Origin of the sequence: Serratia sp. ASV30 (genome assembly GCF_016428815.1) — a bacterium.
Taxonomy (GTDB): Bacteria; Pseudomonadota; Gammaproteobacteria; order Enterobacterales; family Enterobacteriaceae; genus Chania; species Chania fonticola_C.
The window spans coordinates 1-57,100 of sequence record NZ_JAELTL010000036.1; the positions used below are offsets into that span (position 1 = coordinate 1).

Below are 57,100 nucleotides of genomic sequence, written 5' to 3' on the forward strand. Positions count from 1 at the left end.
CCCCCCCCCCCCCCCCCCCCCCCCCCCCCCCCCCCCCCCCCCCCCCCCCCCCTCTTTTAGATGTGTATAAGAGACAGGTTTATATATAGAAAGCATGACGGAGATATTAAAACCTTCGCACAACTGCACAGAACCAGTGTTTACAAAGTTAATGAGTGGATCCGCCGAGATGCCCACATTATTAACGGAAAGATCTGTATCCCTACCAGGCACTCAGCCTGACCCTGTACTTTATTGCGGGGCAGAATATTCTTAGATAAAACCCTAATCCTGCCCCTATATCATTACCCGCAAAAACCCCACTCAACGGCAGCTTTTATCCCGCCGTGGCTTTTTGGGGCTCAACAGATAATCCACTACTGCGCTATCCACACAACCGTCAACACCCGTCAACGCCAGCGTATGGCCATCCCCTTCGCGGGTAATCAGCGGGCTTTTAAAACTCGAAGCCATTTCACGGGCGTTACGATATGGCGTAACCGGGTCATAGCGCTGGGTAATGAACAGCAACGGCGGGAGAGCGGTAGAAAGTACTGGAACATGCGGTTCCACATGGCCAGGGTATGGCCAGAAATCACAGGTCTCTAGTGGATACTCATGCAACGGTAAGTAGTTGGGAAATGAGGCTGCGGTATTGATTTGCTGGCGCTGCCGACGTAACAGCTGCTGGTCAGCATCAGGCTTAGCCATATCTGCACAGGTGATCACCGTTCGCGCATCATCAGCGTCCGGGGTATAGCTTTCGTCGATAAGATCGGTCACTGCATCATCGGCTTTGCCCGCATCAATTTTACGCAAGGCCGTGGCCAACTCGGGCCAACGTTCCCTCCTTGGCAACAGGTTACGCGTAAGGGTGATCACGTCATCGGCAGAGATCTCATAACCCGAGGGGGTAACGAAAGGAGTATCATGCAACTTGTGCAGCATCCTGTGGTACAACTGGATCGCCCGGTTAGGCTCGCTGGTTAATGGGCATGAGCCGTTTTTCTCGCAATCATCGGCAAAACGCAGGAAGCTTTGCTGAAAACCCCGCTCCTGATTGATGCGTTGGGTAAAGTCATCATCCTTCAGGTTCACCACGCCATCCAGCACCAACGCACGGGTTTTCTTAGGGAATCGCTCCGCATACAATGCCGCGACCTTGGTACCGTAAGAATACGCCACGGCGGACAACGCGGGTTCACCCAACGCCCGGCGAATAGCGTCCAGATCGTTAACGGCTTCATGGGTGCCCATATGCTGCACCACGTCGGCCCCTGTCTGCTTGATGCAGGCCGCCACCATATCTCGTGCCTGTTGCTCTGCGCCAGGGATATCGTTTTCATCGGGTGACGGTGTTTCCTCGCTAGCTGTCAGTTGACAGGAAATCTTGGGTGTCGATTGCCCCACACCGCGGGGATCATAACCAATGATGTCGTAAGATTTTTGCAACCGCCAGGCGGGCCCCTGCTCGGCAATTTGTGGATTGATCCCTGGCGAGCCAGGTCCATCTGCGATAATCACCACGCTGCCTTTTTTTGGGCCTACCGCAGGTAACCGCGTGAGAGCCAGCCGAACGGTTTGTGCTGCATTCTGGCCACTCAGTGGCGCTTCAACATAGCCACATTGTAAACCGGCCGGAGGCGGCCCATCGCTGAACCAGTGCTGAAAGGCGGTACTGTTGCAGGGTTGCCATTGAATGGTACCTGGTGCAGTGCCGGATGTTTTGACCAAAGGCTTGGCATAGGCCGGCAGTTGGACCGCAACGGCGAGCAAAAACAGAACACGAAACGCAGACATGACGAGTCCTTTCAGCAAACGGTTACTCGGTATTTTAACGCCGCTACATTAAACCGCCTACCAACGGATTATGGAAGGGCTATTAAGCTGTTTGGCAGGATCTGTATACCAACCGGCAGAAAATATTCATTGAAAAGAACGCATGTGAAGGAGAGTAACACCGGAACCGCCGCGAGTAGCGGCGGCTCCGAGGTTTCGAGAAGGCCAAGCCATTTTTAGCGACAGTAATGGCGTAGAACAGCTCCCTCAAAACCTTTTAGGACATTTCTATCAGAAACGATAGCCAGCGCCAACGGTCCAGGTACCGACTTTAAAGTCACCCAACTTTGAATACTCGTAGTGAGCATCAAGAGCAATATTAGGGGTTACGTTAAACTGTAAGCCAGCACCGTAAGCGACGCTGGTCTTGCTTTCGTCGGTGTTAGAAGAGTAACCCCGCATAGAGACATTGGATGTCGCCTTGCCGTGGCCAAAACCGATTAAACCGTAGGCGCTGATATAGTCATTAAAGCGATAGGCTGGGCCTGCAGTCAGTGAGTAATATTTTAAATCACCATCACCCACTTTGTTACTGCCATAATAGAAATCATACGACTGCGTAGTGTAGGTGAATGAAGTAATAAATCCTAAATTGCTATCAATTTCATAGCGATACTTGAGATTGAAACCCTTAGGATTCTCATTCAGGTTGTTACCATCAACCTTCACATGGCTTTGAGCGTAACCTAAAGAAATGGTGCTTTCACCCGCAGCCTGAGCACCGAATGACAATGCCATTGCGCCAGCCAGAAGTACTGATAAATATGTTTTTTGCATGTTAATCTCTTAATCCATGAGTAAATAAAATTCGCTCTGCAATAAAATAATGTGCTATTTGAGCGAATTCTGAATTTAACCATGAAGTTTGTGGGATGTCTCGCTCTACTTCACATAAACATCAATTTCTCTGCAGAAAAATTTATAGCAATAGGCGAGCCAGCTTGTTTTCAGGCAACCTGAACATTATTTATCTTGGTTGCTGGAAATTTCTTGTACAGCCGTTCAGTTTGCCCCCCTTCACACCCTGGCAAGTGCCATCCGCAGAACAACCCCCGTGATCTGTAATGTTTAGTTTTTAAACGACCTATCACAGTCATAGGTTAATAAACTTAATACTATCAACTACGATTACTCTAAGGCCGTAGGACGTTGTTGTTCCAGGCCTGGCTGATAACCCATTGAGGGATATCATTTTACGTAAACTGTTAAAGCCGTACGCCACAAGGCTAAGAAAGGTTGATTATGGCACGCACTACCCCCATCGAACGCTACCGCAATATCGGCATCTCGGCGCACATTGATGCCGGAAAAACCACGACGACCGAGCGGATTCTGTTTTACACCGGGGTCAGTCACAAGCTGGGCGAAGTCCACGACGGCGCCGCTACCATGGACTGGATGGCGCAGGAACAGGAGCGTGGGATCACTATTACCTCCGCCGCCACCACCTGCTTCTGGAACGGCATGGAGCATAATTATCCTCAGCACCGGATCAATATCATCGATACCCCTGGGCACGTCGATTTCACCATTGAGGTGGAACGCTCAATGCGCGTGTTGGACGGTGCCATAATGGTGTATGACTCGGTTGGCGGCGTGCAACCGCAGTCTGAAACCGTGTGGCGTCAGGCTAATAAGTACAAGGTGCCGCGGTTGGCCTTCGTCAACAAAATGGACCGCACCGGGGCGGACTTTTTCCGCGTGCGCAATATGATGATCGAGCGCCTGAAAGCCAATCCGGTGCCGGTGGTGATCCCCATCGGCGCTGAAGACCATTTTGCCGGCGTAGTGGATTTGATCCGCATGCAGGCCATCTTCTGGGATGAAGCGACTCAGGGTATGACCTACCGCTTCGAGGCGATCCCAGTAGAAATGCTCGATCAGGCCCAAGAGTGGCGCGACAAGATGATTGAAGCGGCGGCGGAAGGCTCTGAAGCACTGATGGACAAGTACCTCAATCAGGTCGAATTAACCAATGAGGAGATCGTCCAGGGGTTGCGCGCCCGCACCGTTGCCGGTGAGATCCAGCCAATGCTGTGCGGTTCGGCATTCCGTAACAAAGGGATTCAGCGCATGTTGGACGCGGTGATCGAACTGATGCCCTCTCCGCTGGATGTACCGCCGATGGAAGGCCATGATGAACGCGATAACATTATCACCCGCAAGGCCGATGATAATGAAAAATTCTCGGCGCTGGCATTCAAGCTGATGACCGACCCGTTTGTTGGCCAATTGACTTTCGTGCGCGTCTATTCCGGCATTCTGGCCAAAGGCGATAGCGTCTATAACCCGGTAAAAGGCAAAAAAGAGCGTATTGGCCGTATCGTGCAGATGCACGCCAACGATCGTAAAGAAGTCGATGAGCTGCACGCCGGGGATATTGCCGCCTGCGTGGGCCTGAAGGATGTGACCACCGGCGATACGCTATGCGACCCCAATGCCATTATCACGCTGGAACGTATGGTGTTCCCGGAGCCGGTTATCGCGCAGGCCATCGAGCCAAAAACCAAGGCCGACCAGGAGAAAATGGGGATTGCGCTGCAACGCCTGACTTCGGAAGATCCTTCGCTGCGCGTACGTACCGATGAAGACTCGGGCCAGACCATCATTTACGGCATGGGTGAATTGCACCTGGAGATCATAGTTGACCGGATGCGGCGCGAGTTCGGCGTTGAAACCAATACCGGTAAACCGCAGGTCTCTTACCGCGAAACCATCCGTCAGAAAGTGACCGACGTAGAAGGCAAATTTGTACGTCAGTCCGGTGGTAAAGGCCAATACGGCCACGTGGTGTTGACGGTGGAGCCCAATGAACCCGGTAAAGGCTTTGAGTTTTTTGATGAAATCAAAGGTGGCGTGATCCCCGGTGAATATATTCCAGCAGTCAAAAAAGGCATTCTGGAGGCGCTCAATAATGGCGTGCTGGCGGGTTATCAGATGGTCGATGTCAAAGTGCATCTGACCTTCGGTTCCTACCACGATGTGGATTCCTCCGAGCAGGCTTTCCGTATGGCGGCTATCTTTGGGTTTAAAGAGGCCTGTCGCCTGGCCAGTCCGGTGATCCTGGAGCCAATCATGGCGGTAGAGGTGGAAACGCCGGAGGATTACGCCGGAAACGTGATGGGCGATCTGTCGTCACGACGCGGTATGGTGCAAGGGATGGAGGATATCCCCGGTGGCGGAGGCAAAGAGATCCATGCCAAGGTCCCGCTGTCTGAGATGTTCGGCTATTCCACCACCCTGCGCTCCATGTCGCAAGGCCGTGCCACCTACACCATGGAGTTCAGCCATTACGCAGAGGCTCCGCGCAATGTGGCCGAAGAGATTATCCACCACAGTAAACGTTAATCGATAACGGCTACGGGGAAACCCGTAGCCTCATCTTTTGACGAATGCAGCATACGCTTTAACGTGTCTCCTCTAACGCAACCACCTTCGGTTCCAACTTGATGCGCATGGCGTAAATCACCCCAACCGTCAGGCAGGCAATACCGCATAGCGTCAGCAGGGGTGGCCAGCTATGGCGCAGCATAAAGGTATAGGCCAATCCAGCCAGGATCTCGAATACGATCAGCGGCCCAAGCAGCACCGTCGGTAAACGCTGACTCGCCTCGTTCCAACACAACGTACCTAGCCAGGAACACAAGACGCCAATAGCAATCATCAACGGGATAAACACCTGCGGTCTCGGGCCAAACGGCAGCGCGAACTGCGGCTGTGTCAGCGCCAATTGGCCGCAAACCAGCACATAACCCACCAACGCCAAAGGTAAAGTCACAATCCCCTGCGCCGTGGCCCAGGTTGTGGGCCGTTTATCCGGGTTATCGCGTAGCCAACGCGCGTTACGCAGAGGGAACCAGGTCCAACACGCCACCGCTAAGAGTGCCAATCCCAGGCCGCTGGTATAACGCCAGACATCAATAGGCTCGCTATTGCCTTGCAGTTCCGCAACGTTGACCAGCACCAGCCCGAGGGCAATCACCAGCAAGGCCGGGGTTAATTTTCGCCAGGAGAGACGGCCGTCGTGATGGCCGTAAAACAGATTGGCAGCGACCGATATCACTACCGGTAGCGTGCCGATAATCATGGTCGATACAGGCGCTCCGGTACGTTGGATCGCACTGGCCAGGCACAGGTAATACAGCAGATTGCCAATCGCGGTCAGTTTTAACGCCTCTAGCCAATCTTTAGCCAGCAGCTGACGCAGGCGGCGGCGATCCAGCCAGGCCAGCGGCAGCACGACAAGCCCAAAAGCCAGATAGCGCCCGGTGGATTGCAACGCGGCTGGATAGTCCGGCACCAATACCGGGCCAATAAATATCAGCCCCCACATCAACCCGGCAATCAGGGCAAACATCACACCGACAAACATAGTGACTCCATCATCAACAGCCATTCTCAAGTGGCTTAAGGATAGAGGGACGTGGGGGCAGAATATTGTACCAGGTTGCTGTTTTTTGATTGATAGCAACGTTGGCCAATCTGAAGGGGCCGAGCAGTATCGACCCTGACCAAGTTAAATAGATAACCCCGCCGTAAACGGCGGGAAACGATCATATTGCTAACTCATCAACCACTTCAGCTACGCTTTTAACATCCCGAATGCTACCGATGCCGGTGCCAAGCGAGATATAGCCGTCATCCGTATTTCCTTCGAGCATGCCTATACGCAAACCGCGTAATCCACCCATCGTTTTTCCAAGTTCTTCGTTACTGGCTCCTGCCTTATCCATTTGCACCAGCTTTTGTGCCAGCTTGCCGGGCAATGAGCGATAGTAATCTGGCATGGTACGGAAAAGCAGCATATCCAGACCATCCGAATCAATGATTTTGTCTTTCACCGATTGTGGTACACGGCTTTCTTCCGTACTGATAAAAATAGAGCCGGCAAAAACTCCGCTTGCCCCAAGGGCGTGGGCTGCTCTGGCGGTGCGACTATCGGTGATCCCCCCTGCGGCCAGCACGGGTACATTTTGTACGGCATCGGCAATAAGCGGTACAATTGAAAATGTTCCCAGAGCCTTACCTGGCAAGGTTCCTCCTTCGTCAAAACCGGTGGCGACAATAATATCTGCCCCTGCAGCTTCGGCAAGACGGGTATTTTCAGGGGTTGGATTAATGTCGCGGTAGATAATACTGATGCCCGCGTTTTTCAGTTCGTCAAACAGAGCGGGGATCACCGCGCCTTCACCATAGCCTGTATAAACCACAACTTTCACCCCTTCTTCTTTTATCACCTGCATGATGGATGGAGTCCATACGTCGTTCTCAGGCGTCGGGATCAGATTGACGCCAAAAGGTTTTTCGGTAAGCATTTTGGTTTTACGGATTTCTTCTCGCATTTTCTCGGCAGTTTCTTCCGGCGTGGAAACTTCGGTTTCTGCCGTCAAGCCTGCATTTGGCCCCAGGACACCAAGGCCCCCGGCGTTGCTGACAGCAGCGACCAAACGGGCATCGGTTAACCAGGATAACGGTCCCTGGATGACAGGCTTTTCTATGCCCAGAATCTGACAAATACGGTTATTTTGCATGGCGGAATATCCTTAATAAATGGGTTCTGGCGACCTGATAAGGCTGCCTTAAAGCGTTCCTACGTTTCAAAATGGTGCTACGGAGCAGCTCAGCTTTCGAAGTGAGAAGAGTGTAGATCGCGATATTGTTTAGAAAAATACCAAAAACACTTCATCACTATTATTAAATAAGTAACAATAGGGCTATTCGGGTACTGCTTAACAACGTGTCCCCCTCGCCTAAAAATAAGTACGCTATGCAAATTAATCTTTTTGAATCTATTAAAATTTTCATTGAAATTGTCGAATCTGGCAGCTTTACTCAGGCGGCGGAAAATCTGCAAATCCATCGCCCCGCAGTCACCAAAGCCGTGCAGCAACTTGAGCAACACTGCGGCATTCGTTTAATGCAGCGAACGACGCGGCGGATTAATCTGACGCCTGATGGGGAGGAGTTTTATCGCCGCAGCAAACCCTTGCTGGCCCAAACGGATGAGTTGCTGGAGTCGTTTGGCCCCGATTGTGCTTTACGCGGACAACTGCGTGTGGATATGCCAATCGCTTTTGCGGTTTCACTGGTCGTGCCCAATCTGCCTGTTTTTTATCGTGAGCACCCTGATATCGAAATCATTCTGAGCAGCTCTGACCGTCGTCAGGATATGCTGCGCGACGGTCTGGACTGTGTATTGCGGATGGGGGAACTGGACGACGGCGACTACATCGCACGACCTATGGGCAACATTAAAATGACGACTTGCGCCAGTCCTGCTTATCTTGCAGTACATGGCACGCCAAAAAATCTTGATGAATTGCAGCAACATCAGGCCGTCAACTGGATTAACAGCAGCAGTAGGCAAATTATTCCGTGGACGTTCGAAACACCGTCGGGAGCAGTAGAAGTTAACCTTCCGGGTAAGCTTGTTCTGGATAACTCTGAAACCTATATTGCCGCGGGGCTTGCCGGGTTGGGGATGCTTCAGGGCATGAATCTTTTTTTACAACCTTATCTCGAAAGCGGCCTCCTGGTAGAAATAATGCCAGACTATCCCGCCCCATCTCGAAAGTTGTCTCTGCTTTATCCGCACCGTCATCTCTCCCGCAAAGTGCGGGTATTTGCCGAGTGGTTAGACAACTTACTGTAGGTGTCCTGGCACCTGTAGCGGAATGAAGAACAGCAATAACCTGACAGCTTGCCCGCCCATAATGTCTCCATTCTGAGCAGGCGATTGGAACAAAATCTCAGCTGAAGAAACGCTCAGAGGATTCAGTGATCCGATCGATTAAACGATGCTGGCGCAAGGCATCTTCAAACGTAGTTGCTTCACTGGAGCCCCTCGCTTTGTCCCGGGCATAGGCCGCGTAGAGATAGGCCACATCCTGTGAACTGGCATCAAGATGAGAAACGGGTAAAAACGCATATTCTGCGGGGACAGCCAGAGGTTCAAATGTCTCAACACCATTGCGCATTATCGCTATCGCGTTATCATCTTTATTCTCAAAACCACGCGCATTAGTAATACGCAGCACGCCTTCAGTGCCGGTGATATCAATCTGCAGGCCGGTACGATGTTTCTGGCCCCCCTCAAGCTGCACCGAGAACAGCCCACCGTTGGTAAGTGTCCCGATAACCATCACTTCATTCGGGCTGGTATAAGGCACTTTCTCACCGGTTTCCGCAATCGTGGTGACAGGAAACTGGTTTTCAGTAATTGCCGTCAGTTTTTGCGGGAAACCCACACCGTGGAACAACATATCGTGGAAGTGGCCGCCGTATATCGACAGTATTTCGGTGAAGTTAGCCGCATCCAGCGCCCATTTTGCAAACGCCGGCATGACCTCACCAAAAGCATCGACACCTACGGACATGCGTACCGCACGGATTTTACCGACGCAGTTTTGTTTTATCAGGTCGTGCCAGAAACGCGAGCTGGGAGAAAAGCGACGCTGAAGGCCAACAATATGTTTAACCCCCTTTTCACGCGCCAGCGCCAGAATCTCTTCTGATTCTGCTGTGGTGGTGGAAAGAGGCCATTCGCTGTAGACATCCTTTCCTGCCTCAATGACCGCTTTCGCCAGGCGGCCATGTTCAGGCGTCGGTGCCAACACCACAACCAGATCTACATCAGGATTGGCCAGCAGTTCTTCCGGGCTACCATAGGCCTGGCCGATGCCGAACTGAGCGGCATATTTCTCAACCTTTTCTTTATTACGCCCGGCCAGCGCCGTAATCTCAAAATCTTCCAGCGACTGAAGGGCCGGAATATGGCCATACCTTGCCCAACCGCCTGTGCCAATGATGCCTACGCGAATTTTGTTGCTCATGATGTTTCTCCTGTGTCTGTCTATCAGAACTCTGGGACGGTCTGAGTAAGCCGTCCGTTGGGTCGTGTTATGACGGTAATAATAAGCGGATATCCGCTTGCCATTGATGGGGCTGGCTGGCATAACACAAGTGACATATTTGTCAGCAATGATGGGCAGAAACAAATGATGGAAAAAATGACCGGGCTGGAGGTGTTCATACACGTGGCACAGACGAGAAGCTTCGTCGCCACCGGGCGGGTAAAAGGTATTTCATCATCCGCGGTCAGCAAGAGCATATCGAGGCTGGAAGAGCGCCTGGGCGTACGCCTTTTCCAGAGAAGTACACGCTCGGTGCGTCTGACATCTGAGGGCGAGGTTTTCCTGGAACGGTGTCACCGAATTTTCAGCGAAATTCAGGCCGCAGAAGATGAGATTTCAGCCATGACCGGGCAACCTCGCGGAAGGCTCCGTGTTGGACTGCCGCTAGCAGGGGGATTGATGTTGCCGATGATTGCGCAATTTATGGAGCGTCATCCGCAGATTGAGCTGGATCTCGATTTTTCAGACAGATTATCTGATGTCATTGAGGACGGGATGGACGTTGTGATACGAGGGGGAGAACTGAGCGATTCCAGGTTGATATCACGTCGTCTGGGTTCATTCAGACTCTGTATTGTGGGTTCTGCTGAGTACTTCGAGCGTAATGGAACTCCATCCAGTCCGGATGAACTGTCCGAGCATGCCTGCCTTCACTATCGCTTCCCCAGTTCAGGGAAAGTTGCACAGTGGCCGTTTCAGCATGTAGCGGCAAGAAGTAGCGGAAAGGTCGCTCCCTTGACACTTGTCTGCAGCAGCCTCGACGTTCTGTTGTTTATGGTAAAAGAGGGTCGTGGTGTCGCCTGCTTGCCGGATTATTCGGTAAAAGATGAGCTTGCCACCGGGGAACTGAAGACGGTGCTGGACAGCTTTATGGCTCCCGTAACGACCACTTTTCACATGCTCTGGCCCAGTACCCGCCAAATGACGCCAAAGGTACGCGTTTTTGTGGATTACATGGCGGATATTTTTGACAACTTCATGGTCCCCTCCAGGAGATAAGCCGCAGAACATAGTGTAAAAATACCGTTGGCAGCGTGCTGATATTCCGATTGCCAAGTGGACCCTTAACGCATCACCTGCTTTTGGTAGCGCGCAGGCGTGACACCGTAACGATTAACCAGCGCTTTGGTGAGATGTGCCTGATCGGTTAACCCCACAGCTACGGCCACCTGGGCCGCAGGTATTCCCCGCCCGAGCATCTGCTTGGCCTTTTCGAGCCGGATCGCCATCAGCATCTGATGTGGGGTGACATGGAATTGCGCTTTGAATTTACGTTGGAAATGATACGGGCTGAGTGAGACCAACGCTGCCAGATCGCTCAATGTGATCGGTGAAGCGAAGTTATCCCGCAGATACTCCTTCACTATCACCATACGATGAGCGGCTTCATTCTGCTGCGGCTGAGCAATACGCACGTGAGGACGGAAAACATCAACGATGGACAGCAGCAGGCTATCGAGCGCCAGCGTGTCCCGGGTTTGCCATAACGCCGCCAGCGTTTGCGAAAGCCGCTTGGCCGCCGCCGCATCATGGTGGATCACGTCGTGGAACCAGCAGCCCTTCTCACCGGAAATCCGCTCCAGCGCCGCAGGCTCCAGATAGATCATCCGATAGTTCCAACCGCCTGCCGTTTCCGCTTCACCGGTATGCAACTCGTCCGGATTCATCAGCACCAAGGCACCCGGCGCGGCTAAATGTTCTGCCCCGCGGTAGCGAAAACGCTCCGCACCGGCTTCCACCGTGCCGATGCCAAACGCATCATGGGCGTGTGGTTCAAACGCATAGCGATCGATATGGGCCTGATAAAGCTCCACGCCCGGCAACTGCGGCAAATGCCGGAACTGGGCGCGATCTTTCTCAAACGGAAACTGTTCTGGCACACCTTGCACTTCCCTGGCTCCTTTTATCTTTTAGGGCGGATTTAAACCGGTACGCGACGGCTGATTTCAACCACCTGATCGCTAGGCAGATAGTAATAATCGGTCACATGCATGCCGTTACGCACCATCAGGGCAAAGAGACTACGCTGCCACGCCGGCATCGCACCACGGCCTTCACGTTTGACAATGGTTTCGTGCCCCAGATAGTAGGTTACGTCGTTGAGATTGAAACCGCACTGCTGCGCTTCCAGATGACGTAACAGCTGAGGAATGTTTGGCCGCTCCATAAAACCATAATGAGCGACGCCACGCCAGAAGTCGGGGGCCAGTTCGGTCATGGTTAACCGCTCTTCGTCGGCCACTCGCGGTACGTTTTGCACCACGATATTCAACGCCAGCAGGTCGGTATGCAATGAACCATTGCGTTTCACGTGCCATTTCATTACCGGCGGCGTCCCTCCTTGGGAGCGCGTCAGGAAAATCGCCGTGCCCGGTACCCGAGGGATAGCCTTTTGTTCAATTTCCGTCATAAAGGTGGTCACCGGCACCACTTTTTCGTCCAGGGTTTGCGAGGCGGACACCACGCCGCGGTGCCAAATCAGCATCACGGCATACACCGCAGCCGCCAGTAACAGCGGCATATAACCACCTTCCAACACCTTACTCATGTTGGCAACCAGGAAACTGAGATCGACGACGAAAAAGCCTCCTGCCACCATCAGGCTGGTCACCAGGCTCCATTGCCACACTTCGCGCATGGCGACAAACAACAGCCCCGTAGTCATGATCATGGTCAGGGAAACGGCGATCCCGTAAGCCGCCGCCAGATTATCAGAGGATTTGAAAAACACCGCCAGGAACACCGTTACCGCCATCAATAGCCAGTTGATCGCGCCAATGTAGATCTGCCCGTAGCTCTCTTCGGTGGTTTGTTTAACCCGTAAACGCGGTAACCACCCTAGTTGGATAGCCTGACGCGTCATGGAAAACGCACCGCTGATAATGGCCTGGCTGGCGATAATGGTGGCTAGCGTGGCCAAAATCACCAGTGGGATTTGCAACACCGGTGGGCACAAACGGAAGAAGATGTTCTGTGTCACGTCGGCACCGGACAGGATCAAGGCTGCCTGCCCCGCATAGTTCAGTAGCAGGCTGGGAAACACGATGCCAAACCAGGCCAGCCAGATAGGCTTTTTACCAAAGTGCCCCATATCGGCATACAACGCTTCCGCGCCGGTCACACAGAGAAATACCCCGCCTAGCACCAGGAAGCTGACCATCCCGTTAGAAAACAGAAACTCAAAGCCATACACCGGGTTGATCGCCATCAACACCGCCGGGTATTGGATAATGCCCCAAATTCCCAGCGCCGCAATCACCGCGAACCACAGCGCCATAATCGGCCCGAACACTTTACCGATGCGGGCCGTGCCCAGCGCCTGAATGGCAAACAGACTCACCAGGATCGCCACGGTTGCGGGCAGGATATAAGGCTTGGACTGCGGCAGGACGATATTCAACCCTTCCAGCGCGGAAAGCACCGAAATCGCCGGGGTAATGGCCCCATCGCCGTAGATCAGTGCCGCGCCAAACAACCCGGCAAATATCACCACCGGACGAGTGCTCTTTTTGCTGACCAACAACGACATCAGCGCCAGAATACCGCCTTCACCGTTGTTATCGATGCGCATGGCAAAAGTGGCGTATTTAACCGAGGTTACGATCACCAAGGTCCAGAAAATGAGCGACAGCAACCCGAGGATCACCGCCGGTGTTGGTGCATCCCCAGACAGAAACAGCACGGTTTTCAAGGTATACAGCGGGCTGGTACCAATATCGCCAAATACTACGCCCAGTGCGCCACCTGCCATCAGCGTCAAGCTGCTCTTGTTACTACCTTCGGCGGACATTGCATCTTCCTTAACTATTTGATCGTACAAGGTGAGTCTTATGTAACAAGGATAGTGCAAAACCACATAAACAGGTCTATTGTCCCGCCTTCCCTGGCGGACTGCAAATTAAGACAAAGCCTCCAGCGCAGTAAATAGAGCCAGGGCCGCCGGGGTCAACCCAGTCATATGCATGCAAGCGTGCACCATCCCAGGCAAACGCTGGCAATTTACGTTAACGCCGGCATCTTGTAATCTCTGCGCATAGCGTTCACCTTCATCCCGCAGCGGATCGTATTCGCACACCAGGATCGTCGCTGGTGGTAAACCTGTCAGCGTTGGCGCATACCAAGGAGAAGCGTAAGGCTCCCGAGAGTCGGTATCCTGCCCAAGGTAGTTTGCCCAGCACCAACCCATGATCTCCTGCGTCAAGTAGTAACCTTCACCATAAGCGGCAAAGCTTGGCGTCGCCATCCCGCTATCCAATGCAGGGTAAAGCAGGTATTGATGTTCTACTGTTGGCCCTGACCGATCTCTAGCCATCAGAGCGGCCGCTGCCGCCAGGTTCCCTCCCGCACTATCCCCGCCAAGCGCAATTCGCAGAGGGTCAATGCCGATGTGCGCTGCTTGTTCCGAGGCCCAACATAGCACCTGATAAACGTCATGCAACGGCGTCGGGAAAGGATATTCCGGTGCCAGGCGATAGTCGACAGACAGGATCACTCGCCCAGTGGCATTGGCCAACGCGCGGCAAGGCCCATCGTAAACGTCAAGCGAGCCCAGACACCATCCGCCGCCGTGTGCGAACACCATCGCCGGAAGCGGCATATTCTCCAGTGCATTTAGGGGAACATAACCGCGCACGGGAATAGTTTGCCCACCGTCAACCAGGATATGGAACTCAATTATTTTCTGGACGGGCTGGGGTGCACCCTGCAAGCGCTGTAACTCAACTGCCGTCTGCGCACGTAGCTCCTCCAATGAGGATGATGCGGGCGCATCGTCCTGTTGCTGCAAAAATAGCGCGATTTGCTTATCCAACGGCATGGGCTTTACCCTCCTGTAAAAAAGGCAGGATCAGGGCGATAAATTCCTCATGGCACTCCTCGGTAATGAAATGCCCACAGCCAGGCACCACCTCCCCTTGGAGTTGACGAGCCTTGCCCTGCAAGGTAAGGAATGGCGCATCGCGGGTAGCATGCTCTGCGCCAATCGTCATTACTGGCATCGTTAGGGGCGTTTTAGCCCGTTGTTGGTTTTGTCGAATGGTCTCCGGTATGGCCCGATAATAATCAAAACCGGCCCGCAAGCTACCAGGCACCGAGTAAGCCGCGATATAGGTTTCTGCGGCAACTCGATCGCGTCGGTAAGACCAGCGGTGGAAAATGTACCCCAGATACTCAGCCTCTCGGCCGGTGGTCAAGGCTTCGGGCAGGTCGGTTAGCTGGTTAAACATAAAATGCCACAGGAAGATGTTGTCCTCGGCGGGAACAAAGATCGGCGGTGCCTCTGCCAAGCCGGGGATCACCGCTTCGGTCAGCACCAGTCTGCTAACCGCATGAGGGTAATCGCTTGCCAACGCATAACCCAACCACATGCCAATATCATGGCCGATCACCGCATAGCGCTGATGTCCCAGTTGCGCCATGACCTGATGGAGTTTTTCGGCAACGCTGCCGGTGTCATAACCGCCGAGGGGTTTGTCCGAGTCTCCTATACCAGGAGGATCTACAGCAATAGCCTGAAAGCCCGCATTAGCTAACGCCTGCATAACGTAACGCCAGGTGTACCAGGTTTGTGGCCAGCCAGGGATCAGCAGCACCGGTTGCCCACTTCCGGCCATGGCGCAGTGAATACGGTGGCCGTTGATTTTAATATAGATGTGTTCGGCCTCAAGCCCATTGGATAATGGCCCGTGAGTCAGCATAGTCATAAGGTGCTCCGGAGGTTAGCGAATGCCCAGCAAGGCGTTGATTTGTTGTTGGTTGACCGGCGCACCGGCAAAGTCATCGAACACTTTATCCGTGACAGGAATAATATGGTTGCGGATAAACGCAGCTCCCTCTTCCGCCCCGGTTTGCGGATGCTTCAGGCAGCATTCCCATTCGAGCGTGGCCCAACCGGCATAATCGTACTGCGTCAGCTTGGAGAAGATGCCTTTAAAGTCGACCTGCCCATCCCCTAATGAACGGAACCGCCCCGCCCGATCCGCCCAGGACTGATAGCCGCCATAAATCCCCTGCCGACCACTTGGATTGAACTCCGCGTCCTTAACGTGAAACATACGGATATGATCTTTATAGATATCAATAAATTCCAGATAGTTGAGCTGTTGCAGCACGAAATGGCTGGGATCGAACAGCATTTGGCAGCGTGGATGAGCCGCAACGCGTTGATGGAACATTTCAAAGGTAATGCCATCATGCAGATCTTCGCTGGGGTGGATCTCATAGCACAGGTTGATGCCCTGCTCATCACAGGCGTCGAGCACGGGTAACCACCGTTTGGCCAGCTCATCGAAGGCCGTTTCAATCAGCCCTGCTGGCCGTTGCGGAAATGGAAACAGATAGGGCCAAGCCAACGAACCGGAGAAGGTGCCCATTTCAGTCAGACCTAAGCGTGCAGAAGCTTTTGCCGCCAGCAGCAGGTTTTCTTTGGCCCAAAGCGTTCGCCCTTGCGGATCGCCACGCAGCCCCTCCGGTACAAAGCTATCGCATAGCGCATCGTAGGCTGGATGCACCGCCATCAGTTGCCCGAAAATATGCGTGGTCAATTCGCTGACCACCAGGCCGTGCTGCGCCAGCATGCCAGTGATGTCATCGCAATAACTTTGACTTTCCGCCGCCGTTTTCACATCAAACAAACGACTATCCCACGCGGGGATCTGCAAAGCTTTAAAGCCGGTCTCTTTTGCCCAGGCGGCAATCGTCGGCAGGCTGTTGAACGGAGGAGCTGCATCACTAAATTGGGCAAGGTGCAGGCTGGGGCCTTTGATCGTTTTCATCGTCTTTCCTATTGTTTGTCGATTGACAAACAATAGGCTTAAATCCAATTATCGGCAAGAGGATTTTGAAATTCGTTGGCGTTATCCGCCATTTAAGCGATCCTGTAGCCCGCAGCAAAATCACCGGAGAAGATGACAATGGCAGGCAGACCCAGAGAGTTCGACCGTGAACAGGCCCTATTGCAAGCACGGAACCTTTTTTGGAGACAGGGATTTGAAGGCACCTCGATGTCCGACCTGGTGGCCGAACTGGGCATTGCCTCGGCGCGGATCTACAAGGCCTTTGGTTCGAAAGAGCTATTGTTTCGTGAAGCAATAGCACACTACGAAGCCCACGAAGGCGGCTTTGCCGAGCGTGCGTTCGAAGAAAAAGCCAGTGTGCGTGAAGCCATCAAACAGATGCTGAACGACGCGGTTGCCCTCTACAGCCACGGTGAACTTCCCCAAGGATGCATGGTGGTTTCATCTGCGGTCAGCGTCAGTGAAGAAAATCAGGGCGTCAGGCGCTGGTTGATGGAACACCGCCAACAGCGCACCCAAGGCATTATCGACAGATTACAGGCTGCGATTCAGGCTGGTGAACTGCCCGCCAACACCGATGCAGAGAGCCTTGGCGATTATTTTGCGGCGTTCCTGCATGGCTTGTCCGTTCAGGCTCGGGATGGCGTGAGCCGTGCCCGGCTGGAAAAAGCGGTGAATGTCGCCCTTACTATGCTCGATCGGTCTCCGGCGTAAACGCCTTACCCACACTTTTATTGTGACAAGGTTAAAAAATATTCAACAAACCGGTTGAGTATTGACGTTGACGTTCTATATTTAACCATATGGTTAAATTATCTTCCTCACCGCTGGACGCCATTTTCCACGCACTGGCCGACCCGACAAGGCGCGCCATCTTGCGCACATTGGCCGAAGGCGAACACAGCATCGGTGAATTGGCTGCGCCGTTCGAGATGTCGTTTGCCGGAGCTTCCAAGCATATCAAAGCGCTGGAGCTTGCCGGGCTGGTGCAACGCACCGTGCAGGGAAGAAACCATATCTGCCGGCTCGCTCCCGAGCCGATGGTGCAGGCCATGCAGTGGCTGCAAACCTACGAACATTTCTGGAATGAGCGGCTGGACGCGCTAGAACAAGCGCTGTTGCAGGCCGACTCGCATCCTCCGACGGAGTGAACCCATGAACGACTACGGTATGATTATTGAAACCGGTACGCTGCGGATCCAGCGGCTGCTGCCCGGCCCGCTCAAACGCGTCTGGGCCTACCTGATCGAATCCGATAAACGTGCCAGCTGGCTGGCCGCCGGTGAGATGCCCATGCAGGTCGGGGCCAAGATCGAGCTACTGTTCTGCAATGCCGATTTGGCCGGCAAGGATGAAAAACCGCCGGCAAAATACAAATCCTGCGCCGGTAAAATCGCCCAAATGGGTCATATCACCTGCATTCTGCCACCGCGCCTGGTGAGCTTTACCTGGGCAGAAACAGGGGAAGCCCGCCCTTCTGAAGTCACTATTGAACTGACCGAGCAAGAGGATAAGGTGCTGTTGACTCTTACCCATCGCCGCCTGGCCAACCGCGATACCCTGCTCAGCGTTGCCAGCGGCTGGCATACTCATCTGGATCTGCTGGCCGATCGCCTGTTGGAGCGGACACCAAGCCCATTCTGGGCCTCAATGAGCCGGTTGGAAGACGAGTACCGGGCCAAACTGTAAGCCAGCGGGATGAGGATCGCGGTTCTCATCCCCGTTACCGCTTAAAACTGGAAGATGAGAATTTAAAACTCCGACCTGGTGACTGGCGTATAATGCGTTGCACCAATATGATGCCCTTGAAACATGGAGTTACGATGCGTCAACGTATTATTGTTTGCCCGTTAATTGAAAACGATAACGCCTATCTGCTGTGCAAAATGGCGGCCCATAAAGGGGTGTTCCCCGGTCAATGGGCGCTATCCGGCGGCGGGACCGAACCAGGGGAAACCATCGAGCAGGCGTTGCGTCGTGAAGTAAGTGAAGAACTGGGTAGTGATTTGGTGCTGGACCGCATTCAACCCTGGACGTTTCGCGATGACGTGCGGGTAAAGACCTACGAAGACGGCAGCAAAGAGCAAATCTATATGATTTACCTGATTTTTGATTGCCATGCCGCCAACCGCACCATCACGCTGAATGATGAGTTTGAAGACTATGCCTGGGTGCGGAAGGAAGAACTGGCCAGCTACGATCTGAACGAAGCGACCCGATTCACGTTGCGCCAGCGTGGGTTGTTGGAGTAGTGATGCCCCTCACCCTAACCCTCTCCCACAGGGAGAGGGAACCGATCGAGTTCGTTGAATGTCTTGAGTAAAACCTTGCCTTTCTTGTTTTTATTCCCTACTTTTCGAAGCAGCACAACCTCATCAAAAAAGCCGTGCAGCTCCCTCGCCCTACGGGAGAGGGTTGGGGTGAGGGGCAATCGAGGACGGATTAGCCTGCAATTGCCCCGGTTCTTCAAATCCCCCCTAACCCGATAAACAGCCCGGCAATGGTGGCGCTCATCAGGTTGGACAGCGTCGCCGCCAACAGCGCCCGGAACCCTAACTGGGCAATTTCCGAGGCCCTTTCCGGCACCACCGCACTGAATGCCCCCACTACCACGGCAATCGAGCCAAAATTGGCAAAACCGCACAGTGCGAACGAAATCACCGCGATGGTTTTCGGATCGAGTAACATCGCGCTTTCTTTCAGGTAAGGAGAGAAGCTGAGGTAGGCAACAAACTCGTTAATTGCCAGTTTCTGGCCAATCAGTCCCCCTGCCAGATCGGCATGTTCCCAGCTCACGCCCATGATGTAGGCTAACGGAGCAAACAGATAGCCCAGCAGGCTTTGCAGGCTGACGCTTTCAACACCAAACAGGCCACCCACGCCGCCGATAATGCCGTTGATCAACGCGATCAGCGCGACGAAGGCCATCACTACCGTGGCAACCCCCACCGCAATTTTCAGCCCCAACATCGCACCGTTAGCCGCCGCTTCGATAATGCTGGCGGGCCGTTTATCACTGAATGACATTTCGCTGAACTCAACGCGGGAAGGCTCCGTCGCCGGGCTGAGCAAACGGGCAAACAGGATCCCCCCTGGGATAGCCATCAGCGAGGCCGCCAGCAGATACTCAATGGGGATGCCCAAACCGGCATAACCGACCAGCATCGAACCGGCAATCGAGGCCATGCCGCTACAGATCACCGTGAACAGTTCATTGCGGTTCATGTTTTTAACAAACGGCTTCAACACCGCAGGTAACTCATTTTGCCCCAGGAAAATGGTGGTGACAGCGGCAAAGGACTCCACCTTGCTGATATTCATAAGCCGCTGGAAGACATAGCCAAGGATATTGATCACCCACTTCATTACCCCAAGATAATATAAAATAGAAATCAACGAGGTGATAAAGATGATGGCGGGTAGCACGTGAAAAGCGAACACAAAACCTGCACCATCGAAAAGCTCATTCATTTTCGGCCCTACCAGGCCGCCAAAAATAAATGCGCTCCCCGCATCGCTGTACGAAATCACGCGATTGACACCGCTGGCAATGGCGTTGATTAACCATTTACCTGCGGGGACATACAGCATAATAGCGCCAAGTAATACCTGAAGTAACAATGCCGCACCGACCGTGCGCACACTTATTTTTCTTTTATTGACGGAAAACACAAAGCCGATTAATAACAGGATCGACATACCTGCAAGACTGCGCAACAACTCCATAAGGCCCCCTTCTATTTTGTTTATTTCCTTCTTTACTCGGCAAACGGCAATAGCCTGCCGCCTGCCGAGGCAGAAGTGATTTATCAAGGACAAACGTAGAGTGCTAATTTAAGCGTTAAGCGCAATTTAGCTGATAATGACCCGCGATCTTGGCTGCCAACTCGGCATTATTAAACACCAGCTGAATATTGGCCTGCAGGCTATCGCCACCGGTCAATTCAGCGACTCTGGCCAGCAGGAATGGCGTACTCTCCTTGCCGGACACACCCTGCTCCACGGACTCCTGAACAGCCTGCTCAATGGCCTGGTTGATCTTCTCTTCAGACATGGCGTACTGCTCTGGAATAGGGTTGGCGATCACCATCCCGCCCTGCAAGCCAGCAGCCCATTTGGCGGCCATTGCCCGCGCGATTTCCTGCGGCGTATCCAGGCGCACGCTAACGGAATAAGGGCTGGTACGGCTGAAGAATGCGGGCAGACTATCGGTGCCATAACCCACCAGAGGCACGCCATGGGTTTCCAGGTATTCGGTGGTCAAACCGAGATCCAGGATCGATTTGGCACCGGCACAAATCACCGCCACGTTGGTTTGTGCCAATTCCTGTAAATCAGCCGAAATATCAAACGTCTGCTGTGCACCGCGGTGCACACCGCCAATCCCGCCGGTGGCGAATACGCTGATCCCGGCCAGTTCGGCAATGATCATGGTAGAAGCCACGGTGGTTGCGCCGTTTTTGCCACTGGCAATCACAAACGGCAAATCGCGACGACTCACTTTGGCGACCCGGTGCCCTTCGCGGCCCAACGTTTCTATCTCATCATGGGATAGCCCCGCCTTCATCCGCCCATTGATCACCGCAATGGTCGCTGGCACCGCCCCGTTGGCACGGATCTTTTCCTCTACCTGTAAGGCAGTTTCAACGTTCTGCGGGTAAGGCATGCCGTGGGAAATAATCGTCGACTCCAACGCCACCACCGGCCGATTTTCGGCCAGTGCAAGCGCCACTTCAGGCGCGATATCCAGATATTGATGAGTGATTAGGCTATTTTGCATGATTGTAATTCCAGAAGTTTTTGAACGCTGCCTTGCGACAGATTCGGGTTGTTGGTGAACTCAGAGGCCAGGGTCATTGCCGAACAGCCCTGGGCAAAACGGATACTGTGATCGAGTGGGAAATCCTCCAGCCAGCAACTCACCAGCCCCGCCATCATGGCATCCCCGGCTCCAGTGACATTGACGACCTGAGTCGGCAGCGGTGCCGACCAACCGTGCTGGCCATCCACTTCGCTGAAATACACGCCGTGGCTACCCATACTCAGCGCTAAACGCTGCACGCCTTGCTGGTGGAACCATTGGGCGACTGCCGGTGCATCGCTCGCCTGGGATATTTTCATCCCACTGAGAATTTCTGCCTCAATCCGATTTGGCTTCAACGTATGGATATGCGAGAGCCAGTTTTTGATTTTTGGCGCTTTAAAAGCGGAAACCGTATCGACAAATACCGGTACATTACCGGCATTGCTAAATAACCAGGCCAGCGCGTCTTCGGTCAGGTTGCAGTCCAGCACCAAGACACCACTGTGCTGAATTAAATCCTTGGAATGAGATAACAGCGCCGGGGTCAATTTTTCCAGGATGCGCATATCGTTGATGGCGACCAGCATTTCACCATTGCCATCCAGCAGCGAAACGTAGGTCGAAGTATTTTCACCATGCAACCGATGGCAATTATCCACGTTGACGCCCGCCAATTTCGCCTGTTCCAGCAGCGTAGTGCCGTAGAAATCGTCACCAACCACGGAAACCAGATGGCATTCGGCACCTAATAACGCAATATTCTGCGATATATTTCGGCCAACGCCTCCCGGGGTACACTTTATTTTCCCTGGGTTGGAATCTTCATAAACCAGCTGCGTATTGGCATAACCACAAACATCCATATTGACCGAACCAACGGTGACCACATAGCGGTGTTCGGAGAGAATATAGCCTTTACCTTTAATATAACCTTTATTCATCAAATTCATGATGTGGCCTGCCACACCAGAACGGCTAATACCTAGAATATCGGCGATTTCGTGTTGTTGAATCAACGGGTCCCGCCGAAGGAGTTGCAGTATCTGTTTTTCCCGGTTGGTCATAATTAACACTTGTTTGTTTTTGAACAGGTGTTTGTTTTAAATCGGAACCTGACAACAGTAAAGCAGCAACTATCGGAGTTGAGATTATGATCGTAACTTGTCGTCACGCCGTTTTCAGTGGTCAATCTGTGACATTAATCATATTAACCCAGACTGAAAACGGCATTTCTTATGGTTTTTATACGAGGGGAAAATTTTGTGCTGAAGATAAACTCATTAAAACAATGGGATGGATTTTTGGGATTATTTACACCAACACGTGTTGGTAACCCTGTTAATTACAAGGATTAATCTCACCACGGCTAATTTCGGTTACATAGAAAAACGATCGGCCTCACACAATTCTCTTTCTTGGCATTGTTATACCCCTCCGAGAGCAGGAACTGCTCTCGGAGGGTGCTAAACAATAGTTACTTATCCTTCAGCCCGCGGTTGATCAACATTGGTTCAATGCTCGGCTCCTGCCCACGCCATTTAACGTACAGCTTTTCCAGATCCTGGCTGTTGCCCTGTGACAACACCTGCTCGCGGAAACGCTGGCCATTCTCTGCCGTTAACCCGCCGTTATCGCTGAACCACTGGAAGGCGTCATCTGCCAACATCTCCGTCCACAGATAGGCGTAATAACCGGCGGCATAGCCGTTGCCCCAGATATGCTGGAAATAGCTGGAGCGATAGCGCGGTGGCACATAGCTGAGGTCGATCTTGTCCTGGCGCAGTGATGCGGCCTCAAACTTGTCCACGTCCTGCTGCGGCTGATCGGCACCGAGCATGTGCCAATGCATATCCAGCAGCGCGGCGGCCAACAATTCGGTCATGGCGTAGCCCTTGTTGAACTTGTCGGCCTTGTTGATTTTATCGACCAACACCTGCGGCATCGCCTCACCCGTTTGATAATGCTTGGCAAAGTGGGCAAATACCTGCGGATCGCTGACCCAGTGCTCGTTAAACTGCGACGGGAACTCGACAAAATCGCGGGCAGTGTTGGTGCCCGACAGGCTTGGGTATTGCTGATCGGCAAACATGCCGTGCAGCGCATGGCCAAACTCGTGGAACATGGTGATCACGTCGTCATAAGAGAGCAATGCAGGTTGGCCCGCTGCGGGTTTGGTGAAGTTGGAGACGTTGTAAATCACCGGTTTGGTGCCGTTGAGTTTGGACTGTTCAACGAAGTTGCTCATCCAAGCGCCACCGCCCTTGTTATCACGCTTAAAGAAATCGGTGTAGAACAGCGCCAGAGACTGGCCGTCTTTATCAAATACCTCGTATACCCGCACGTCCGGATGATAAACCGGGATATCTTTACGTTCTTTAAAGCTGATGCCGTACAGCAAATTGGCGGCGTAGAATACGCCATTATGCAGCACGTTGCTCATCTCAAAGTAAGGCTTAATCTGTGACTCATCCAGATCGTACTTCTCTTTACGCACCTGCTCGGCATAGAACTGCCAATCCCAGGCGGCCAGCTTGAAACCGCCGTTTTGCCGATCGATCACTGCCTGAATATCTTTGGCCTCGCGCTCTGCCCGGGCCGTGGCGGCAGGCACGATATCACGCATAAACGCCAACGCCGCATCCGGGGTTTTCGCCATCTGATTTTGCAACTTCCAGGCGGCATAGTTCGGGAAGCCCAGCAGTTTGGCCTGCTCGGCACGCACTTTAGCTAACCGCGCCAGAGTTTGGCGAGTATCGTTAGAGTCATTTTTTTCTGCACGATTGATCGACGCTTCGAACAACTTTTGGCGAGTATCGCGATCTTGCAGGTTTTGCAAATCAGGCTGTTGCGTGGTGTTTTGCAACACCAACAGCCATTGCTTATTCAGCTTACGTTCGCTAGCCGCCTGCGCTGCTGCCGCCAACTCGCCCTCTGAAAGCCCGACCAGCAGGGTTTTATCACCGATCGCCAACGCGCCATTTTTGCTGGCGGCCAATAATTTATTGGTGAACTGGGTGCTCAGCGTCGCCGCTTCCTGGTTCAACGCTTTCAGTTGGGTTTTATCCGCGTCAGAAAGATTGGCCCCGGCCAGCACATAGTTCTTGTAAGTAACCTCTACCAGCCGCAGGGACTCGGTGTCCAAGTTGAAGCTGTCACGCCGATCGTAAATCGCCTTGATGCGCGCAAACAGTTTGCTGTTCAGCATGATGGCATCATTTAACGCCGCCAGCTTCGGTGAGGTTTCTTCATCCAGCTTTTGCAGTGCGTCGCTGGTGTTGGCGGAGGTCATCGCGCCGAACACGTTCATGGTGCGCGTCAACAGTGCGCCACTTTTTTCCAGCGCCACGAAGGTATTGTCAAACGTAGGCTCAGCCGGGTTATTGGCGATTTTTTCGACTTCTGTCAGTTTCTGCTGGATACCGGCGGCAATGGCCGGGGCATAATCGCTTTCGCTGATGACATCAAAACGCGGGGCCTGGAATGGTAACTGACTGGCGGTAAAGAACGGGTTTTGTCCCTGCTTATCCTGTTTAACTTCTCCGGCCACTTTCGCCTCCTTTGTCTGGGTATTGGTTTCTGCCAGCGCGGGCGTGCTTAATGCAACGCCGATCGCCAGTACCAGGGTGGATAAACGCATCAAATCGAAACTCCTCCATGTCTTAATGTAGGGACGCTGCGTCCAATTGGATAGAAGCTGTAAATTCAGCAACATAGCCTAGCTTAGGCTCAGATGGTCGTTTGAGCAAAAATAACTGGAAATTTCTCAACAGGCTAGCGGCTGTATACTGCGGGGGAGAACAAAGAAAAAACGCGGCCAGAAGGCCGCGTTATCGTAAGCTGACTTATTTCTCTGTCATCAGAACTGATAAACCAGACCGACAGCAACCACGTCGTCAGTATTAATACCGGCCGATTTGGTGAAGTCGTTTTCATCCAACAGGTTGATTTTATAATCCACATAGGTGGACATGTTTTTGTTGAGGTAATAGGTCGCACCCAAGTCAACAAACTTGACCAGGTTTTCACTGCCGTAGGTATGACCGTTAGCAGCCTGCCCCAGGTTCTTGCCGTTGGTTTGGTTATAACCCACAAATGGGCGCAGACCGAAATCAAACAGATAATGTGCATAGGCCTCAAAGCTTTGCGCTTTATTAGCGTAGCCATACGCGTCGCTGTTTGAACTGCCGAAGCGCGCTGCATTATAGGACTGGGTAAACATGACGGCCACATAGGTATTGCTGTCGTCATATTTCAGGCCGCCTGAATAGCCTTCCGCATTGTCACCACGCCCCATGATACCACTATATGCACCACCGCCATTTTGCTCGCTGGTACGTTTGGAATTAAAGAAGGCTCCCGCTGCGCTAATACCGTAGCCAATATCATAGTTCACCGACATACCATAACCATCACCGTTCTGACCCAGAACGTTGCGACCATTGTTAGTCTCTTCAGGACTGCCGTTTTTACCCTGATACTGCAGAGCAAAATGCAGACCATCAACCAGGCCAAAGAAGTTATTGTTTCGATAGGTCGCCAAACCGTTTGAACGTTGGAACATGAACTGGTCGGCACCATAGGTGGAACCGTCAAATTCTGGCTGCATGTCGGTATAAGCCGCTACGTCATACAGGACACCGTTGTTACGGCCATAGTCGAATGAGCCATAATCAACGACTTTCAACCCTGCGAAACCATAACGTGTGAAGGCATTGTTTTCGCTTTCCGGAGTGTTAACGTTGACCTGGTATTCCCACGTACCATAGCCGGTAAGTTGGTCGTTAATCTGCGTTTCACCACGGAGCCCCATACGTATGTATGACTGGTCGCCATCAACGCTATTGTTATCAGAGAAATAGTGAAGACCATCGACTAAACCGTACAAATCCAGTTTATTACCGTCTTTGTTGTAGATTTCAGCGGCCCCTGCGGTGCCAGCCATCAGCAAAGCAGGAACCATCAGAGAGAGTACTCGAAGTTTCATCTTGATTGTCCTCTATTATTATGTCGTGCTATAGCCACTGCTGTTACGAGCATGATTAGCTCGTGGGTGTATTACCGTTTTAATGGCGGTAATGATATTAATTTATACCGGGATTACTTTAATGCAAGCTGGAGCGGTTGTTTTTTAATCGCGAGGGAGTGTTTCAAGCTGACATACGGGATAAAGTCCCCCTCATGCGGATTATGTCAGGATAAAAAACATAATTGATGCAATAGGTTGGGGTTATAGCAATTCATTACCCAAGCGCTCATGACAAATAATCAACCATTCACATTGATTTTCTATGAACCTATGCTACCCATTAAGTAGTCATAATGAAATAATTTCAAAATATTGCCAATCATTTCTTTTGTGAATATATAGAGCGAAGCCCAGTGGCTCCATACTGGCCTCAGCCCCGATACTTTATTTTCTTCTGAGGGATCGGCCATGATAAAAAGCATCATGTTGTTTCACTTTTTTCCACTGCCTGACCGTTTTCTTATCCAAACCTTAACCATTTATTTTAACCGCGCTCTGCGGCTTCATGCGGCCCATCAATATCGCATTTTTTACATTCCGGCTGTGATTTAAACAATCCATTGATTTCAGTCAACAATGCCTTGCCATCACTCTGTTGTTATTGGGAAACCGAAGCTTTAAATCAAAGGGACTTATGAACGCTATCGCTTGCAAGGCAGTGCTGTTTGACCTGGACGGTACCTTGGTGGACTCAGGAGCCTGTATAGAGAAATTGTGGTCTGAATGGGCAACCCGGCATCATCTGGATGTGGACTACGTTCTGGCAAATATTCACGGGCGTACTATCGAGGAAACGCTGCGGATCGTCTCTCCTTACTTTGACAACCCACAGTGCGTTGATGAAGTCAAAACGCTCGCCATCGAGGCTCTCAGTCAGGTTAGTGCCATTAGCGGTGCCGTTGAGCTGGTGCGCCAGTTGCCGCCACAATGCTGGGCAATTGTCACCTCCGGCGCCAAGAAAGTGTCGATGCAAAGCATGATCAGCGCAGGCATCCCACGGCCCCACATGATGATCACTTCGGAAGATATCGTGCACGGCAAACCCCATCCAGAACCCTATCTGATGGCGGCAGCCGGATTTGGCCTGCCGGTGCAGAAATGCGTGATTTTTGAAGATGCGATTTCTGGCGTGAACTCCGCCCTTGCCGCCGGTGGGCAAGTGATCGTCATCGGTAACGGCGTGCCGATTTCTTCCCCGCAAATCAAGGCCACCGTGGCCGACTTGAGTAGCTTTAAAGCCGAGTTGATCGACGACATCATCCATTTATCCTGGTGACTACAACACGCTGGCGGGCACGTTTGCTGTGCCCGCTAATAATCACTCCATTAACTTCTTTTTAACCTCCCCGTGATGCGTTATGCTCAAAAATCCGACGTAGTGATTTTTGAAACGGGATTTCTGTTATGTCTGCCTATTTACCGCACTCCAGCCGGAGCCGTCCATGAGTTGGTTCTCGCGCGCTAGCGCGCTTCCTCTGCTGGTTGCCGGGGCATTCTTTATGGAAAACCTGGACGCTACGGTGATCGTCACCGCGATGCCGCAAATGGCGACAGCCTTTGGCGTACAGCCGGTAGATATGAACATCGGGGTTTCGGCCTATATTCTTACCCTGACGGTGTTTATCCCCGCCAGCGGCTGGATCGCCAACCGCTTTGGTGCCCGCAATATTTTCACCGCCGCCATCGTTATCTTTACTCTGGCCTCGGTGCTATGCGCCCTCAGTACCACCTTGCCACAGTTTACTGCGGCTCGTATCCTGCAAGGCTTTGGCGGCGCTTTGATGGTGCCGGTGGGCCGCCTGGTGGTGCTGCGTAATACCGCCAAACCCGATCTGATCAACGCCATTGCCACTATCACCTGGCCAGGATTAGCCGCCCCGGTCCTGGGGCCACCGGTTGGCGGTTTTATCACCACCTACGCTTCCTGGCACTGGATTTTCATCCTCAACGTGCCGCTTGGCCTGTTGGCACTGTTCTTCGCTTGGCGCTTGATCCCTCATGAGCCCGCGCAGAAAGGCGTTGCCTTTGATGGATTGGGTTTTGTGCTCACCGGAGTCGCCTGCTTTGGGCTGATGTTTGGGCTGGATCTGATCAACAGTCCGCAACTCTCGTGGCTAGTGCCTCTGTCATGTCTGGCCGCTAGCCTGGCGCTGGGAAGCCTGGCGATACGTCACGCCAAACACCACGCCTATCCCTTGATAGATCTCTGGGCGATGCGGGTAAAAAGTTACGCTGTCACTATTAAGGGCGGCACTCTGTTCCGCATTGCTATCGGTGCCGTGCCGTTTCTGCTGCCCCTACTGTTTCAAATCGGCTTTGGGCTGAATGCCTTCGATGCGGGGTTGTTGGTGCTGGCGGTGTTTGCCGGTAATCTGGTAATGAAGCCGTTCACCTCAGCAATCCTCTACCGGTTCCGTTTTCGTACCACGCTGGTAGTCAACGGCTTACTTAATGCCGCTACCATTTTTGCCTGCGCGCTGCTAACCCCGCAGACCCCTACCTGGTTGATCCTGACGCTGCTGTTTGTCAGTGGCTTGACACGTTCGATGCAGTTCACCGCGCTGAATACGCTGGCGTTTTCCGAAGTGCCGCAACCACGCATGAGCGGAGCTAATACCCTGTTCAATATGGCCCAGCAGATGGGCAGCGGCCTGGGTATCGCCATCGGTGCGCTGGCGCTGCGGTTGGCGGAAATGCTGATGCCGCAGCAACAGGGCGCGGTGCCGCTGGCCGACTTCCAGTTGGCCTTTATCGTAATTGGCGTGATCGCCCTGGTGGCGGTGCTGGATAGCTTTACGCTGGGCGCAGAGGCGGGCAATGAAATCCGCCAGAGGAAAAGTGCCCCTACGTCTGAAAAATCTATGGCAACCAAAGTAAGGAGTTAAACGATGCAATACCGTCAACTTGGCCGGTCCGGCCTTAAAGTTTCGGCTCTAAGTTTAGGCACCATGACCTTTGGAGGACAAGGCAAGTTCGCCAAAACCGGCGCGACAGACGTTAACGAGGCGCGCAATCAAATCGCCATGTGTATTGATGCGGGGATCAACCTGTTCGATACCGCCGACGTCTATTCCGCAGGCCAATCGGAGGAGATCCTCGGCCAGGCATTGGGCAGTAAACGCCACGAAGTGCTGGTCGCCAGTAAGGCCCGTTTCCCTATGGGCAGTGGCCCGAACGATGCCGGGTTATCACGCCACCACCTGATCCGCGCCTGCGAAGCCAGCCTGAAACGCCTGAATACCGACTATCTCGATCTCTATCAGTTGCACGAGTGGGACGGCATCACCCCAGTGGACGAAACGCTGCGGGCGCTGGAGGATCTGGTGAGCAGCGGCAAGGTGCGTTACACCGGTTTGTCAAACTTCTCCGGTTGGCACCTGATGAAACACCTGGGCAGCGCGGAACGGTTGGGATTGGTGCGCCCGGTCAGCCAACAGATCCATTACAGCCTACAGGCGCGCGAAGCGGAATATGAACTGTTGCCTGTTGCTCAGGATCAGGGGCTTGGGGTGTTGGTCTGGAGCCCATTGGCCGGTGGCCTGCTCTCGGGTAAATACCGCCGTAATCAACCCACACCTGAAGGCACGCGCCATCTGGCCAACTGGGGTGAGCCACCGGTGCGTGATCAAGACGCGCTGTTTGATATTGTTGAGGTGCTGGTGGAAATCGCTCATTCCCGCGGTATCTCTGCGGCACAAATAGCGCTGGCCTGGCTGTTGGCTCGCCCAACGATCACTTCGGTGGTCATCGGTGCCCGTAACGCAGAGCAGCTCAAAGATAACCTGCACGCGGCCAACCTGATCCTCAACGAAGAAGAGCTGCAGCGCTTGGAAGAAGTAAGCCGTCCGCCGCTGATTTATCCGTACTGGCACCAAGCCTCAACCGCGCCGGATCGTCTCTCTGCGGCCGACCTTTTGCTCCTTGCCCCTCACCTGGTAAAAAAATAAGTCGCATCTGCCGCTAATCAACGTAATATCGATGATCCGCCCCGTTTTAACGGGAGCGGATTTTTGCCGTTTTAGGCCTGAAAAGCGAGGTAATAATAATGATGCACAGTGACCTTACTCAGTGCCGTGTGGATACCGATCGGTTGTTGATTGCCCCCTTTACCGCAGCAGACGCCGACGATGTTTACCAGGCGATCACCCCTACGCTAACGCGTTTTTTAACCTTTGAACCAGAAGAGTCTCCCGAGGCATTTGCCAACGTCTGGGAAGGCTGGTTACCGTTGATCCGTGAAGGTGAAGAAGTCATCTTTGTGGCACGACTGCGTGACAGCAAGCAGTTCGTTGGCATGGGTGGCGTGCATAATCTGCACCAGCAAAAACCGGAACTCGGGATCTGGGTGAAAGAGAGCCTGCACGGCAACGGCTATGGCCGCGAAATCGTCCATGCCATGGCAAAATGGGCTAGCGAACGCTACCACCCGCCGTACTTCATCTACCCCGTCGCCGAGCAGAACACGCCAAGCCGCCGCATTGCCGAATCACTGGGTGGCACCGTGCAAGGCCGCCGCGAGAATATCAAATACGACTGTGTGGTTTACCACGTGCCGGCCATCACCGGTTAAAATTGCAGGGTTAACGCAACCGCGTTAGAGTGGATGCAGGCTAAAAACAGTTAAGGAACAGCAGCATGATTATTTTTGTCACGGGCGCTACCTCCGGTTTTGGTGAAGCAATTGCCCGCAAGTTTATCGGTGAAGGCCATCAGGTGATTGCCACTGGCCGTCGTGTAGAGCGCCTGGAGGCGCTGCAGACAGAACTCGGTGAAGCACTGCATATCGTGCGTTTGGATGTCCGCAACCGTGCGGCGATCCAGCAGGCCATCGAAGAGTTACCCGCTGCGCTGCGCAACGTCGACGTACTGGTGAATAACGCCGGTCTGGCGTTGGGCCTGGAACCTGCGCACAAAGCCAATGCGGACGATTGGGAAACCATGATCGATACCAACACCAAAGGGTTGGTCAATATGACCCGCGCGCTACTGCCAGCCATGGTGGAACGTAACGTTGGCCATGTGATCAACATCGGCTCCACCGCCGCCAACTGGCCTTATGCCGGTGGTAACGTTTACGGCGCTACCAAGGCCTTCGTTAAACAGTTTAGCCTGGGTCTACGCGCCGATCTGCACGGCACTCATATTCGCGTTACCGATATTGAGCCTGGCATGGTTGGCGGCACCGAGTTCTCCAACGTGCGTTTCAAAGGGGATGACGGCAAGGTAGATAAAACCTATCAAGGGGTAGATGCCCTGACGCCGGATGATGTTGCCGAAGCGGTATTCTGGGTGGCAACGCTGCCTGCCCGCGTCAATATCAATACCTTGGAAATGATGCCGGTCAGCCAGTCCTTTGCCGGGCTGAGCATTCATCGCGGTTAACAGTTCTACTCTGTGGCAGGGCACCCGCCCTGCTATTTCAACTCACGCCGTGCGCCAACCGGAAACGATAATCAACATCCCCAGCAGTGCCACTCCGGCCCCCAACCAATCCATGGTCGACAACTTCACGCCATCTACTACTCGCAGCCAAAGCAGCGCCGTTGCCACATAGACTCCACCATAAGCGGCATAGACTCGCCCACTGGCAGCAGGATGCAGCGTCAACAACCAGACAAACAGCATCAGGCTGAGGGCCGCAGGCAGCAACAGCCAGGCGCTGGCGTTTTTCTTTAGCCACAGATAAGGCAAGAAACAGCCAATAATTTCGGCCAACGCTGTGGCAAAAAACAATAAAGTGGTTTTTAACATTACCGCTCTTTCTCTCAGTAAATTAAACGAACAAGGCGATGCGCTGGTGCAATATTACAGCACGGTGATATATTTAACCCATGCTATAGCCAGTGTTGCTGGTGGATGCAACACTCACTGATAAGGATGAAACGATGAAATTACTTTCCCTTCCGCGCCTGATGTTACCGGTTGCCATGTTGTTGCTGGCCGGTGCCTGGCAAGCTCCTGCCTTCGCTGCCTCTTGCACCCAGGGCAGCACCTGCGTCACGGTTGACGGCAGCGGCGGCGCAGCCATGAGCAACGAACAGGCTCGTCAAAGCAAAGAGCAGTGGAACGAAACCAAATCGCTGCGCAGCAAGGTTAACACCCGTGTCGAGAAGGAGTTTGACAAGGTTGACCGTGCTATAGATGACGAAGATCGTTGTGATAACAGCTACAACGTCAATGCCTATTGGGAATCGTCAACCCGTAAGTGTCTGGATCGCACCACTGGCCGTCCAGTCACGCAGTAATAGCGAGTAAGGGTAAACTATTCAACCTGATGCTGCTATCCTGACAAAGAACATTCGTCTCAAATAAGGATCCAATGATGAAAAAAGCGCTTGTAGTAGGTGTACTGCTGTTAGCCACCGCGCCGCTGGCCGCTTTTGCCTCATGTGAGAGCATAAAGGCGGATATTGCCCAGAAGATTGTCAATAACGGCGTACCGGAATCCGGCTTCAAGCTGGAGATCGTGCCTAACGATCAGGCGAACCTTGCCGGTGGACAGGTGGTCGGCCACTGTGGCCAAGACACGCAGAAAATCGTCTATACCCGCCTGATTAACGGCGACGAAAGCGGCGACGCGGCGCAAACTGGCACCAGCCAAGACACCCAAGCCCCGCAGTAACCGGCTCCAGGGCGCAGTTCGTTACTGCGCCCTTCTTCTTCGTTAGGCCTGTTTAACCTCTTCACCTTCGCCCTGTGGCCGATGACGCGCCGGGATCAGCATAGCCGCGCCCAAGGCAAACAGCGATATCAACGCCGAGACCAGGAATACCCAATGCATTGAGGCGGCAACATGCCCAATGAGATCCGCCAGCGCCTCTGGCCGCATGGTGTTGCGAACCTCTGGCTCCATCAGCTGCTGCACCGGATCAACCGTGTGTGGCAGCCGCAAATGCAGGTTGATATTCAACGTGGCCCCCAGAATGGCGGTGCCGATGGCCGAACCGACCATCCTGGTGAATACCGTGCAGGCGGTGGCGATACCGCGAATACTGTAATGTGCCGCATTCTGTACTGAGACCAGGAAGGTGGTGTTGCACAACCCCATACCGACCCCGATGATGAACGCCGCAACCCGCCCCCACAGTAAACCACCTGAAGGCTGTAACAACAGCAGGATAAAGCCCCCGGTCGCCAACAGCAGCGCACCAAGCAGTGCTGTGGTGCGATAAGACGTCAGCAGCATCAAACGCCCACTCAGCATACTGGCCAACGGCCAGCCAATCGACATCAAGGCCAACGTAGTACCGGCTTCCAGCGGAGTTCCGCCCTTCACGCCCTGAATGAAGGTCGGCAAGAAGGCGCTAATACCCATCATGGCAGCACCGATCACCACGCCGCCAATATTGCCCGCCACAATCACGCGGTTTTGCCACAGGGCCAGCGGGAACAGCGGTTCAGGAGTAAGGCGCTCCTGACGAATTAACAACTTCAGCGCCACTAACGCCAACGCCAGCAACGGTATTACCCACCATCCCAGCATTTCCGCCTGCAAGAGTGACAGCAGTAAGGCGGCGACAAAGATCGTCAGCCAAGCCGTTCCCGCCAGATCCAACGCATGTTTGCGCCCCTGTTTAAGGTCTGGCAGGTAACGCCCCAGGAAATACATCGCCAGCAGGCCAATGGGCAGGTTAACCCAAAATACCAGTGCCCAAGACGTGTGTTGCACGATAAACGCCCCCAGTAACGGACCAAGAATGGCCGAAACACCCCAGACGCTAGAGATATACCCCATCACTTTTGGCCGTTCGGTGGCGCTGTAAATATCACCGATCACGGTGGTGGCAATCGGCATGATCGCCCCGGCCCCCAGCCCTTGCAACAGGCGGAAGGCAATCAGCCAATACATATTCGATGAGAAACCGCACAGGATCGACCCCAACAGGAACAGCGTGGCGCCAAAGAAAAAGACCGGTTTCCGGCCGTATAAATCCGCCAACCGTCCGTAGATCGGGATAGTAATGGCCTGTGCCAGCAAATAGACCGAAAACACCCAGCCTAGCAACGAAAAACCACCCAGGTCGCCAATAATCGTCGGCATCGCGGTGGCGACAATGGTCGCTTCGATGGCAGACATGAACATCGCCAGCATGCAGGCAAACAGGATCAATGGCCGATGAGCTACTTGGACTGTGCTCGAAGAAGTGTTAGTGGTCATCAGTTTATCATGTGTCCCTATATCTTTTATTTTCCCGCAGTATAACAGCCGGGGGACGCTGTAGTTTGTCAGGGGGATGTTGTGCACCAAAAAACCGCAACAACGCACCAATTGAACACATTGTGACGGTATCATCCATAAATAAACACCCTATTGAATAATAAGGTATTTCTTAGAAGCAACCTGAAAGTCAAGCCACGCCTGCTTTATCGTTAAAACCTATCCGAACGATAGTGCAAACCAATGATAGTGATTGATTTTAATCAAGTTGCCAACCGCCCCAGGTCGTGACAATCTGACTTGCCCATTTTATTACCTCTTTATATGTAGGGCTATTTGGAAATCAACTCATTGGAGCGAGAACATGATTAAAAAAATCATTCTGGGATGTGCCGTTACCGCCGTCGTCGGCTATTTGGGGACCGTCGGTTATGTCTACCATTACGATCAACAGCGAAACCCCGTGGTTGCTGGCAATCAAATCGATACCCTGTTAACCCGCAACGGCTGCGACTATTGCCACTCCAACTCGGCTCAACTTCCCTTCTATGCTGAGTTGCCGATCGCCAAACAAATTATGGCGCAGGATATCCTCCGTGGAAATCAGCATTTCAACCTAGATGCGACCCGCTCCGCTCTGCAACAAAAAACCGCGGTGCCTGAGGTCGATCTGGCCAAGCTGGAAGCCGTGCTGCAAAACCAGGAGATGCCACCTCCACTGTATAAGATGGTCCACTGGGCCGGAAACGTCAGTGCCGGCGATCGCAATGAACTACTGAGCTGGGTCCGTCAACAGCGCGAGCAGTTCTACACTTTGCCGGATACGCCAGCTGAACTGCGTGGTGCCGCCTTACAGCCGGTGCCTGCCTCGCTACCTACCGATCCGCAGAAAGTGGCACTGGGCTTCCGCCTGTTCCACGATCCGCGCCTGTCGAAAGATAACAGCATCTCATGTGCCCACTGCCATAAGCTGGGCGAAGGTGGCGTGGATGGCCGCGTCTCATCTTTGGGGGTTGGCGATCAGGTGGGGCCAATCAACGCCCCGACGGTGTTTAATGCGGCCTTCAATATGGCGCAATTCTGGGATGGCCGAGCGGCAGATTTACAGGCTCAGGCCGGTGGCCCGCCAATGAACCCGATCGAGATGGCCTCTGAGTCCTGGGATGAAATCATCGCTAAACTGGATCAGGACGCCTTGCTGAAGGCCGATTTCCGGCGCGTCTATGCTAACGGCTTCACCGGCGAAAACATTACCGACGCCATTGCCGAGTTCGAAAAGACACTGATCACGCCAGATAGCCCGTTTGATCGCTATCTTAAGGGCGATAGCAATGCCCTGACGGCGCAACAAAAACACGGCTACCAGTTGTTCCAGCAAAACAAATGCGGCACCTGCCATACTGGGGTCAACCTTGGCGGCCAATCGTATGAGGTGATGGGGCTGAAAGCGGATTACTTTGCCGCTCGCGGTAACCTCACCGAGGCCGACCTTGGCCGTTACAACGTCACTAAAAATGATGGCGATCGTCACCGCTTCAAAACCCCGACGTTACGTAACATCGCCCAAACCGCCCCTTACTTCCATGACGGCAGCGTGACTTCGCTACATCAGGCGGTCAAGGATATGCTGACCTATCAGGTCGGCGTTACCCTGCCGGACAACGATATCAAGGATCTGGTCGCGCTGCTGGAAAGCATGAGCGGTAAATATCAGCCTGCCACGCCTCCGGCCGGTTAATACTTTAGCCACAACGCCAGGGTTCTGATAAAGATTCGCTGGTTTTCAGGTGGGTAGACAAGCACAATGCCCACCTGAACCTCTTATTCTTCATCATCTGCCAACACATGAATCAACTGGTCCCTCTGCATCACTATCGCGCCCTGCTGCGCCATCTGTTGATTGCCATCCTACTCGGCATTTGTGCTGCGCTGGCCGTATGGTTATTTCACCGCGCCATGCTCGGGCTTGAATGGCTGTTGCTGGATCACGACGAAGGCAGTTTGGTGGCCGCTGCTGCTGCACTGCCAGGATGGCGGAGAGCGTTAACGCCCGCGTTAGGTGGATTGGCCGCTGGCTTTTTGTTGTGGATCTACCAACGTTACCAACATCAAAAACCCATCGCCCCAACGGATTATATGGAAGCGATTGAAGCCGGTGACGGACGATTGGCCGTTAACGCCAGCCTGATAAAATGCCTGGCCTCGCTGTTGGTGGTTTCCAGCGGTAGTGCCATTGGCCGCGAGGGGGCGATGATCCTGCTGGGGGCATTGGTGGGTTCGGTATTTGCCCAGCGCTTTACCCCGGCGAAAGAATGGAAATTGTGGGTGGCTTGCGCTGCCGCAGCCGGGATGGCTAGCGCCTATCATGCCCCGTTGGCGGGTAGCCTGTTTATCGCGGAAATCCTGTTTGGTTCACTGATGCTGGCCTCGCTTGGCCCAGTAGTGATCGCCGCCGTGAGTGCGCTGCTAATGACCAATCTGCTGAACGGTGGCCAGGCCCCGCTCTATATCGTGGAGCCGCTTGCTGCCCCCTGGCCGGTGCAGTATCTGTTAATGGCTTTGGTGGGCATACTGGCAGGCGTTTGTGGCCCGCTGTTTCTGTGGGCGATGGCGGCCAGTGGCCGGGCATTTCGCTCACTTAACCTCATACCGCCATTACAGCTGGCGCTTGGCGGGCTGATCGTCGGGTTGCTTTCCTTGTTGTATCCCGAAGTCTGGGGAAATGGCTATAGCGTGGTGCAATCTTTACTCTCGGCCCCACCGGGGATACTGCTGGTCAGTGCGATCCTGATTTGCAAACTGTTAGCCCTGTTGGCCAGCAGTGGCTCAGGTGCACCTGGTGGCGTGTTTACGCCGACATTATTCGTGGGGGCTGCATTGGGCTCGGTAGTGGGCCAGATGCTTGGTCTATGGCCAGAGTTGGGTATTGCAGTGCCCATTCTGCTAGCACTGACTGGTATGGCGACATTGCTGGCTGCCACCACTCATGCGCCAATTATGGCGGCATTAATGGTGTTTGAGATGACCGGGGAATATACCCTGCTGCCAGGCATTCTGTTGGCTTGCGTTATCGCCACCACCATTGCTCGCGGGCTACGCCCACTGTCGGTTTATCACAACACGTAGCGGTCAACCAACTGCGAAACATCCAGATACTGTGCCAACTCACGTTGTTCCGCACGCGGCAGATAAGGGATCTCACCCAGCAACGGAGCCGGAATACGCTGCTGCATCGCATCAATAGTTTCTGCGTAGTGCGCTAAACCGGGGTTGATACGATTAGCCACCCAGCCCAGCAATGGTAAGCCATCGTTAATAATTGCCTGTGCGGTCAATAGCGCATGGCTGACACAGCCCAGTTTGATCCCGACCACCAGGATAACCGGCAGTTGTTCCTGTACCACCCATTCGGCATAAGGACGGAGATCGTTCATCAATACCCGCCAGCCGCCGCTGCCCTCTACCACGACTGTATCTGCCTTGGCGGCGAGATGGTGCAAACCACGGCTCATCAGTCCGTAATCAATATCCTGGGTCGCATGAGCATGAAACACCTCATCCAGACAGGTGATCGGATTGATTTCGTCATAGGACAGCGGCACAGAGGAAGAGGCCTGTAAAACTAAAGCGTCTCTATTGCGGATGCCTTCACTGGTTTCCTGGCAGCGAGCCGCAATGGGCTTATAACCCGCCACTGAACGACCTTGCGCAGCGAAAGCCTGCAATAAACCGCGAGAAACCACAGTCTTGCCTACGTCGGTATCCGTGCCTGTAACAAATAAACGCTTTAACATGAATAGATTGCCTTGAAATGCCTCGTTAACCTAAAAAATCGCCGTAAATCACGGCGAGAGTCGTCCTACGGCAAAAGTCTAGGGGATGCAACTCAACGGGGGCTTGAGGTAGCTCAATCTTTTGGCGGTAAAGAATAAGAAACTCTGATAAGGGGCATCAAAGCCAATGGAACGAAAACGTACCTCCTGTCCCCAACACCCCGCATGAGTTGACGCAACACAGGCGCATAAATCAACGGATGGTCAGGTCTGGAGGGTTGTCTATCTGGGATTTTGATCAAGATGAGGGGGATCTTAATGTCCGCGTCAGCGGACAGCTCATTTTCAATAGCTCTGAACATATTGTTGCTGCGGCGCTCACAGGACACGGGATTGCTTTTTTGCCAGAAGAAGAATTTGGAGCACATATTAAAGACGGTAATCTGGTTCGTGTGCTGGAGCAATGGTGCAAACCCTTCCCTGGCTACTACCTGTATTATCCCAGTCGCAAACAGCCTTCTCCTGCGTTCTCGTTGGTCCTTGAAGCTCTTAGGATCGGCCAAAAACGCATCCCCGCCAAGGAGACGCTGGAAGTGTAGCTTTTGGATCCAATTCCCGGGCAGATTACGCCACAGCGTGAAAGACGACAGCTAAATCAACCTTGTAGCAACTTCACCAACAAAGAGCCGTTATACATGGCTTCTTTCACCAGTGCAGCACCCGGCATGGTGCCTTGGTTGAAGAATTGGGTGGATTCAACTTGCACATGTTCGCTGTACGCAGGCAAGGATTGCTGACGGATGCAGGAAGCAATCGCCGGATGCAGAATTTCTGCGGCACGGTTCAACGGTGAACCCACCAGGATTTTTTCCGGGTTGAACAGGTTGACCATGATCGCCACGATGCGCCCGACGCTGTGTCCGACGCCAAGAATAATATCTTTGGCTAACTGATCGCCAGCCAAAGCCGCATCGCACAGTGATTCCACGGTCAATGGTGCGCCATGCAGCATGGAAGACATCGAGCCACCCAGACGTTGCTGGGCAATTTCCAGCATGTTTTCAATGCTGGCGACCGTTTCCAGGCAACCGTGGTTGCCGCAATAGCAGCGCTTACCGTAAGGATCGACCTGTGTGTGACCGATCTCCACCACGCTGCTGCTGCCCGCATGCAGTACGCGTCCGTTAGTAATCACCCCTGCGCCGACGTTATGATCGATAACGACCTGAATGACGTTATGGCTACCACGGGATGCGCCATACAGCGCTTCTGCCATCGTCCAGGCGCAGATATCATGCTGAACATAAACCGGTAGGCCCGTCAGTGCTTCTAACGCTGGCCCCAATGCCATTTCATTGACGTCATAAAACGGCATGCGGTGAACAATACCCGCAGCGGTATCAATCATGCCGGGCAGCGTGATGGCAATGGCGGTTAAACGCTCGAGTTTGCTTTGGTGGCGGATAAAGAACTGGTCTACTTCGCTGACAATGCGCTGTAATAACGGCTCGGCATGTTCGGCTTTTAACGGCAGCAGTTCTTCAACCACCATCTTGCTGCTGAGATCGCGCAGCGCCAAGGTAATGGTGCCACGGCTGATACGTGCAGAGAGGTAATGCCAGGCTTCGGTGTCCAGCACCAGGCCAACGGCCGGTCGGCCACGGCTGCCCACTTCCTGATATTCGGTTTCTTTAACCAGATGCGCTTCGAGCAGTTCACGCACTATCTTGGTGATACTGGCAGGTGCCAGCTGTGCCCGCTTGGATAATTCGATGCGCGAAATCGGCCCCAGCCGATCTATCAGCCGGTAAACTGCCCCTGCATTGGTTTGCTTGATCTGATCAATATGCCCAGGCTGCCCATCAGCAATCACACACCCGCTCCTACTATTTTTCGCGCTTCTAAATAAAGATTAGAGGCTATGGTGGGGCTTTTGGAATACAGCGTCAACTATTTGATTCGTTATGTGATTAACAGCACAAATTCACCGAGCTTTCCGTCAAAAACGCCTCTTATTTACACAGCTTTGGGCTTGAGCATCAGCGCCATTAACGCCTTGGCCGCTGCCGTTAACGGCCTGCTACGATGGTGCACCAACCAGACCTCGGTCATCGCCTCCGGCTCGGCCAAAGGGAGATAGGTCACCCCATCGATCTTCACTCTGCCAAATGACATCGGCAAAATGGAAATCCCTAACCCGGCAGCGACCAGACCGATAATAGTCATCGCTTCCCCCACTTCTTGCGTGATGTAAGGGGCGATACCAGCATTGGCCAGCAAAGCCAGAATTTCGTCGTACAGCGCAGTGCCCACTTCACGGGAAAAGAACACGAAGGGTTCCTGGGCCAAATCGCTGAAACGCAGCGTGCCTGGAGCCTTAAGGGTTAACGGGTGACCATTCGGCACCACGGCAAGCAAGGGCTCGCGTAATAACAGCTGATGTTGCAGCGCATCCGGCAGGCGGGTATTGCGCATCACGCCCAGATCCAGTTCTCCGTTGAGCAGCGGCTCAAGCTGTTGCTTGGTGTTCACCTCGCGCATTTTGATATGCACATCCGGTGATAACTGGCGAAAGGCCCGCAAGCTACGGGAAACCACGCTGATAAAAGGAGCCGAGGAGGTAAAGCCAATCGTCAGCTCACCCAGTTCGCCACGCTCCAGGCGGGCTGCCTTCTCTGCAGCCCGGTTGACCTGGGCAAGCACCTGATAGGCTTCTTTCAAGAACATCTCACCCGCCTGGGTCAGGCTGACGTTACGGTTATTGCGCGCCAGCAAACGCGCACCCACCATATCCTCCAGTGCTTGGATCTGTTGGCTTAGGGGCGGCTGGGAAATCCGTAGCCGCTCCGCCGCCCGGCCAAAATGCAGCTCTTCGGCGACGGCGACAAAGTAACGCAAATGTCTGAGTTCGATATTCATACTTTAAACATCTTAATTAGGATGATTAATATATTAGACAAAAAACTGGCCGCTCCCTATGATTTTGTGACTCAAGACGTATTTTTTATCTCCCGAACCCGGTAAGGAACCGCTGTGACAACCGCTTCGCGTTCTGCGGCCAGTATGCCAAAAACGCTGCCTGCCCCTGACAGTGCCCCAACAACCAAACGCACCACGTTGAATAAACTCCCCTACATCGAACGCGGTACACCGCAGTTTATGCGCGTGACCTTGGCGCTGTTCTCTGCCGGGCTGGCTACCTTTGCGTTGCTGTACTGTGTGCAACCGATCTTGCCGGTGCTTTCGCAAGATTTTGGCATCTCCCCAGCCGAGAGCAGCCTTTCCCTCTCCTTTTCCACTGGGCTGTTGGCCATCGGTCTGATGTTTACCGGCCCGCTGTCCGATGCTATCGGCCGCAAGTCGGTGATGGTGGTGGCCCTGCTGTTGGCGGCGATCTGTACGCTGATCTGTGCCTTTATGACCAGTTGGCACGGCATCTTGCTGATGCGGGCGCTGATTGGGCTTTCGCTGAGCGGGGTTGCGGCAGTCGGTATGACCTACCTGAGCGAAGAGATCCACCCCAGCTTCGTGGCCTTTTCTATGGGCCTCTATATCAGCGGCAACTCGATCGGTGGGATGAGTGGCCGCCTGGTAACCGGGGTGCTCACCGATTTCTTTTCCTGGCGGATCTCGCTGGCGGTGATTGGGGTGTTTGCCCTGGCAGCAGCCTGCATGTTCTGGCGCATTCTGCCAGCGTCCAAGCACTTCCGCGCCAGTTCATTGCGGCCTAGAACGTTGCTGATTAACTTTAAGCTACATTGGCACGACAAGGGGCTGCCGCTGCTGTTTGCCGAAGGTTTCCTGCTGATGGGCAGCTTTGTGACGATGTTCAACTACATTGGCTACCGCCTGCTGAGCGATCCTTATCATCTTAGCCAGGCCATTGTGGGCCTGTTGTCAGTGGTGTATCTCACCGGTTCATACAGTTCACCCAAAGCGGGTGCCCTGACCTCCAAATTTGGCCGCGGCCCGGTGCTGCTGGCGTCCATTATCATTATGCTGATCGGAATACTGATCACCGCCCTGGCCCCTGTCACAGTGATCTTTATTGGCATGATGCTGTTCACCGCCGGTTTCTTTGCCGCCCACTCGGTTGCCAGCAGTTGGATTGGCCGCCGCGCACGCCGCGCCAAAGGCCAGGCTTCTTCGCTCTATCTGTTCTGTTATTACGTTGGTTCCAGCGTTGCCGGGACGTTGGGCGGCGTGTTCTGGCATAACTTTGGCTGGAGCGGCGTAGTCGCTTTTATCAGCGTGATGCTGTTGCTGGCCCTGCTGGTTGGCCATTACCTGAAGAAATTGCCGGAAGCTGCGCGTAGCTAGCCTCCAGACCCCTTCCGCTCTGGGAGGGGTCACATTACCTCCCTGCTTAGCTTGGTTCACTCGTGGTTAATGATGCTGATGTGGCTGAAGTTGCCACCTTGGTTACACTGCCCTACAATGGATGTTGTAACTAAAATGCGAGGTAATGATGGATAAGTACAGCCTGATCGGCAGAATGAATGCGCGTTTTAGCGAGCTGGAACAGGCGCTGGCGCAACTCCACCAGCAAATCCAGCCGTTGAGGTTGCTGGCAGCAAGGGTGTTCAGCCTGCCAGAAATTGAAAAAGGTAAGGAGCATACCGCTATCGAACAGATCAGCGTTGAGCAGCATGTAGGCCAGGCTGCACGTGACCTTGCCCTGGAACACTACCAACGGCTGTTTATCCACCACAACCGCCAGCATATCAGCAGCAAGGCGGCGGTAAGATTACCCGGTGTCATTTGCCTTGAGACCGAACGAGCCGAGTATCTGGCGCTACAACAGCAGATCGCCCTAATCAACCGGCTTAAGGCAGAACTGGAACATATCATTACCGTGGAATCTGGCCTGGCACCTGAGCAACGCTTTGAGTTTGTGCATACCCACCTGCATGGTTTGATCACCCTCAGCGCCTATCGCTCCATTACCCTGCTCACCAACCCGGACTCGGTGCGTTTTGGCTGGGCCAACAAGCACATCATCAAGAAGGTGAAGCGCGATGATATCTTGGTGCAGTTGGAGAAAAGCCTGAAAGCCGGGCGCGCCGTTCCGCCCTTCAACCGCGAACAATGGGCGGAACTGGTCAGCCGTGAGATAGATGACGTCAGCCGCCTGCCGCAGAACGCGACGCTAAAAATAAAACGGCCAGTGAAAGTGCAACCCATAGCGCGCGTATGGTATCAACCGCAGCAAAAGCAGGTGCAACACCCCTGCCCGCTACCGCTGATAGCCTTGTGCCAACCAGAGATGGGTGCACAGGTGCCAAAGATCGGTGAACTGCTCAATTACGACGTGGCAGCGGTAAAACACAAATATAAGCCGGAGGCTAAACCCTTGCGCCTGCTGGTAAAACGCCTGCATCTGTATACCGATATTGAGGGATAATTAACGGACGTAAATCGGTTTATCAGGGTATTTGGTTGAACGGGCACAGTATGTGTGCCCCTGCACGTCAAATCGAGCTGCGAAAGTAATTACTCGTCGTTAAGCTTGTAAACACGCAGCCGATGACCATCGGGATCGGCGGCAACAAAGGTGTAGCCGAAGTCCAGCTCGACCGGAGATTGCACGATAGTTAATCCTTTATCCCGCCACTGTTGATAGAGCGCATCGACCTGTTGCGGTTGTTCGCACATAAAACAGATCTCTGTACCGCCACCGGTCGCCGTTGCAGCAGGCTCTACGGTATGTTTTGACCACATGCCCAGCTTGAAACCATTACTCAAGATAAATAAGGCAAAGGTGGGAGACTGCTCGACAGGTTCGGCTCCCAACAACTGGCGATAAAATTCGGCGCTTTTTGCTGGGCTATCGACATAAATCATGGTCATGCTTGGGGTAGTCATTACGTTATCCTCTGGATGGGAACCGGCTGGCTCCTGATAACGTCACTCTAGTGCACCCTACTGTCAGTTTATGGCAGTAGGGTCATTGGGCAATGCCCTCACTTTCCCGCCACAGCTTCATCAATGCCCGGCGGCCACGCGGGTAACGTAGCTCCAACAGCGTTAAGCGGCCAATACGGTCAAGGCGGAAATGGCGTATCGAGCCACGCAATTCGCACCAGGCCATCAGGATCTGCACCTGTTCAAAGTAGCCCATGGCAAACGGCCACAAGATACGCTCGCTGCCATTACCGGCATAATCCCGATACTCCACCTTGATTTTACGCTCTAAACGGATGGCTTCACGGATCGTCACCAGGGTCTCATCCGCCACATAGGCAGTAGGCACCGGGCCGATCAGCAGCGTATTGGCATCCAGCTCTTCACGCAGTTCCGCAGGCAACACGGCGGCAATTTTTGCCAACGCATTGGTCGCCGCCCCGGCAAGTTGGCTATCACCCCGGCGTTCCACCCAGCGCATCCCCAGAACCAGCGCCTCGATCTCAGTTTGCGAGAACATCAGCGGCGGTAGCATAAATCCCGGCCGTAATACATAACCGATCCCCACTTCACCAACAATATCCGCCCCCTGCTGCTGCAAGGTGGCGATATCACGGTATAACGTGCGCATGCTGATCCCCAGTTCTTCGGCCAGGGAATGCCCGGCGACCGGGTAACGATGGCGGCGCAGGATCTGCATCAGATCGAGCAGGCGTTGAGTGCGGGACATGGGTTACTCTCGTTGCAGCAGTTGTTGAATAAAGTCGGCAAAGGCACGGGCCTTGGCCGAGATGAAGTGCCCACTGGGAAACACCGCCCAAAGCGCCAACGGTGGTAACTGCCATTGCGGCAAGACGGCAACCACCTTGCCCTCACGCAATTCACTACGAAACAGCCCTTCACAGGCTACCGTCGCACCAAAACCAGCCACCACCATTTCACGTAAGCATTCGGTAGCACTCACGCGCACCCGGCCCTGCAATCGGACCTGTTGCTGTTGTTGTTCATGGGTGAACAGCCACTCCTCAGCGCCACCAGCACGGTGATGGATCACCATATCATGCTGTAGCAACTCCCGGGGCATTTGGGGCATCCCTGCTCTGGCAAAATACGCCGGGGCCCCGATAACGCGTTGCGTTGCTGAACCCAATTTGCGGGCGGTAAAAGCAGAATCGGGTAAATCACCAACACGCAAAGCGATATCGATCCCCTCGGCGATCAATCCCAACTCGCCCTCATCAAGCAGCAGATCCATTGCCAACTCCGGGTTGTCGTGTAGAAACTGGCTCAAGTCCGGCAGTTCAATCAGGCGGGAAAACACCGCAGACGAAGCGACCCGCAACCGACCGGTTAATACCTCGGCCACGCCTGACACGGCCGATTCGGTTTCTGCGACTTCATGCAAGATGTGTTTGGCCCGCAGATAGAGCTGTTGCCCAGCTTCCGTTGGCCGTAAACCGTGAGTGGAGCGGAGCAGCAAGCGCGTATTCAGCTGTTGTTCCAACCGGACAATCGCCTTGGATACCGCCGGTTGACCAACGTTAAGCCGCCGGGCCGCAACGGAAAACGATCCCGCCTCAAACACGCTGATATAGGTGGCGTAGTCGCCTAGCTTGTCCATTCTGCCATTCCCCGTTGGAATAACCATTAGTAATCACCGCACTCTACCCCCATACAACGACAATAGGCAAACTGGTTGCTGTCCATTCGTTATCTTAAGGAACAACATGAAACTTCAGGATCAGCTCGACGCATTCAAGGCCGCTTTTGAAGCAGGCCAACTGCCCTTCAAGCTTGCGCCCTCGGATCATGAACTCTTGCGTCAGGGTATCGACGAGCTTATCAGTACAGAAATGGCCAACAACGCCTTGTCGGTCGGTGATCGCGCCCCTGAGTTTACTTTGCCGGATACCCAGGGTAACCCAGTCTCTTCCCAGCAATTGCTGGCACAAGGGCCGCTGGTCGTCAGTTTCTATCGGGGAGGATGGTGCCCATACTGCAATATCGACCTCCAGGCACTGCAGGCCGTTCTGCCCGAGTTGCGTGACCGTGCCAACCTGGTGGCCATCTCGCCACAGTTGCCGGTTAACGGCCAGCAAATGCAGCAAGCGCATGGCTTAACGTTTCCTTTACTGACGGATAGCGGCAATAGCCTGGCAGCACAGTTTGGTTTACGTTTCTCGTTGACGGATGATCTTGTCGAGCTGTACATCAACAGCTTGGGTATCGACCTGACCAAGCTTAACGACGAAAGTGGTTGGACATTGCCGATGCCTGCCCGCTTCGTTATCGCGCCTGGCGGTGACATCATTTATGCAGAAGTTAACCCGGATTATACCCAGCGTGCGGATCCGTGGGCGTTGGTTTCATTGCTGAAGGGGTGAGCCGCATTGCCAGGCGCTATCACAGCGCCTGGCCTTTGGCGTTATTTCCTCATGCTGCCGACCATCTCCTCTGGCCGCACCCATTCGTCAAACTGCTGCTCGGTCAGATAGCCCAACTTCAGCGCCGAGGCTTTCAGCGTCAATCCTTCCTTGTGGGCCTTTTTGGCGATTTCCGCCGCCTTGTCATAACCGATATGGGTATTCAAGGCGGTAACCAACATCAGCGACTCGTTAAGCAACTGGCCGATGCGTTCGCGGTTTGGTTCAATCCCCACCGCACAGTGCTCATTGAAGCCGCTCATCCCATCTGCCAGCAAACGAATAGATTGCAGATAGTTGTGAATAACCATCGGGCGGAATACGTTCAGCTCAAAGTTACCGGACGCGCCGCCAATATTCACCGCCACGTCGTTGCCCATCACCTGCGCACAGAGCATGGTCATGGCTTCACACTGCGTTGGGTTGACCTTCCCCGGCATGATTGAGCTGCCCGGTTCGTTTTCTGGGATAGAAATTTCACCGATGCCGCAGCGTGGGCCAGAGGCCAGCCAGCGCACATCGTTGGCGATCTTCATCAACGAGGCGGCCAATCCCTTCAAGGCACCGTGGCCATGCACCAACGCATCGCAGGTTGCCAGGGCTTCGAACTTGTTCGGCGCGGTGACAAAAGGCTGCCCGGTCAGTTCTGCCAGCGCCTTCGCCACACGCACCGCGTATTCGGGATGAGTATTCAGCCCAGTCCCTACAGCCGTGCCGCCCAAGGCCAACTCACTGAGATGCGGGATGCTGGCTTCGATATGTTTGAGGTTATATTCCAACATCGCCGCCCAGCCGGAGATTTCCTGGCCCAGCGTCAGTGGCGTAGCATCTTGTAGATGGGTGCGACCGATTTTAACGATATCGTGGAAAGCTTCCGCCTTGGCATGCAGCGTGCGGTGCAGCGCCTTCAGCTCAGGGATCAGATGCTCACGTACCGCGATCACCGCTGCCACATGCATTGCGGTAGGGAAAACGTCGTTGGAACTCTGGCTTTTGTTGACGTCGTCGTTGGGATGCACTCGCCGCGCTTCACCGCGTTCGCCCCCCAGCAACTCGCTGGCACGGTTGGCCAGCACTTCGTTCATGTTCATGTTGGTCTGGGTGCCGGAACCGGTTTGCCAGATCGACAATGGGAATTCATTGGGGTGCCTATCCGCCAGCACTTCATCGGCAGCCTGGATAATCGCCTTGCCCCGCTCTGCTGGCAGCAACCCCAGATCCATATTGACGCTGGCTGCCGCACGCTTGGTCATCGCCAACGCATGGATCAGCGCCGGGGGCATTTTTTCTGACGAGATACGGAAATGTTCCAACGAACGCTGAGTCTGCGCGCCCCATAGTTGGTCGGCGGGTACTTCGATGGGGCCCATTGAGTCTTTTTCAATCCGAACGCCTGCCATCACTGTCTCCTTAGCACAATTCCTAAAATGAAGGGGAAATGCCAACGAGTGACAACCCGTTGGCGAGCCACCTCAGTATAGACAGATAATAACTATTCGCATTAACGTCCAGAGCAAAGAGCATTTTTAGCCATCTTGGCTTGCATGCGCCTGCGCCACATTGTTTACTTAGCGCAATTTTCTTGAGAAAGCAGGGATACGATCATGCAAAAAATGACAAATGCCATCCAAAACTACGCCTGGGGCAGCGTTGATGCGTTAACCAAGCTATATGGCATTGCCAACCCGACAGGCAAGCCAATGGCGGAACTGTGGATGGGTGCCCACCCTAAAAGCAGCTCACAGGTCGCCGATCAGGCGGGGAACCTGCGCTCTCTGCGTGAGGTGATTGATACCGACCAGCCGAAACAGCTGGGTGCCGAAGTGGCACAACGCTTTGGTGAATTGCCGTTCCTGTTTAAGGTGCTGTGTGCCGACCAGCCGCTCTCCATCCAGGTCCACCCGAGCAAGAGTGCCGCAGAGGTGGGCTTTGCCAAAGAAAATGCCGCTGGTATTCCGTTTGATGCCGCTGAGCGCAACTATAAGGATCCGAATCACAAGCCGGAGCTGGTGTTTGCCCTGACGCCGTTCCTGGCAATGAATGGCTTTCGCGAACTGGACGATATCGTTGCGCTGTTACACCCTCTTTCTGGCGCACATCACGATATCGCCGCCTTCCTGCAGCAGCCGGATACCGCCCATCTGGCGACCCTGTTTGCCAGCCTGCTGGGAATGAGCGGTGAGCAAAAAACGCTGGCGCTTGGCGTGCTGAAGGCCGCCTTGAACAACCAGCAGGGTGAGCCTTGGGACACTATCCGCTTTATCGCTCGTTTCTATGCCGACGACAGCGGCCTGTTCTCTCCGCTGCTGTTGAACGTGGTCAAACTGGCACCAGGTGAAGCCATGTTCCTGTATGCCGAGACCCCACATGCCTATCTGAACGGCGTCGCGCTGGAAGTGATGGCAAACTCGGATAACGTGCTACGCGCGGGTCTGACACCAAAATTCATCGATATTTCTGAACTGTTGGCCAACCTGCAGTTCCGTCCGCAACCGGCATCTGGCCTGCTGACTCAGCCAGAGCAACGTGGCAAAGAGCTTTTCTTCCCGATCCCCGTTGAGGACTTTGCCTTCTCGTTACACGATCTCGATGCCACACCGCAGCCACTGGCGCAAAACAGCGCGGCGATCGTGTTCTGCGTAGAAGGTGAAGCAGCGCTGGAGAAACAGGGCCAGCAGGTCATCTTGCAGCCAGGTGAATCCTGCTTTATTGCTGCCTTCGAATCCCCGGTTAACGTCACCGGGAGCGGCCGTATCGCCCGCGTTTATAATCAGTTGTCCTAATTGACGGTAAAATATAGGTAAATAAGTTGCTAAGATGATTAGTTTACCTACACAATAAAACGCCTTCGGGCGTTTTTTTGCAGGCCCAATTGGTTGCCCTGCCCTCTACCGGCTTAACAAAGGAATAACAGAACTATGAAAAAATCGTTAGTCGCTGTCAGCGTCATTGTAGTGCTCGGCGCAGCATGGACTGGAGCCTCTTGGTACACCGGCAAGCTTATCGAGCAACGGATGGGGGAAATGGTCGACACCGCCAATAGCCAGCTGAAAAGCATACTGCCGAAGGCTGGGGTCAAGATGAGTTATGAAAACTACCAACGCGGGATTTTCAGCAGCCAAGCCCGTTTTGTGCTGCGTGCCGATGGTAGCATCACCACCGACGATGCCCTGCTGAAGTCCGGCGAAGAAGTGGCCTTCATTGAAACCGTCGATCACGGCCCATTCCCGCTGGCCCAGTTGAAAAAATTCAACCTGATCCCAAGCATGGCTTCGGTCCATACCGAGCTGGAAAACACGCCAAAAGTCAAAACCCTGTTTGAAATCACCAAAGGTAAGTCGCTGTTCAGCGCCGATTCACGCATTGCCTACAGCGGCGATGTCGCCAGCTCTATCGATGTGATCCCGGTGGAGTACCAGAAAGACAAGTCCTCACTGAAATTCAGCGGTGCAAAAATTGACGCGGATGTCGGCAAGGATATGCAAACCGCTGTCCTGGATGCCAGCAGTGACAGCCTGGTGATCAGCGGCCCAAATCAGTCCGGCCAGAACGAACAGATGACGATGCAAGGGCTGACGCTCAAAAGCAACACCCACCTGGGCCAGTACAGTCTGAGCCTGGGTGAGCAAGCGCTGGGCATGAAACAACTGACCGTGGCTGTCGACGGTAAAGACGCAGTGACGATGGAAGGCTTCAACCTGGCCAGCCAGTTCGGCGAGAAAGGCAACAGCCTCGCAGGCCAGCTGGATTACACCATGGCGGCGTTGAAAATTCAGGGTACCGATTTTGGTGCAGGAAAACTGCTGCTGAAAATCGACAACCTGGACGGTAAAGGGCTGAAAGAGTTTGCCGATCGTTACAATCAGCAGGCCATGGCCTTGCTGCAGCAAGCCGAAACGTTGTCGCCAGAAGCCTACCAGCAGCAAACGGCTGAGATGCTGGTGCAAAACCTGCCACTGTTGCTGAAAGGCAACCCAACCATCAGCATCGCACCGCTGAGCTGGAAAAACACCAAGGGTGAAAGCGCCTTTACCCTTAACCTCGACCTGCTGGATCCCGCACAGGCTGGCGCTGCTGCCGAATCCCCGGATCAGCAGCTTGCCCGTTCGGTCAAGAAAATCGACGCGCAGTTGACTATTCCGGTCGCTATGGCGCAGGAAACCATGGCTCAGGCGGCACAGCTGCAAGGTGCCAGTGCGCAACAAGCACAGCAGCAGGCCGAACAGCAGGTGAAAAGCCTGGCAGCGATGGGCGAGATGTTCAAGATCACCACGCTGAAAGATAACGTGATTGGCAGCAGCTTCAAGTATGCCGATAACCAGATTGAGCTGAACGGCAGCAAAATGTCGCTGCAGGAGTTCGTGGGTATGTTCGGGATGCTGGGCGGCGGTTCCGCACCAGAAGAAGATAGTGCTCCAGAGCCCGATCAGCAGGATGCCGCTCCGGCACCAGAGCAACCCACTCTGCAAGGGCAATAAAAACCTTCTGGGGTCAGGTGATATCTGGCCCCTTTTTTATTAACCATAAACCGCATCGCGGATCTGCACGGGATATAAACCGTTCATTCCCTCAATCGCAGTGTTGGTCAATGCCACCACGCTCAACTCTGCGACCGGATCGTAAAACCAGCTGTGCCCATACACGCCGCCCCACTGCATAGTGCCATTATGCTGCGGCGTTGCTGCCAATGCGGCATCCACCAGCACCGCGCCACCAAAACCAAACCCCCAACCCGGCCCCTGAATTTCTTCCTGTGCTCCGACATGGGATTGACGCATCAATGCGGCGGTTTCTGGCTGCAAAACTCCGTCGCCACCATTACGCAGCGTCTCCACCAGGCGCAACACATCATCAGCATCACCAACCATCCCCGCACCAGCCGAAGGATAAGCGTGGCGGTCAAGCGCTCGCGAAGGCGAAAACTCCACGTCAAAACCAAACTCCTCAGGAAGCCTCAGCAGAAAACCGTCATACATCGCTGCCGGTTGCGGTTCAGCGTTGTAATAGGCCGTTGCCAGCTTATCGGCGTTCAACGTATAAAAACCGGTATTCCACAGCCCTAGCGGTTGGCCAATCCAACGCTCGAATAGCTGTGGCAAAGGCATACCAGCCACCTGCTCTAGTACCGCACCCAATACGTCAATTGCCAATGAGTAACTGAATTCGCTACCCGGCTCTGCCTGCAACGGCGCCTGCGCCAGCCGATGGAGATTTTGCTCCAGCGTTAACGAGGATATCTCCATGCCGTCGTGGATCCCCAACCGCTGGTAGATCCCGCCCTCTGGCTGCTTGAAACGGTAATCCAACCCGGCAGTGTGGGTTAACAGGTGGCGAATAGCGATCGCTGGCCGTCGTCCATCGGACAACGCCGGAGTAAACCACGGTAGCCAACGGCTAACGACATCATCCAGACTTAGCAGTTGCTGCTCTATCATGCGCATCGCTGCCAGCGTGATGTAGGGTTTAGAGACCGAAGATAACCGGAATTGGCTATTACGCTGCATGAGTTTCCGCTGCTCGCGATCGGCATAGCCGCTGGCACCTGCGTAAATCACCGTCCCCTGTTGAGCCACCAGCACCACGCTACCCACGATCCGCCCTTCGGCGATCGCCTGCTGATTGACTGCCTCTATCCGTTGTGTCAATGCCTGAGCCATAACTGTGATCCTCTTAAGGTAATCAGGCCAGTCTACGGTTTTGATCATTAAATTAAATAGGCTAAAATTTAATGAATCATTAAGTTGGGATTATCGATAGATGAGCTCACTGCTGCAATTACTGCCGTTTTTCGACGCCGTTGCCAAATTGGGCAGTTTTACCCAGGCGGCCAATCATCTTGGCGTCACACCGCCTGCGGTTTCACAAAATGTCCGCGCGCTAGAGGCCCTTCTGGGAGTACGCCTGTTCAATCGCACCAGCCGTTCAGTCAGGTTAAGCGATGAAGGGCTGGCATTTTATGAACAAATCGCTCCCGCTATGGGCCAGATTGAGGTCGCGGCAGAAAATGCCAGCAGTCAACGTGGTGAGCCAAGCGGCTTATTACGTATTACCTTGCCGCAGTTGGCCGCGTCGATGCTGGTCATGCCCTATCTGCCGGAGTTCCATGCGCGCTATCCTGAACTTAAGCTGGAGCTGTTTACCGACGATCGTTTTGCCGATCTGGTGCTGGATAATTTTGATGCGGGCATCCGCATGCAGCGCATGTTGCAAAAAGACATGGTGGCCGTCCCTATCGACCAAGGCCAACAACATGTGATCGTGGCTTCTCCGGGCTATCTGGCACAACACGGTCAGCCCGAAACGCCACAGGAGTTACAGCAGCATGACTGCATGCGCTACCGCTTTCCCGGCAGTGGCAAACTGGAACCCTGGTATTTCAGCAACGGGACTGAGCAGTTGACGCTGGAGGTCAACGGGCGGCTGATCTTCAATGAAAACCAGCTGCTTAAAGACGCGGCGATAGCGGGATTAGGGCTCACTCAACGCTTTCGAGCTGCCGTACACCAAGAGTTGCAGAGCGGACAACTGCGAGAGGTTCTGCAGGATTTTAGCAACGTCGCGCCGGGGTTCTTTATCTACTTTCCAGCGGGCCGCCATATGCCGCTCAAGCTGCGCGCCTTTATCGATTTTATGCGGGAAAAACGCGAGCGGCAGATCAAGCCGATCCGCGCTTGAGCTTCTGGGTATTGAACGCCTCGGAGGCTGCGAAAACCGGGCCAAAGTCTTTCATTTTTTTGTTTTCAGCGTGGCTTCAGAATGCGGTTCACTCATGACATTGCTGACTAAGTATCCAGTCTGAAATAGCCCTTAGTGAACCCGGCGAGTAAGCATGCTGCCCGGACAACAGAAATCCACCTTGCTTCCACCAAGGCCACTGCGAGGATAGCTGGTAGTCAAACCATTCGCTCCGCAAAAGCCCATGGGTAGCATCAGCGATCAGTCTGATGCAGCGAGGTGTTTTGGCCGGGAGTTCTTCGCTCCAGACAGCGGTCGTTTCGTGAGGATCGACATTGCGATCATCCGCCCCCATCAGGATCATTACCGGCGTTTGCATCGCTGAAATATCTTTCCTTGCATCGGCCTGTGAGTTTCGACGCTCAAAGTCCTGCCGGGTACAACGAGAAATACAGGGAGATGCGGCTTCCTCCTGCGTAAACTGACTGTCAAAAGCGGCAGCTTCGTGTGCTTGCGCCTTAACGATATTTTCAGCTGACAGGCCCTCAGATTGCAGACGTTGCCCCGTATAATAAATCCCCTGAGCTCGCCAATTTATCGCCGCGCCCACCAGAATAACAAAGTCGGTTTTTACCCGTTGGCTGGCCTTTGGCACGACCCAACCCGCCTGAGAAAAGCCAAGAAAGCCTATATTACTGTGCTTAAACTCCGGCTCCTGTTTCAGTTTTATCAGAGCCGATGCCGCTTCATCTGCGCGGTCCGGCAGGGTTTGTGCCAGCCAGTTACCACTACTTGCCCCAACGCCGGGTTTATCCCATGAATAAACCGCGATCCCCTGAGCAACCAGGTACTTCACCAACGGAATATAGCCGCCTTCAGACCAACGATCTTGAGCGCCATCACCATGTACCAGCAGGATAAGCGGTGGCGATATCTTCCCAGGAGGAAGGATTAATGTACCTTCCAGAACGTCCTGATGATGCTCAAATCTGATAGTTCGTTGGTGATCATCATCGGAAAGTTCAAATTCAGATAACCGAATCAGCGAAAAAACGATCAGGAAGCTCACCATGCAGCAACCAAATATCCCATATCTGTTCACAGCAGCTCCCAAATTAAATCTCATATCGTGTCGGTTATATCAAAAATTTCGCTTTAATTTAATCGGCATCAGAGCAAGGCTGTTTAGAGACACCTGAGAATTTATAATATTGGAACAACGGCAAGATTAGAGATTTAGCTACGGATCAGGCCGATCCGCGCTTGATCAGCTCTGGGGACAGGATCACATTCTGCGGCGCCAATGAATCATCGCCAATACGTTGCAACAACCGCAGGGCAGCACTGCGTCCAACCTCACGAGCCGAGCTGGAGATAAAGGTCAGCGGGGGTTCAGTCAGTTCGGCCTCCGGCACATCGCCAAAACCGATCAGCGCCACCTGTTGACCATAAAAGCTGTCCATCCCTTCCGAGCCAATACTACGGCCACTGCGCACGATACCAAAATAGGCACCCAACGCCACCGAGGCCTTATGGCACACCAACGCACTGATATTGGGATGCTGACGCAACAGATTTTCGGCAGCTTCAGCCGCCGCCCGTTGATGACAATCGCATTCGACGATCCATTCTGAGCGGAATGGCAGGCCGTATTGCACCAGGGTGGCACAGAATCCCCCCAGACGTTCGGCGCGCGTGAGCGAATCGCTTTGTCCACCAAGGTAGGCAATCTGGCTATGCCCCCGTTTGATCAGAAATTCGGTGGCCATTTTCGCGGCCTGCATATTATCGGGCCGCACCACGTCTACACCTTCCAGCCCATTGGAGCGCGCGGCACACACCAGCGGCACCCCCTGAGCTTCGGCTTTCTCTTTCAGCCCTTTCGCGGTACGTACCCCACCCGCCAACACCATGCCGTCAACGCCATGCTCCAGAAGCATATCAAAACAGCGCATCAGCCCTTTGCCTTCGCGCCCGCTTTGGGTCAGAAACAGCACTTTGCCATTGGCTTCCAGTACCTCACTCACCCCGGCGGTCATCTCGGCATAAAACGGTTCGCAGATATCACGCAGGATCAGCCCTACCACCCCCGATTCGCCACCGCGCAGCGTAGCGGCCTGGCGGTTACGCACATAGCCAAGCTGCTCGATCGCCTGATTCACACGGGTCATGGTGGTGGGTGAAATACGCCCTTTACCGCTCAGCACCAGAGAAACGGTGGTCACGGATACGCCTGCCAACTGTGCGACGTCAGTGATAGTGATCTTTTTGATGGTAATAACCTCTGCAATGCCCTATCAGGGCGAGTTTCACCCTGATAGCAAATGGTATACCGAATCTCTCAATGCAGTAAAACGATTTACCCACATAAGCATTGTCACCGCAAAGCACCGTTCATAATTGTGATTAGGGACGCATTTTTACTAGGTAAAACGTTTTATCTTATTTTTACCTAATCGGGTACACACAACATTGCATGCTTTTTCGCCAGGAGTCGTCGGTTATGCCAGCGTCTAAAAAACAAAAAATTACGCTTTGGGAGTTTTTCCAAAGCCTGGGCAAGACATTTATGCTGCCCGTCGCACTGCTTTCATTCTGCGGCATCATGCTGGGGATCGGTAGCTCACTAAGCAGCCGTGACGTGATCACGTTGCTGCCTTTCATTGGTCATCCGGCTTTCCAACTGCTGTTCACCTGGATGAGCAAGATCGGCTCCTTTGCTTTCAGCTTCCTACCGGTGATGTTCGCCATTGCCATTCCTTTGGGCATGGCGCGTGAGAACAAAGGCGTGGCCGCCTTCTCTGGGTTTGTCGGCTTTGCCGTGCTGAACCTGGCGACCAACTTCTACCTGACCACGTCAGGCGTGCTGCCTACCGTCGATCCGCTGGTGCTGAAAGCCAATAACATCCAGAATATCCTGGGCATTCAGTCTATCGATACCGGTATCCTCGGCGCGGTGATCGTCGGGATCATCGTTTATCTGCTGCACGAGCGTTTCAACACCATCCGCCTGCCGGATGCGCTGGCCTTCTTCGGCGGTACTCGTTTTGTCCCAATCGTCACCACCGTGGTACTGGGCCTGTGCGGTCTGATTATCCCGCTGATCTGGCCTTGGTTCGCTGCCGGTATTAACGGGTTGGGCCGTATGATTAACGGTGCAGGCATGTTTGGACCGATGATTTTCGGCTCCGGCGAACGTCTGCTGCTGCCATTCGGGCTGCACCACATTCTGGTAGCTCTGATCCGCTTTACCGAAGCGGGCGGTACGCTGGACGTTTGTGGCCGTGAAGTCAGCGGTGCATTGACCATCTTCCAGGCGCAGCTCTCTTGCCCAACCACCCACGGCTTTGCCGAAAGCGCTACCCGCTTCCTGTCCCAGGGTAAAATGCCTGCCTTCCTAGGCGGCCTGCCGGGTGCGGCGTTAGCCATGTACCACTGTGCCAAGCCGGAGAACCGCCACAAGATCAAAGGGCTGCTGATTTCCGGTGTAGTGGCATGTGTCGTCGGCGGTACCACCGAGCCGATCGAATTCCTGTTCCTGTTTGTGGCGCCGTTCCTGTACCTGATCCACGCGATCCTGACCGGTCTGGGCTTCACCGTGATGGCCTTGCTGGGTGTCACTATCGGTAACACCGACGGCAACATTATCGACTTCGTGGTGTTTGGCATCCTGCACGGCACCGCAACCAAGTGGTATCTGGTGCCGTTGGTAGCCGCCATCTGGTTCGTTGCCTACTATGCGATCTTCCGCTTCGCCATCCAGCGCTGGAACATTAAAACGCCGGGCCGTGAGACGGAAACCACCGCTACAC

General features: G+C 53.8%; 50 protein-coding genes and 1 pseudogene. 24 read left to right on the plus strand and 27 right to left on the minus strand.

Annotated elements, in window-relative coordinates:
* Nucleotides 1-303: 303 nt before the first annotated feature.
* Together JHD74_RS16190 and JHD74_RS16195 are read right to left on the minus strand one after the other, a co-directional pair.
* Nucleotides 304-1,779 carry an alpha/beta hydrolase gene (locus tag JHD74_RS16190; protein ID WP_199063082.1) on the minus strand — a complete coding sequence of 492 codons (1,476 nt, stop codon included), beginning with the start codon at nucleotides 1,777-1,779 and terminating at the stop codon, nucleotides 304-306.
* A gap of 270 nt (nucleotides 1,780-2,049) precedes the next feature.
* Nucleotides 2,050-2,595, minus strand: a complete 546-nt coding sequence (locus JHD74_RS16195) for an Ail/Lom family outer membrane beta-barrel protein (protein WP_199063083.1) — start codon at nucleotides 2,593-2,595, stop codon at nucleotides 2,050-2,052.
* 465 nt (nucleotides 2,596-3,060) lie between these two features.
* On the opposite strand from JHD74_RS16195, the gene fusA reads away from it, so the two are divergent.
* Entirely contained in the window at nucleotides 3,061-5,166 is a 2,106-nt protein-coding gene (gene fusA, locus JHD74_RS16200) for an elongation factor G (RefSeq protein WP_199063084.1), read from the plus strand.
* 58 nt (nucleotides 5,167-5,224) lie between these two features.
* On the opposite strand, the gene JHD74_RS16205 is transcribed toward fusA, so the two are convergent.
* Entirely contained in the window at nucleotides 5,225-6,190 is a 966-nt protein-coding gene (locus JHD74_RS16205) for a DMT family transporter (protein ID WP_199063085.1), read from the minus strand.
* Between the two features lie 181 nt (nucleotides 6,191-6,371).
* Nucleotides 6,372-7,349: a nitronate monooxygenase family protein gene (locus tag JHD74_RS16210; RefSeq protein ID WP_074032290.1), complete on the minus strand. Its 978-nt coding sequence runs from the start codon at nucleotides 7,347-7,349 to the stop codon at nucleotides 6,372-6,374.
* Between the two features lie 236 nt (nucleotides 7,350-7,585).
* Between JHD74_RS16210 and JHD74_RS16215 the strand changes: the two genes are divergently transcribed.
* Nucleotides 7,586-8,470, plus strand: coding sequence for a LysR family transcriptional regulator (locus tag JHD74_RS16215; protein ID WP_199063086.1), 885 nt, complete (start codon nucleotides 7,586-7,588; stop codon nucleotides 8,468-8,470).
* 97 nt (nucleotides 8,471-8,567) lie between these two features.
* Here JHD74_RS16215 and JHD74_RS16220 read toward each other — a convergent pair whose 3' ends face one another.
* A complete protein-coding gene (locus JHD74_RS16220) occupies nucleotides 8,568-9,650 on the minus strand; it encodes a Gfo/Idh/MocA family protein (RefSeq protein WP_074032289.1) in 1,083 nt (360 codons plus the stop codon).
* 69 nt (nucleotides 9,651-9,719) lie between these two features.
* Here JHD74_RS16220 and JHD74_RS16225 point away from each other — a divergent pair, with 69 nt between their 5' ends.
* On the plus strand, nucleotides 9,720-10,730 hold the full coding sequence (locus JHD74_RS16225; protein ID WP_306110052.1) for a LysR substrate-binding domain-containing protein: 1,011 nt from the start codon (nucleotides 9,720-9,722) through the stop codon (nucleotides 10,728-10,730).
* Between the two features lie 65 nt (nucleotides 10,731-10,795).
* Here JHD74_RS16225 and JHD74_RS16230 read toward each other — a convergent pair whose 3' ends face one another.
* The 5 genes from JHD74_RS16230 to JHD74_RS16250 all read right to left on the minus strand — a co-directional run bounded on the left by JHD74_RS16230 (nucleotide 10,796) and on the right by JHD74_RS16250 (nucleotide 16,504).
* A complete protein-coding gene (locus JHD74_RS16230; protein WP_074032288.1) occupies nucleotides 10,796-11,620 on the minus strand; it encodes an AraC family transcriptional regulator in 825 nt (274 codons plus the stop codon).
* A gap of 32 nt (nucleotides 11,621-11,652) precedes the next feature.
* Nucleotides 11,653-13,521, minus strand: coding sequence for a potassium transporter Kup (locus JHD74_RS16235; protein WP_074032287.1), 1,869 nt, complete (start codon nucleotides 13,519-13,521; stop codon nucleotides 11,653-11,655).
* A gap of 108 nt (nucleotides 13,522-13,629) precedes the next feature.
* Nucleotides 13,630-14,547, minus strand: coding sequence for an alpha/beta hydrolase (locus JHD74_RS16240; protein WP_199063087.1), 918 nt, complete (start codon nucleotides 14,545-14,547; stop codon nucleotides 13,630-13,632).
* Nucleotides 14,534-15,433: an alpha/beta fold hydrolase gene (locus JHD74_RS16245; RefSeq protein WP_199063088.1), complete on the minus strand. Its 900-nt coding sequence runs from the start codon at nucleotides 15,431-15,433 to the stop codon at nucleotides 14,534-14,536. Before JHD74_RS16245 ends, JHD74_RS16240 begins: the two co-directional genes overlap by 14 nt.
* Nucleotides 15,434-15,448: 15 nt before the next feature.
* On the minus strand, nucleotides 15,449-16,504 hold the full coding sequence (locus JHD74_RS16250) for a sugar phosphate isomerase/epimerase (protein WP_199063089.1): 1,056 nt from the start codon (nucleotides 16,502-16,504) through the stop codon (nucleotides 15,449-15,451).
* Between the two features lie 138 nt (nucleotides 16,505-16,642).
* On the opposite strand from JHD74_RS16250, the gene JHD74_RS16255 reads away from it, so the two are divergent.
* The 4 genes from JHD74_RS16255 to nudI all read left to right on the plus strand — a co-directional run bounded on the left by JHD74_RS16255 (nucleotide 16,643) and on the right by nudI (nucleotide 18,777).
* Nucleotides 16,643-17,239 carry a TetR/AcrR family transcriptional regulator gene (locus tag JHD74_RS16255; RefSeq protein WP_199063090.1) on the plus strand — a complete coding sequence of 199 codons (597 nt, stop codon included), beginning with the start codon at nucleotides 16,643-16,645 and terminating at the stop codon, nucleotides 17,237-17,239.
* 89 nt (nucleotides 17,240-17,328) lie between these two features.
* Nucleotides 17,329-17,676 (plus strand): helix-turn-helix transcriptional regulator, encoded by a 348-nt coding sequence (locus JHD74_RS16260; protein ID WP_021178010.1) that lies wholly within the window; start codon nucleotides 17,329-17,331, stop codon nucleotides 17,674-17,676.
* A gap of 4 nt (nucleotides 17,677-17,680) precedes the next feature.
* Nucleotides 17,681-18,214: an SRPBCC family protein gene (locus tag JHD74_RS16265; protein WP_199063091.1), complete on the plus strand. Its 534-nt coding sequence runs from the start codon at nucleotides 17,681-17,683 to the stop codon at nucleotides 18,212-18,214.
* Between the two features lie 134 nt (nucleotides 18,215-18,348).
* The gene (gene nudI, locus JHD74_RS16270; RefSeq protein WP_024531293.1) at nucleotides 18,349-18,777 is read left to right on the plus strand and encodes a nucleoside triphosphatase NudI; all 429 of its coding nucleotides are present in this window, start codon (nucleotides 18,349-18,351) and stop codon (nucleotides 18,775-18,777) included.
* Nucleotides 18,778-18,991: 214 nt separating this feature from the next.
* Here the strand turns inward: nudI and JHD74_RS16275 are convergent, their stop codons facing one another.
* From JHD74_RS16275 to ompC, 5 genes are all read right to left on the minus strand, one after another.
* Nucleotides 18,992-20,251 (minus strand): NupC/NupG family nucleoside CNT transporter, encoded by a 1,260-nt coding sequence (locus JHD74_RS16275; RefSeq protein ID WP_199063092.1) that lies wholly within the window; start codon nucleotides 20,249-20,251, stop codon nucleotides 18,992-18,994.
* A 115-nt stretch (nucleotides 20,252-20,366) separates the two neighbouring features.
* Nucleotides 20,367-21,305, minus strand: coding sequence for a pseudouridine-5'-phosphate glycosidase (locus JHD74_RS16280; RefSeq protein ID WP_024531291.1), 939 nt, complete (start codon nucleotides 21,303-21,305; stop codon nucleotides 20,367-20,369).
* Nucleotides 21,290-22,393 carry a PfkB family carbohydrate kinase gene (locus tag JHD74_RS16285; protein ID WP_098931179.1) on the minus strand — a complete coding sequence of 368 codons (1,104 nt, stop codon included), beginning with the start codon at nucleotides 22,391-22,393 and terminating at the stop codon, nucleotides 21,290-21,292. Before JHD74_RS16285 ends, JHD74_RS16280 begins: the two co-directional genes overlap by 16 nt.
* Nucleotides 22,394-22,803: 410 nt before the next feature.
* Nucleotides 22,804-24,966, minus strand: a complete 2,163-nt coding sequence (gene dcp / locus JHD74_RS16290) for a peptidyl-dipeptidase Dcp (protein WP_199063093.1) — start codon at nucleotides 24,964-24,966, stop codon at nucleotides 22,804-22,806.
* Between the two features lie 219 nt (nucleotides 24,967-25,185).
* Nucleotides 25,186-26,313 carry a porin OmpC gene (gene ompC, locus JHD74_RS16295; RefSeq protein WP_024530490.1) on the minus strand — a complete coding sequence of 376 codons (1,128 nt, stop codon included), beginning with the start codon at nucleotides 26,311-26,313 and terminating at the stop codon, nucleotides 25,186-25,188.
* 676 nt (nucleotides 26,314-26,989) lie between these two features.
* On the opposite strand from ompC, the gene JHD74_RS16300 reads away from it, so the two are divergent.
* The 5 genes from JHD74_RS16300 to ydfG all read left to right on the plus strand — a co-directional run bounded on the left by JHD74_RS16300 (nucleotide 26,990) and on the right by ydfG (nucleotide 31,737).
* Entirely contained in the window at nucleotides 26,990-27,631 is a 642-nt protein-coding gene (locus JHD74_RS16300) for an HAD-IA family hydrolase (RefSeq protein WP_024530491.1), read from the plus strand.
* 166 nt (nucleotides 27,632-27,797) lie between these two features.
* The gene (locus tag JHD74_RS16305; protein ID WP_199063094.1) at nucleotides 27,798-29,240 is read left to right on the plus strand and encodes an MFS transporter; all 1,443 of its coding nucleotides are present in this window, start codon (nucleotides 27,798-27,800) and stop codon (nucleotides 29,238-29,240) included.
* Nucleotides 29,241-29,243: 3 nt separating this feature from the next.
* Nucleotides 29,244-30,302 carry an aldo/keto reductase gene (locus tag JHD74_RS16310; RefSeq protein ID WP_199063095.1) on the plus strand — a complete coding sequence of 353 codons (1,059 nt, stop codon included), beginning with the start codon at nucleotides 29,244-29,246 and terminating at the stop codon, nucleotides 30,300-30,302.
* A 98-nt stretch (nucleotides 30,303-30,400) separates the two neighbouring features.
* Nucleotides 30,401-30,925: a GNAT family N-acetyltransferase gene (locus JHD74_RS16315; RefSeq protein ID WP_074031427.1), complete on the plus strand. Its 525-nt coding sequence runs from the start codon at nucleotides 30,401-30,403 to the stop codon at nucleotides 30,923-30,925.
* A gap of 65 nt (nucleotides 30,926-30,990) precedes the next feature.
* Nucleotides 30,991-31,737, plus strand: a complete 747-nt coding sequence (gene ydfG, locus JHD74_RS16320) for a bifunctional NADP-dependent 3-hydroxy acid dehydrogenase/3-hydroxypropionate dehydrogenase YdfG (RefSeq protein WP_024530495.1) — start codon at nucleotides 30,991-30,993, stop codon at nucleotides 31,735-31,737.
* Nucleotides 31,738-31,779: 42 nt separating this feature from the next.
* Here ydfG and JHD74_RS16325 read toward each other — a convergent pair whose 3' ends face one another.
* Nucleotides 31,780-32,106, minus strand: coding sequence for a YnfA family protein (locus JHD74_RS16325; RefSeq protein ID WP_065686170.1), 327 nt, complete (start codon nucleotides 32,104-32,106; stop codon nucleotides 31,780-31,782).
* A 134-nt stretch (nucleotides 32,107-32,240) separates the two neighbouring features.
* Between JHD74_RS16325 and JHD74_RS16330 the strand changes: the two genes are divergently transcribed.
* Nucleotides 32,241-32,600 carry a DUF1283 family protein gene (locus JHD74_RS16330; protein WP_024486637.1) on the plus strand — a complete coding sequence of 120 codons (360 nt, stop codon included), beginning with the start codon at nucleotides 32,241-32,243 and terminating at the stop codon, nucleotides 32,598-32,600.
* Nucleotides 32,601-32,677: 77 nt separating this feature from the next.
* The gene (locus JHD74_RS16335) at nucleotides 32,678-32,977 is read left to right on the plus strand and encodes a DUF1161 domain-containing protein (RefSeq protein WP_098931184.1); all 300 of its coding nucleotides are present in this window, start codon (nucleotides 32,678-32,680) and stop codon (nucleotides 32,975-32,977) included.
* A 42-nt stretch (nucleotides 32,978-33,019) separates the two neighbouring features.
* Here JHD74_RS16335 and JHD74_RS16340 read toward each other — a convergent pair whose 3' ends face one another.
* Nucleotides 33,020-34,513, minus strand: a complete 1,494-nt coding sequence (locus JHD74_RS16340) for an MDR family MFS transporter (protein WP_199063096.1) — start codon at nucleotides 34,511-34,513, stop codon at nucleotides 33,020-33,022.
* A 367-nt stretch (nucleotides 34,514-34,880) separates the two neighbouring features.
* Here JHD74_RS16340 and JHD74_RS16345 point away from each other — a divergent pair, with 367 nt between their 5' ends.
* Nucleotides 34,881-36,251 carry a cytochrome c peroxidase gene (locus JHD74_RS16345; RefSeq protein ID WP_024530500.1) on the plus strand — a complete coding sequence of 457 codons (1,371 nt, stop codon included), beginning with the start codon at nucleotides 34,881-34,883 and terminating at the stop codon, nucleotides 36,249-36,251.
* 107 nt (nucleotides 36,252-36,358) lie between these two features.
* Nucleotides 36,359-37,639 carry a voltage-gated ClC-type chloride channel ClcB gene (gene clcB / locus JHD74_RS16350; protein WP_029711745.1) on the plus strand — a complete coding sequence of 427 codons (1,281 nt, stop codon included), beginning with the start codon at nucleotides 36,359-36,361 and terminating at the stop codon, nucleotides 37,637-37,639.
* On the opposite strand, the gene bioD is transcribed toward clcB, so the two are convergent.
* On the minus strand, nucleotides 37,627-38,307 hold the full coding sequence (gene bioD / locus JHD74_RS16355) for a dethiobiotin synthase (RefSeq protein WP_024530502.1): 681 nt from the start codon (nucleotides 38,305-38,307) through the stop codon (nucleotides 37,627-37,629). The genes clcB and bioD overlap by 13 nt on opposite strands.
* A 185-nt stretch (nucleotides 38,308-38,492) precedes the next feature.
* Here bioD and JHD74_RS16360 point away from each other — a divergent pair.
* Nucleotides 38,493-38,885 (plus strand): annotated as a pseudogene (locus tag JHD74_RS16360) (LysR substrate-binding domain-containing protein); the annotation flags it as partial.
* Between the two features lie 56 nt (nucleotides 38,886-38,941).
* Here JHD74_RS16360 and JHD74_RS16365 read toward each other — a convergent pair.
* Nucleotides 38,942-40,159 carry an ROK family transcriptional regulator gene (locus JHD74_RS16365; protein ID WP_024530504.1) on the minus strand — a complete coding sequence of 406 codons (1,218 nt, stop codon included), beginning with the start codon at nucleotides 40,157-40,159 and terminating at the stop codon, nucleotides 38,942-38,944.
* A 143-nt stretch (nucleotides 40,160-40,302) separates the two neighbouring features.
* A complete protein-coding gene (locus JHD74_RS16370; RefSeq protein ID WP_199063097.1) occupies nucleotides 40,303-41,205 on the minus strand; it encodes a LysR family transcriptional regulator in 903 nt (300 codons plus the stop codon).
* A 144-nt stretch (nucleotides 41,206-41,349) separates the two neighbouring features.
* On the opposite strand from JHD74_RS16370, the gene JHD74_RS16375 reads away from it, so the two are divergent.
* Both JHD74_RS16375 and tus read left to right on the plus strand, forming a co-directional pair.
* On the plus strand, nucleotides 41,350-42,606 hold the full coding sequence (locus tag JHD74_RS16375) for an MFS transporter (protein WP_178380943.1): 1,257 nt from the start codon (nucleotides 41,350-41,352) through the stop codon (nucleotides 42,604-42,606).
* A 148-nt stretch (nucleotides 42,607-42,754) separates the two neighbouring features.
* Nucleotides 42,755-43,690: a DNA replication terminus site-binding protein gene (gene tus, locus JHD74_RS16380; protein ID WP_074031432.1), complete on the plus strand. Its 936-nt coding sequence runs from the start codon at nucleotides 42,755-42,757 to the stop codon at nucleotides 43,688-43,690.
* 89 nt (nucleotides 43,691-43,779) lie between these two features.
* Here tus and JHD74_RS16385 read toward each other — a convergent pair whose 3' ends face one another.
* The 3 genes from JHD74_RS16385 to JHD74_RS16395 form a co-directional block, all read right to left on the minus strand.
* A complete protein-coding gene (locus JHD74_RS16385; protein ID WP_024530508.1) occupies nucleotides 43,780-44,151 on the minus strand; it encodes a VOC family protein in 372 nt (123 codons plus the stop codon).
* Nucleotides 44,152-44,233: 82 nt separating this feature from the next.
* On the minus strand, nucleotides 44,234-44,920 hold the full coding sequence (locus JHD74_RS16390; protein ID WP_024530509.1) for a YafY family protein: 687 nt from the start codon (nucleotides 44,918-44,920) through the stop codon (nucleotides 44,234-44,236).
* A gap of 3 nt (nucleotides 44,921-44,923) precedes the next feature.
* Entirely contained in the window at nucleotides 44,924-45,811 is an 888-nt protein-coding gene (locus JHD74_RS16395) for a LysR family transcriptional regulator (RefSeq protein ID WP_024530510.1), read from the minus strand.
* 106 nt (nucleotides 45,812-45,917) lie between these two features.
* Between JHD74_RS16395 and JHD74_RS16400 the strand changes: the two genes are divergently transcribed.
* Nucleotides 45,918-46,574: a peroxiredoxin-like family protein gene (locus JHD74_RS16400; RefSeq protein ID WP_199063098.1), complete on the plus strand. Its 657-nt coding sequence runs from the start codon at nucleotides 45,918-45,920 to the stop codon at nucleotides 46,572-46,574.
* Nucleotides 46,575-46,615: 41 nt separating this feature from the next.
* On the opposite strand, the gene fumC is transcribed toward JHD74_RS16400, so the two are convergent.
* On the minus strand, nucleotides 46,616-48,013 hold the full coding sequence (fumC, locus tag JHD74_RS16405) for a class II fumarate hydratase (protein ID WP_024530512.1): 1,398 nt from the start codon (nucleotides 48,011-48,013) through the stop codon (nucleotides 46,616-46,618).
* Nucleotides 48,014-48,217: 204 nt separating this feature from the next.
* Here fumC and manA point away from each other — a divergent pair, with 204 nt between their 5' ends.
* Complete coding sequence (gene manA / locus JHD74_RS16410; RefSeq protein WP_199063099.1) at nucleotides 48,218-49,396, plus strand: mannose-6-phosphate isomerase; 1,179 nt, start codon at nucleotides 48,218-48,220, stop codon at nucleotides 49,394-49,396.
* A gap of 135 nt (nucleotides 49,397-49,531) precedes the next feature.
* A complete protein-coding gene (locus JHD74_RS16415) occupies nucleotides 49,532-51,091 on the plus strand; it encodes a YdgA family protein (protein WP_074031420.1) in 1,560 nt (519 codons plus the stop codon).
* A 39-nt stretch (nucleotides 51,092-51,130) separates the two neighbouring features.
* Here JHD74_RS16415 and JHD74_RS16420 read toward each other — a convergent pair whose 3' ends face one another.
* Entirely contained in the window at nucleotides 51,131-52,270 is a 1,140-nt protein-coding gene (locus JHD74_RS16420) for a serine hydrolase (protein ID WP_233169564.1), read from the minus strand.
* A 100-nt stretch (nucleotides 52,271-52,370) separates the two neighbouring features.
* On the opposite strand from JHD74_RS16420, the gene JHD74_RS16425 reads away from it, so the two are divergent.
* Complete coding sequence (locus JHD74_RS16425; RefSeq protein WP_074031419.1) at nucleotides 52,371-53,288, plus strand: LysR family transcriptional regulator; 918 nt, start codon at nucleotides 52,371-52,373, stop codon at nucleotides 53,286-53,288.
* Between the two features lie 88 nt (nucleotides 53,289-53,376).
* Here JHD74_RS16425 and JHD74_RS16430 read toward each other — a convergent pair whose 3' ends face one another.
* Both JHD74_RS16430 and JHD74_RS16435 read right to left on the minus strand, forming a co-directional pair.
* On the minus strand, nucleotides 53,377-54,390 hold the full coding sequence (locus JHD74_RS16430) for an alpha/beta hydrolase family protein (protein WP_370592659.1): 1,014 nt from the start codon (nucleotides 54,388-54,390) through the stop codon (nucleotides 53,377-53,379).
* A 145-nt stretch (nucleotides 54,391-54,535) separates the two neighbouring features.
* Nucleotides 54,536-55,567, minus strand: coding sequence for a Mal regulon transcriptional regulator MalI (locus JHD74_RS16435; protein WP_024530517.1), 1,032 nt, complete (start codon nucleotides 55,565-55,567; stop codon nucleotides 54,536-54,538).
* Nucleotides 55,568-55,791: 224 nt separating this feature from the next.
* Here JHD74_RS16435 and malX point away from each other — a divergent pair.
* On the plus strand, nucleotides 55,792-57,100 hold a 1,309-nt coding region (malX, locus tag JHD74_RS16440; protein WP_199063100.1), incomplete at its 3' end, for a maltose/glucose-specific PTS transporter subunit IIBC.

What these genes read in the sequence shown, in the direction of transcription:
- JHD74_RS16335 (WP_098931184.1), top strand. Translation starts at nt 32,678, where the DNA reads ATGAAAAAAGCGCTTGTAGTAGGTGTACTGCTGTTAGCCACCGCGCCG.
- JHD74_RS16415 (WP_074031420.1), top strand. Translation starts at nt 49,532, where the DNA reads ATGAAAAAATCGTTAGTCGCTGTCAGCGTCATTGTAGTGCTCGGCGCA.
- JHD74_RS16245 (WP_199063088.1), bottom strand. Translation starts at nt 15,433, where the DNA reads ATGACTATGCTGACTCACGGGCCATTATCCAATGGGCTTGAGGCCGAA.
- JHD74_RS16210 (WP_074032290.1), bottom strand. Translation starts at nt 7,349, where the DNA reads ATGCAAAATAACCGTATTTGTCAGATTCTGGGCATAGAAAAGCCTGTC.
- JHD74_RS16280 (WP_024531291.1), bottom strand. Translation starts at nt 21,305, where the DNA reads ATGCAAAATAGCCTAATCACTCATCAATATCTGGATATCGCGCCTGAA.
- JHD74_RS16385 (WP_024530508.1), bottom strand. Translation starts at nt 44,151, where the DNA reads ATGACTACCCCAAGCATGACCATGATTTATGTCGATAGCCCAGCAAAA.
- JHD74_RS16220 (WP_074032289.1), bottom strand. Translation starts at nt 9,650, where the DNA reads ATGAGCAACAAAATTCGCGTAGGCATCATTGGCACAGGCGGTTGGGCA.
- JHD74_RS16225 (WP_306110052.1), top strand. Translation starts at nt 9,720, where the DNA reads ATGACGGTAATAATAAGCGGATATCCGCTTGCCATTGATGGGGCTGGC.
- bioD (WP_024530502.1), bottom strand. Translation starts at nt 38,307, where the DNA reads ATGTTAAAGCGTTTATTTGTTACAGGCACGGATACCGACGTAGGCAAG.
- tus (WP_074031432.1), top strand. Translation starts at nt 42,755, where the DNA reads ATGGATAAGTACAGCCTGATCGGCAGAATGAATGCGCGTTTTAGCGAG.
- JHD74_RS16190 (WP_199063082.1), bottom strand. Translation starts at nt 1,779, where the DNA reads ATGTCTGCGTTTCGTGTTCTGTTTTTGCTCGCCGTTGCGGTCCAACTG.
- fusA (WP_199063084.1), top strand. Translation starts at nt 3,061, where the DNA reads ATGGCACGCACTACCCCCATCGAACGCTACCGCAATATCGGCATCTCG.
- manA (WP_199063099.1), top strand. Translation starts at nt 48,218, where the DNA reads ATGCAAAAAATGACAAATGCCATCCAAAACTACGCCTGGGGCAGCGTT.
- clcB (WP_029711745.1), top strand. Translation starts at nt 36,359, where the DNA reads ATGAATCAACTGGTCCCTCTGCATCACTATCGCGCCCTGCTGCGCCAT.
- JHD74_RS16330 (WP_024486637.1), top strand. Translation starts at nt 32,241, where the DNA reads ATGAAATTACTTTCCCTTCCGCGCCTGATGTTACCGGTTGCCATGTTG.
- JHD74_RS16340 (WP_199063096.1), bottom strand. Translation starts at nt 34,513, where the DNA reads ATGACCACTAACACTTCTTCGAGCACAGTCCAAGTAGCTCATCGGCCA.
- fumC (WP_024530512.1), bottom strand. Translation starts at nt 48,013, where the DNA reads ATGGCAGGCGTTCGGATTGAAAAAGACTCAATGGGCCCCATCGAAGTA.
- JHD74_RS16235 (WP_074032287.1), bottom strand. Translation starts at nt 13,521, where the DNA reads ATGTCCGCCGAAGGTAGTAACAAGAGCAGCTTGACGCTGATGGCAGGT.
- JHD74_RS16260 (WP_021178010.1), top strand. Translation starts at nt 17,329, where the DNA reads ATGGTTAAATTATCTTCCTCACCGCTGGACGCCATTTTCCACGCACTG.
- JHD74_RS16395 (WP_024530510.1), bottom strand. Translation starts at nt 45,811, where the DNA reads ATGGACAAGCTAGGCGACTACGCCACCTATATCAGCGTGTTTGAGGCG.
- JHD74_RS16265 (WP_199063091.1), top strand. Translation starts at nt 17,681, where the DNA reads ATGAACGACTACGGTATGATTATTGAAACCGGTACGCTGCGGATCCAG.
- JHD74_RS16315 (WP_074031427.1), top strand. Translation starts at nt 30,401, where the DNA reads ATGATGCACAGTGACCTTACTCAGTGCCGTGTGGATACCGATCGGTTG.
- JHD74_RS16400 (WP_199063098.1), top strand. Translation starts at nt 45,918, where the DNA reads ATGAAACTTCAGGATCAGCTCGACGCATTCAAGGCCGCTTTTGAAGCA.
- JHD74_RS16390 (WP_024530509.1), bottom strand. Translation starts at nt 44,920, where the DNA reads ATGTCCCGCACTCAACGCCTGCTCGATCTGATGCAGATCCTGCGCCGC.
- JHD74_RS16275 (WP_199063092.1), bottom strand. Translation starts at nt 20,251, where the DNA reads ATGGAGTTGTTGCGCAGTCTTGCAGGTATGTCGATCCTGTTATTAATC.
- JHD74_RS16425 (WP_074031419.1), top strand. Translation starts at nt 52,371, where the DNA reads ATGAGCTCACTGCTGCAATTACTGCCGTTTTTCGACGCCGTTGCCAAA.
- ompC (WP_024530490.1), bottom strand. Translation starts at nt 26,313, where the DNA reads ATGAAACTTCGAGTACTCTCTCTGATGGTTCCTGCTTTGCTGATGGCT.
- JHD74_RS16370 (WP_199063097.1), bottom strand. Translation starts at nt 41,205, where the DNA reads ATGAATATCGAACTCAGACATTTGCGTTACTTTGTCGCCGTCGCCGAA.
- JHD74_RS16205 (WP_199063085.1), bottom strand. Translation starts at nt 6,190, where the DNA reads ATGTTTGTCGGTGTGATGTTTGCCCTGATTGCCGGGTTGATGTGGGGG.
- JHD74_RS16215 (WP_199063086.1), top strand. Translation starts at nt 7,586, where the DNA reads ATGCAAATTAATCTTTTTGAATCTATTAAAATTTTCATTGAAATTGTC.
- JHD74_RS16310 (WP_199063095.1), top strand. Translation starts at nt 29,244, where the DNA reads ATGCAATACCGTCAACTTGGCCGGTCCGGCCTTAAAGTTTCGGCTCTA.
- JHD74_RS16325 (WP_065686170.1), bottom strand. Translation starts at nt 32,106, where the DNA reads ATGTTAAAAACCACTTTATTGTTTTTTGCCACAGCGTTGGCCGAAATT.
- JHD74_RS16195 (WP_199063083.1), bottom strand. Translation starts at nt 2,595, where the DNA reads ATGCAAAAAACATATTTATCAGTACTTCTGGCTGGCGCAATGGCATTG.
- JHD74_RS16305 (WP_199063094.1), top strand. Translation starts at nt 27,798, where the DNA reads ATGAGTTGGTTCTCGCGCGCTAGCGCGCTTCCTCTGCTGGTTGCCGGG.
- ydfG (WP_024530495.1), top strand. Translation starts at nt 30,991, where the DNA reads ATGATTATTTTTGTCACGGGCGCTACCTCCGGTTTTGGTGAAGCAATT.
- JHD74_RS16250 (WP_199063089.1), bottom strand. Translation starts at nt 16,504, where the DNA reads ATGAAAACGATCAAAGGCCCCAGCCTGCACCTTGCCCAATTTAGTGAT.
- JHD74_RS16240 (WP_199063087.1), bottom strand. Translation starts at nt 14,547, where the DNA reads ATGCCGTTGGATAAGCAAATCGCGCTATTTTTGCAGCAACAGGACGAT.
- JHD74_RS16375 (WP_178380943.1), top strand. Translation starts at nt 41,350, where the DNA reads ATGCCAAAAACGCTGCCTGCCCCTGACAGTGCCCCAACAACCAAACGC.
- dcp (WP_199063093.1), bottom strand. Translation starts at nt 24,966, where the DNA reads ATGCGTTTATCCACCCTGGTACTGGCGATCGGCGTTGCATTAAGCACG.
- JHD74_RS16300 (WP_024530491.1), top strand. Translation starts at nt 26,990, where the DNA reads ATGAACGCTATCGCTTGCAAGGCAGTGCTGTTTGACCTGGACGGTACC.
- JHD74_RS16285 (WP_098931179.1), bottom strand. Translation starts at nt 22,393, where the DNA reads ATGACCAACCGGGAAAAACAGATACTGCAACTCCTTCGGCGGGACCCG.
- nudI (WP_024531293.1), top strand. Translation starts at nt 18,349, where the DNA reads ATGCGTCAACGTATTATTGTTTGCCCGTTAATTGAAAACGATAACGCC.
- JHD74_RS16420 (WP_233169564.1), bottom strand. Translation starts at nt 52,270, where the DNA reads ATGGCTCAGGCATTGACACAACGGATAGAGGCAGTCAATCAGCAGGCG.
- JHD74_RS16255 (WP_199063090.1), top strand. Translation starts at nt 16,643, where the DNA reads ATGGCAGGCAGACCCAGAGAGTTCGACCGTGAACAGGCCCTATTGCAA.